Annotated in this window: 37 protein-coding genes; 25 read left to right on the forward strand and 12 right to left on the reverse strand. The window is 71.3% G+C overall.

Annotation, left to right across the window (positions count from 1 at the left end; genetic code table 11):
- From FV234_RS15855 to FV234_RS15865, 3 genes are all read left to right on the forward strand, one after another.
- The coding region (locus FV234_RS15855; RefSeq protein WP_246686213.1) for an OmpA family protein at positions 1 to 1,307 on the forward strand (1,307 nt) is incomplete at its 5' end.
- A gap of 888 nt (positions 1,308 to 2,195) precedes the next feature.
- Complete coding sequence (locus tag FV234_RS15860; RefSeq protein WP_147762760.1) at positions 2,196 to 3,404, forward strand: MFS transporter; 1,209 nt, start codon at positions 2,196 to 2,198, stop codon at positions 3,402 to 3,404.
- A gap of 11 nt (positions 3,405 to 3,415) precedes the next feature.
- Positions 3,416 to 4,189 carry a methyltransferase domain-containing protein gene (locus tag FV234_RS15865; RefSeq protein ID WP_147762761.1) on the forward strand — a complete coding sequence of 258 codons (774 nt, stop codon included), beginning with the start codon at positions 3,416 to 3,418 and terminating at the stop codon, positions 4,187 to 4,189.
- 6 nt (positions 4,190 to 4,195) lie between these two features.
- Here FV234_RS15865 and dgcA read toward each other — a convergent pair whose 3' ends face one another.
- Positions 4,196 to 5,182, reverse strand: a complete 987-nt coding sequence (gene dgcA, locus FV234_RS15870) for an N-acetyl-D-Glu racemase DgcA (RefSeq protein ID WP_147830352.1) — start codon at positions 5,180 to 5,182, stop codon at positions 4,196 to 4,198.
- On the reverse strand, positions 5,179 to 6,198 hold the full coding sequence (gene dgcN, locus FV234_RS15875; protein WP_147762763.1) for an N-acetyltransferase DgcN: 1,020 nt from the start codon (positions 6,196 to 6,198) through the stop codon (positions 5,179 to 5,181). The genes dgcA and dgcN overlap by 4 nt, the downstream gene beginning before the upstream one ends.
- A gap of 186 nt (positions 6,199 to 6,384) precedes the next feature.
- Here dgcN and maiA point away from each other — a divergent pair, with 186 nt between their 5' ends.
- The 4 genes from maiA (at position 6,385) to FV234_RS15895 (ending at position 9,560) form a co-directional block, all read left to right on the forward strand.
- Positions 6,385 to 7,032 (forward strand): maleylacetoacetate isomerase, encoded by a 648-nt coding sequence (gene maiA / locus FV234_RS15880; RefSeq protein ID WP_147752812.1) that lies wholly within the window; start codon positions 6,385 to 6,387, stop codon positions 7,030 to 7,032.
- A 255-nt stretch (positions 7,033 to 7,287) separates the two neighbouring features.
- The gene (locus tag FV234_RS15885) at positions 7,288 to 8,619 is read left to right on the forward strand and encodes an NAD(P)/FAD-dependent oxidoreductase (protein WP_147830353.1); all 1,332 of its coding nucleotides are present in this window, start codon (positions 7,288 to 7,290) and stop codon (positions 8,617 to 8,619) included.
- A gap of 312 nt (positions 8,620 to 8,931) precedes the next feature.
- Entirely contained in the window at positions 8,932 to 9,246 is a 315-nt protein-coding gene (locus tag FV234_RS15890; RefSeq protein WP_147762765.1) for an EthD family reductase, read from the forward strand.
- Positions 9,243 to 9,560, forward strand: coding sequence for a hypothetical protein (locus FV234_RS15895; protein ID WP_147830355.1), 318 nt, complete (start codon positions 9,243 to 9,245; stop codon positions 9,558 to 9,560). The genes FV234_RS15890 and FV234_RS15895 overlap by 4 nt, the downstream gene beginning before the upstream one ends.
- A 373-nt stretch (positions 9,561 to 9,933) precedes the next feature.
- Here FV234_RS15895 and FV234_RS15900 read toward each other — a convergent pair whose 3' ends face one another.
- Together FV234_RS15900 and FV234_RS15905 are read right to left on the reverse strand one after the other, a co-directional pair.
- A complete protein-coding gene (locus tag FV234_RS15900) occupies positions 9,934 to 13,233 on the reverse strand; it encodes a PAS domain-containing protein (protein WP_238270252.1) in 3,300 nt (1,099 codons plus the stop codon).
- A complete protein-coding gene (locus FV234_RS15905) occupies positions 13,230 to 14,537 on the reverse strand; it encodes an O-antigen ligase family protein (RefSeq protein ID WP_147752802.1) in 1,308 nt (435 codons plus the stop codon). The genes FV234_RS15900 and FV234_RS15905 overlap by 4 nt, the downstream gene beginning before the upstream one ends.
- A 267-nt stretch (positions 14,538 to 14,804) precedes the next feature.
- On the opposite strand from FV234_RS15905, the gene FV234_RS15910 reads away from it, so the two are divergent.
- The 3 genes from FV234_RS15910 to FV234_RS27065 all read left to right on the forward strand — a co-directional run bounded on the left by FV234_RS15910 (position 14,805) and on the right by FV234_RS27065 (position 15,847).
- Positions 14,805 to 15,083 (forward strand): type II toxin-antitoxin system RelE/ParE family toxin, encoded by a 279-nt coding sequence (locus FV234_RS15910; RefSeq protein ID WP_147762766.1) that lies wholly within the window; start codon positions 14,805 to 14,807, stop codon positions 15,081 to 15,083.
- Between the two features lie 17 nt (positions 15,084 to 15,100).
- The gene (locus FV234_RS15915) at positions 15,101 to 15,427 is read left to right on the forward strand and encodes a HigA family addiction module antitoxin (protein WP_147762767.1); all 327 of its coding nucleotides are present in this window, start codon (positions 15,101 to 15,103) and stop codon (positions 15,425 to 15,427) included.
- Positions 15,428 to 15,697: 270 nt separating this feature from the next.
- Positions 15,698 to 15,847 (forward strand): hypothetical protein, encoded by a 150-nt coding sequence (locus FV234_RS27065; RefSeq protein WP_306422380.1) that lies wholly within the window; start codon positions 15,698 to 15,700, stop codon positions 15,845 to 15,847.
- 35 nt (positions 15,848 to 15,882) lie between these two features.
- Here FV234_RS27065 and FV234_RS15925 read toward each other — a convergent pair whose 3' ends face one another.
- Positions 15,883 to 16,899: a GTP-binding protein gene (locus FV234_RS15925; protein ID WP_147762768.1), complete on the reverse strand. Its 1,017-nt coding sequence runs from the start codon at positions 16,897 to 16,899 to the stop codon at positions 15,883 to 15,885.
- A 552-nt stretch (positions 16,900 to 17,451) separates the two neighbouring features.
- Here FV234_RS15925 and FV234_RS15930 point away from each other — a divergent pair.
- The 6 genes from FV234_RS15930 (at position 17,452) to FV234_RS15955 (ending at position 25,636) form a co-directional block, all read left to right on the forward strand.
- Positions 17,452 to 18,789, forward strand: a complete 1,338-nt coding sequence (locus tag FV234_RS15930; protein WP_147752798.1) for an efflux RND transporter periplasmic adaptor subunit — start codon at positions 17,452 to 17,454, stop codon at positions 18,787 to 18,789.
- Between the two features lie 31 nt (positions 18,790 to 18,820).
- A complete protein-coding gene (locus FV234_RS15935) occupies positions 18,821 to 21,967 on the forward strand; it encodes a CusA/CzcA family heavy metal efflux RND transporter (protein WP_147830358.1) in 3,147 nt (1,048 codons plus the stop codon).
- A 152-nt stretch (positions 21,968 to 22,119) separates the two neighbouring features.
- Positions 22,120 to 23,655 (forward strand): efflux transporter outer membrane subunit, encoded by a 1,536-nt coding sequence (locus FV234_RS15940; protein ID WP_147762770.1) that lies wholly within the window; start codon positions 22,120 to 22,122, stop codon positions 23,653 to 23,655.
- Between the two features lie 72 nt (positions 23,656 to 23,727).
- The gene (locus tag FV234_RS15945; protein WP_147762771.1) at positions 23,728 to 24,009 is read left to right on the forward strand and encodes a type II toxin-antitoxin system RelB/DinJ family antitoxin; all 282 of its coding nucleotides are present in this window, start codon (positions 23,728 to 23,730) and stop codon (positions 24,007 to 24,009) included.
- 266 nt (positions 24,010 to 24,275) lie between these two features.
- Positions 24,276 to 24,416: a type II toxin-antitoxin system YafQ family toxin gene (locus FV234_RS26720; RefSeq protein ID WP_238270250.1), complete on the forward strand. Its 141-nt coding sequence runs from the start codon at positions 24,276 to 24,278 to the stop codon at positions 24,414 to 24,416.
- Positions 24,417 to 24,505: 89 nt separating this feature from the next.
- Positions 24,506 to 25,636: a PrpF domain-containing protein gene (locus FV234_RS15955; RefSeq protein WP_147814545.1), complete on the forward strand. Its 1,131-nt coding sequence runs from the start codon at positions 24,506 to 24,508 to the stop codon at positions 25,634 to 25,636.
- A gap of 101 nt (positions 25,637 to 25,737) precedes the next feature.
- Here the strand turns inward: FV234_RS15955 and FV234_RS15960 are convergent, their stop codons facing one another.
- Genes FV234_RS15960 through FV234_RS15970 form a run of 3 tightly spaced genes read right to left on the reverse strand, consistent with a single transcriptional unit; the run spans position 25,738 to position 29,026 of the window.
- The gene (locus tag FV234_RS15960; protein ID WP_147762773.1) at positions 25,738 to 26,205 is read right to left on the reverse strand and encodes a secondary thiamine-phosphate synthase enzyme YjbQ; all 468 of its coding nucleotides are present in this window, start codon (positions 26,203 to 26,205) and stop codon (positions 25,738 to 25,740) included.
- The gene (locus FV234_RS15965) at positions 26,202 to 27,953 is read right to left on the reverse strand and encodes a cisplatin damage response ATP-dependent DNA ligase (protein ID WP_147762774.1); all 1,752 of its coding nucleotides are present in this window, start codon (positions 27,951 to 27,953) and stop codon (positions 26,202 to 26,204) included. The genes FV234_RS15960 and FV234_RS15965 overlap by 4 nt, the downstream gene beginning before the upstream one ends.
- Positions 27,950 to 29,026 carry a ligase-associated DNA damage response exonuclease gene (locus FV234_RS15970; protein ID WP_147762775.1) on the reverse strand — a complete coding sequence of 359 codons (1,077 nt, stop codon included), beginning with the start codon at positions 29,024 to 29,026 and terminating at the stop codon, positions 27,950 to 27,952. The genes FV234_RS15965 and FV234_RS15970 overlap by 4 nt, the downstream gene beginning before the upstream one ends.
- Positions 29,027 to 29,187: 161 nt before the next feature.
- Between FV234_RS15970 and FV234_RS15975 the strand changes: the two genes are divergently transcribed.
- Positions 29,188 to 30,285: a methyltransferase domain-containing protein gene (locus FV234_RS15975; RefSeq protein WP_147762794.1), complete on the forward strand. Its 1,098-nt coding sequence runs from the start codon at positions 29,188 to 29,190 to the stop codon at positions 30,283 to 30,285.
- A 166-nt stretch (positions 30,286 to 30,451) separates the two neighbouring features.
- Positions 30,452 to 31,219 carry a YoaK family protein gene (locus FV234_RS15980; protein WP_147754696.1) on the forward strand — a complete coding sequence of 256 codons (768 nt, stop codon included), beginning with the start codon at positions 30,452 to 30,454 and terminating at the stop codon, positions 31,217 to 31,219.
- A gap of 352 nt (positions 31,220 to 31,571) precedes the next feature.
- Here the strand turns inward: FV234_RS15980 and arfB are convergent, their stop codons facing one another.
- The gene (arfB, locus tag FV234_RS15985; protein ID WP_147754697.1) at positions 31,572 to 31,991 is read right to left on the reverse strand and encodes an alternative ribosome rescue aminoacyl-tRNA hydrolase ArfB; all 420 of its coding nucleotides are present in this window, start codon (positions 31,989 to 31,991) and stop codon (positions 31,572 to 31,574) included.
- Positions 31,992 to 32,010: 19 nt separating this feature from the next.
- Entirely contained in the window at positions 32,011 to 32,295 is a 285-nt protein-coding gene (locus FV234_RS15990) for a BolA family protein (protein WP_147754698.1), read from the reverse strand.
- A gap of 129 nt (positions 32,296 to 32,424) precedes the next feature.
- On the opposite strand from FV234_RS15990, the gene FV234_RS15995 reads away from it, so the two are divergent.
- From FV234_RS15995 to cobT, 4 genes are all read left to right on the forward strand, one after another.
- Positions 32,425 to 33,102, forward strand: coding sequence for a J domain-containing protein (locus tag FV234_RS15995; protein WP_147830360.1), 678 nt, complete (start codon positions 32,425 to 32,427; stop codon positions 33,100 to 33,102).
- Between the two features lie 258 nt (positions 33,103 to 33,360).
- Positions 33,361 to 34,344 (forward strand): cobaltochelatase subunit CobS, encoded by a 984-nt coding sequence (gene cobS, locus FV234_RS16000; protein WP_147754424.1) that lies wholly within the window; start codon positions 33,361 to 33,363, stop codon positions 34,342 to 34,344.
- Between the two features lie 19 nt (positions 34,345 to 34,363).
- Positions 34,364 to 34,867 carry a DUF29 domain-containing protein gene (locus tag FV234_RS16005; RefSeq protein WP_147762777.1) on the forward strand — a complete coding sequence of 168 codons (504 nt, stop codon included), beginning with the start codon at positions 34,364 to 34,366 and terminating at the stop codon, positions 34,865 to 34,867.
- 5 nt (positions 34,868 to 34,872) lie between these two features.
- Positions 34,873 to 36,774 (forward strand): cobaltochelatase subunit CobT, encoded by a 1,902-nt coding sequence (gene cobT / locus FV234_RS16010; RefSeq protein WP_147754425.1) that lies wholly within the window; start codon positions 34,873 to 34,875, stop codon positions 36,772 to 36,774.
- Between the two features lie 106 nt (positions 36,775 to 36,880).
- On the opposite strand, the gene FV234_RS16015 is transcribed toward cobT, so the two are convergent.
- Together FV234_RS16015 and rpmB are read right to left on the reverse strand one after the other, a co-directional pair.
- Complete coding sequence (locus tag FV234_RS16015) at positions 36,881 to 37,642, reverse strand: TraX family protein (protein WP_147830361.1); 762 nt, start codon at positions 37,640 to 37,642, stop codon at positions 36,881 to 36,883.
- A gap of 28 nt (positions 37,643 to 37,670) precedes the next feature.
- Complete coding sequence (gene rpmB / locus FV234_RS16020) at positions 37,671 to 37,982, reverse strand: 50S ribosomal protein L28 (protein WP_147754427.1); 312 nt, start codon at positions 37,980 to 37,982, stop codon at positions 37,671 to 37,673.
- A 370-nt stretch (positions 37,983 to 38,352) separates the two neighbouring features.
- Between rpmB and FV234_RS16025 the strand changes: the two genes are divergently transcribed.
- The 3 genes from FV234_RS16025 to FV234_RS16035 all read left to right on the forward strand — a co-directional run.
- Complete coding sequence (locus FV234_RS16025; protein WP_147830363.1) at positions 38,353 to 39,231, forward strand: DUF3108 domain-containing protein; 879 nt, start codon at positions 38,353 to 38,355, stop codon at positions 39,229 to 39,231.
- Between the two features lie 2 nt (positions 39,232 to 39,233).
- Complete coding sequence (locus FV234_RS16030) at positions 39,234 to 39,566, forward strand: hypothetical protein (RefSeq protein ID WP_147762780.1); 333 nt, start codon at positions 39,234 to 39,236, stop codon at positions 39,564 to 39,566.
- 75 nt (positions 39,567 to 39,641) lie between these two features.
- Positions 39,642 to 42,783 (forward strand): helicase-related protein (locus tag FV234_RS16035; protein WP_147830365.1); only part of this gene is annotated, 3,142 nt, incomplete at its 3' end.

The raw sequence follows: 42,783 nt of genomic DNA on the forward strand, positions 1-42,783 counted from the left end.
CGTCGAATCCGGCCGCGGCGAGGCCCGCGGCTCGGCCGGCGACGCCGCCGGGCGCTGCACCGGGCACGCCGCCCGGCCGCCCCGGCGATCCGGCCGTGGCGCCGAACGCCGCCCCGGGCGTGCCCGGTCGGCCGGTGCAACCGCCGGGCGCGGGCCAGTTCGCCCCCGGCCAAGGCAATCCGGGACAAGGCAATCCGGGGCAAGTGAATCCCGGGCAGGGCCTTCCCGGCCAGCCGAGCCCCGGCCAGCCGGGGCTTCGCGGCTCCGACACGCAGCCGGGCTACGACCCGCGCGGCGTCCCGACGGGACGCGTCGACGACCGCGGCGGCTTCAACCGGCCCGGGCGCCCCGGCTACATCTCCGGCGGCTTCAACACGGATGACGAGGAGGTGCGCGACTACGACCGCGTGCGCCGCGACCGCCGCGAGTTCAACGAGGACGGGCGGACCTACATCCGCGAGCCCGGCCGCATCATCGTGCGCGACCGCGACAACTACTTCATCCGCCACGACGAGAACGAGCGCTTCCGCGACATCGGCGGGCGCGGCTACCGCAGCGAGCGCCGAGGGCCGGAAACCTACACCTACCTCGATCGCCCCGGCGGCGAGCAGATCGTGACGGTGATCGACGACGACGGCCGTATGCTGCGCCGCTCCCGCCGCTTCCGCGACGGCCGGGAGGTCGTGCTGATCGACAACAGCTACGGCGGCGCCCCGCGCCCGATCTACGAGGACGTGGTCGACCTGCCGCCGCCCGACATCCGCATCCCGCGCGAGCGCTACGTGGTGGATTACGGCGCGTCCGACGAGCGCGCCGTCTACGAGGCCCTGTCGGCCCCGCCGGTGGTGGCGATCGACCGGCGCTACACCCTCGACCAGGTCCGCTACAGCCCGCAGCTGCGCGCCCGCATGCGCAGCGTCGACATCGACACGATCAACTTCGACACCGCGTCGTTCACGGTCACCCCCGACCAGGCGGCCCGGCTCTCCACCATCGCGGCGGCGATCAACCAGGCGATCCGCGCCAACCCGCAGGAGGTCTTCCTGATCGAGGGCTACACCGACGCGGTCGGCGCCGACGTCGACAACCTGTCGCTGTCGGACCGCCGGGCGCAATCGGTCGCCACGGTGCTGACGCAGAACTTCCAGGTGCCGCCGGAGAACCTGACGACGCAGGGCTACGGCGAGCAGTACCTGAAGGTGAACACGCAGAGCGCCTCCCGCGAAAACCGCCGCGTCACGGTCCGCCGCATCACCCCGCTGCTGCAGCAGGGCAACGCGGGCGCCGCGGCTCCGCCGCCGCGGTAGCGGCTCGCCCCGTCTGCCGGCGTTCGGATCGCGCGAAGCACGACGCAGCCCCCTCTCCCGTTCGGGAGAGGGTTGGGGTGAGGGGTCAGGTCGAGCCGAAAAGGGGACGGTCCTGACCCTGGCCCTTGCCCGGATGAGCGACCGTAGTCCCACGATGTTCGACGGCTGCAGCCAACGCGCGGGTCCCCCTCGCCCCGCGGGCGGGGAGAGGCCCGGCTGCGCCCCGTCGTGCAGCCGGGGAGCGGAGGCGAAGCCGAAGCGAGGGTGAGGGGGAATCGACGAATGAGCCTCTTCCGTTCGCGCCCCCTCACCTTCGGCTGCCGCCTCGCTTCGCCGACGACGAGGTCGGCAAAGCCCTCTCCCCGCGCGCGGGGCGAGGGGATGCGCGCCCATCGATCCGCCATAGCTGGGATTCGTGAATGCGGTGGCGTCCGGCTGGATGGTGCTGGCGCGAGCGGTCAAGTCCGTCCGGGAAAGGCACGCCCCTCCCCTTGTCCCGCTCTCGATCGGGCAAGGTGATCGTAAAGCGTGATGTGCTCTTCGGACCCCTACGGGCAGCACCGTCGTCATCCCGGGGCCGCGCAGCGGAGCCCGGGCTCCAGAACCGCAGGACGAGCAGGACTTGGCACCGGCGGCGGTTCTGGATTCCGGGCTCGCCTCCGGCGCCCCGGAATGACGGCGTGGCACAATCTGTGATCGGCCTGCCCGAACGCGAAGGGGGAACCCGCGCGGCGTCCTGCCGGATGGCGAGTCCCGTCGCATGCTTCAGGGGAACGCGTCCTCTGCCTGTCACGACGAAGGTCGGTTTTCCGCGCCCCAGCGGTTGACGGTCGCCGCGTCCAGGCGTCAGGCCTGTGTCGCGAGGACGAGGCCGGGACCGGAAAACGCATGAGCGACGGCGTCGAGCTGATCCGATCGGGCACGCCGGCCTTCCGCCGCACGGCGCTCGCGCTGGCGGCAGCCGGCTTCTCCACCTTCGCCGTGCTCTACTGCGTGCAGCCGCTGCTGCCGGTCTACGCCGACGACTTCGGCGTCTCGCCGGCCGAGAGCAGCCTCGCCCTGTCGCTGCCCTGCGGCGTACTCGCGGTAGCGCTGCTGGTCGTCAGCCCGATCTCGGAGGTCCTGGGCCGCAAGCCGGTGATGCTGGCCTCGCTCTTCGCCTCGGCGATCCTGACGATCGTCGCCGCGATGGTGCCGGGCTGGCACGGGTTCCTGGCGCTCCGCGCGCTCACGGGGCTCGCCGCGAGCGGGCTGCCGGCGGTGGCGATGGCCTATCTTGGCGAGGAGATGGACGCGCGCTCGATCGGCCTGTCGATGGGGCTTTTGGTCGGCGGCAACGCGGTGGGCGGGATGTGCGGCCGGCTCATCGCCGGCATCATCGCCGACCACGCCACGTGGCGGCTCGGCGTCGGCACCATCGGCGTGCTGGCGCTGGCGGCCGCCTTCGCGTTCTGGTGGGCGCTGCCGCCGTCCCGCCGCTTCGTCGCCCACCGGATGCGCTGGCGCGAGGTGCCCGGCACCTTCGGCCAGCACTTCCGCGATCCCGGCCTGCCGTGGCTGTTCTCGGAAGCGTTCCTGCTGATGGGCGGCTTCGTGTGCGTCTACAACTACATCGGCTTCCGCCTGCTCGATCCGCCGTTCTCCCTGAGCCAGACCGCGATCGGCGCGATCTTCGTCGTCTACCTGTTCGGCACGCTGAGCTCGACGCTCACCGGCGAGGTCGCGAGCCGGCTCGGGCGACGCAAGGTGCTGTGGCTGGCGATCACGGTGGCGCTCGCCGGCATCCTGATGACCCTGTCCGAGAACCTGTGGCTGGTGGTGCTCGGCATCGTCGTCACCACCATCGGCTTCTTCGGCGCCCACTCGGTGGCGAGCAGCTGGATCGGCCGGCGCGCCCTGCGGGACCGCGCCCAGGCCTCGTCGGTCTACCTGTGCCTGTACTATCTCGGCTCGTCGGTGCTCGGCACGGCCGGCGGCTGGTTCTTCGCCCATTCCGGCTGGACCGGCGTGGTCGCGTTCGTCGGCGTCCTCTACGGTCTGGCGCTCGCCGTCGCGCTCCGGCTCTCGCGCCTCGCGCCGCTCGCGCCCGCCCCCTGAAGGAGGTCGCCATGACAGGCACCCAACGCCGCCACGAAGACCACGTCGCCGACCGGTTCGGCGCGCAGGCCGCGGCCTACGTCGCCAGCGCGGTCCACGCCGCGGGCGCCGACCTCGACCGCATGGCGCGGCGCCTGCACGGGTCGCGCCCGGCCCGCGCCCTCGACCTCGGCTGCGGCGGCGGCCACGTCGCCTTCGCGATCGCGCCGGAAGCCGGCTCGGTCACGGCCCTCGACCTCTCGCCCGACATGCTCGCCGCGGTGGCGGCGGAAGCCGCGCGGCGCGGGCTCTCCAACATCGCGACCGAGGCCGGATCGGCCGAAGCGCTGCCCTTCCCCGATGCGAGCTTCGATGCGGTCACGACCCGGTTCAGCGCGCATCACTGGCGCGACGTCCGCGCCGGACTCTCCGAGGCGCGGCGCGTCGCCAAACCCGGCGCGCCGACGCTGATCGCCGACGTCGTCGCCCCTGACGACGCGCTCCTCGACACCCACCTCCAGGCGGTGGAGCTGCTGCGCGACCCCTCGCACGTGCGCGACTATTCGGTGCCCGAATGGCTGGGGATGCTCACGGATGCCGGCTTCACCGTCGACAAGGTCACCCACGGCCGCCTGCGCATGGACTTTTCCACCTGGATCGCCCGGATGCGGACGCCCGAGCCGCACGTCGCGGCGATCCGCTCGCTCCAGGCCTCGGCCCCGGACGAGGTCGCCCGGCATTTCGGGATCGAACCGGACGGGAGCTTCTGGATCGACACGGTGCTGATCGAGGCGGCGGCGGTGTAGCGCCCTTCACCCCCAGAGTGCGGCCTCCGGCGGGTGGATCGTGCTGCCCTCGAACACCAGCCCCGGCTCGCGGTCGCGCGCCAACAGCAATGGGCCGTCGAGGTCCACGTATTCGGCGTGGTGGACGAGCAGCATCGCGGGTGCCATGGCGAGCGAGGTGCCGACCATGCAGCCGACCATCAGCGCGAGGCCGCGAGCGCGGGCCTCGTGGGCGAGCATCACGGCTTCGGTGAGCCCGCCGGTCTTGTCGAGCTTGATGTTGATCGCGTCGTAGCGCCCCGCGAGGCGGTCGAGGCCGGCGCGGTCGTGCAGGCTCTCGTCGGCGCAGATCGGGATCGGGCGATCGATCGTCGCGAGCAGCCCGTCGTCGTCGGCCGGCAGCGGCTGCTCGATCAGCGTCACACCGGCGGCGAGGCAGGCGGCGAGGTTGGCCTCCAGCGTCTCGGCCCGCCACGCCTCGTTGGCGTCGACGATCAGGCGGCTGTCCGGCGCGCCGCGTCGGACGGCGGCGATCCGCGCGGGGTCGCCCTCGCCGCCGAGCTTCACCTTGAGCAGCGGCCGGGCCGACGCCTTGCGCGCGGCCTCCTCCATGCTTTCGGGCGAGCCGAGGCTCAGCGTGTAGGCGGTGGTGGCCGGGGCCGGCGCCGTCAGGCCCAGAATCTCCCAGGCGGGGCGCCCCTGCGCCTTGGCCTCGAAATCCAGCAGCGCGCAGTCGAGGGCGTTGCGGGCGGCGCCCGGCTTCATCCGCTCCGTCATCTCGGACCGGGTGAGGCCGGCGGCGATCGCGTCGCCCTGGGCCTCGATCGCGGCGGCGACGCTCTCGACGCTCTCGCCGTAGCGCGGATAAGGCACGCACTCGCCCCAGCCGGCGACCCCGCGCTCCGCGTCGGCGATCCGCGCGGTGACGACCACGGCCTCCGTGCGGCTGCCGCGGCTGATCGTGAACGCGCCGGCGATCGGGAAGCGCTCGATGGCGACGGCGAGCCGCCTCACGGCGCGGTCTCCGGGAACTCGGCGATCAGCCGGTCCACGAGCCCGTCGACGCCGAAGCGCACCGGATCGGTGGCGGGCAGGCCGTACTCGGCGCCGAGCTTGTCCAGCAGCGAGCGGGCGGTGTCCTCCTCCAGCGCCTGGGTGTTCACGGCGATGCCGGTGGGGCGGATGCCGGGATTGGTCAGGCTGCCGAGCTGAATCGTCAGGTCGATCACCTGGCGGATCGAGGGCAGCGGGTGCTGCACGCCGCGCATCGTCGTGCGGCTCGGCTCGTGGCAGACCACGAAGGCGTCGGCCTGCGCCCCGTGCAGCAACCCGAGGCTGACGCCGGCGAAGGACGGGTGGTAGAGCGAGCCCTGGCCCTCGATCAGGTCCCAGTGCTTCGGGTCGGCCGCGGGTGCGATCCACTCGACCGCGCCGGAGATGAAGTCGGCCACAACCGCGTCGATGGCGACGCCCCGGCCGGAGATGAACACCCCGGTCTGGCCGGTGGCGCGAAAATCCGCGTCCATGCCGCGGGCGCGCATGCCTTTCTCCAGCGCCAGCACCGTGTACTTCTTGCCGACCGAGCAATCGGTCCCGACCGCGAGCAGGCGGCGGCCCGGGCGCTTGGTGCCCTTGCCGGTGGCGAAGGTCTCGTCGGTGTGGCGCACGTCGTGGAGCGCCCGGCCGCGGCGTGCGGCCGCCTCGGCGATGGCCGGCACCGCGCCGAGCCGCGCATGCAGGCCGCTGGCGACGTCGAACCCGGCCTCCAGGGCGGCGACGATCTCGGCGACCCAGTGCTCGGGCAGCACGCCGCCGGCGTTGGCGACGCCGATCACCATCGTGCGGCAGCCCTTGGCCAGCGCCTCGTCGAGGGTGAGGTCGGGGATGCCGAGGTCGGCCGCGCAGCCCGGCAGCCGGATCTGGCCGATGCACCATTCGGGGCGCCAGTCGACGATGCCGTAGGCGGTCTTGGCGGCGAGCCGATCGGGCACGTCGCCGAGGAACATCAGATAGGGCGTCTCGATCTGCATCGGCCGTCATCCCTTCGCGCGCGCTGCCGCGGGTCCGGCTTCCTATCGCGGGATCGCGCGTGCGGGGCAATGCACGATCACGGCCAAAGCCCCGTTCGCCGACGGCTTGCCCCCGCCTCGCCCTTGCGAAGGACGCCGTTGTGCGATGTGGTCCCGTGCGAAACGGATGTGGGGCCAGTGGGCATGATGAAAATGTACGGTAACTGGCGCTCGGCCGCCGCCTTCCGGGTGCGGATCGCGCTGAAGCTGAAGGGGCTCGCCTACGAGGAGACCTTCATCGACCTGGACGCGGGCGACCAGCACGCGCCGGAATTCCGCAAGATCAACCCGCAGGGCGCGGTGCCGGCCCTGTTCGACGGCGACGGGCCGCCGCTGACGCAGTCGCTCGCGATCCTCGACTACCTGGAGGAGACCAAGGGCGGCGTCCCCCTGCTGCCGGCCGATCCGCGCGAGCGGGCGCGGGCCCGTTCGTTGGCGCAGCTCGTCGCCTGCGACACCCATCCGCTCTACGTGCCGCGGGTGCGCAATTACCTGATGGAGGCCTACGACCTTCCGAAGGAGCGGATGATGGGCTTCGTCCGCCACGCCTTCGAGACCGGGCTGAAGACCCTCGAGACCCGGCTCTCGACGGAGGACGGCACCGGCCGGTTCAGCCAGGGCGACGCGGTGAGCCATGCCGACCTCTGCCTCGTCAGCCTTTGGGTCGGCACCGCGATCTTCGGGGTCGAGACCGCGCCCTACCCCACCGTGGCGCGCATCGCCGAGACCTGCCTGGCGCTGCCGGCCTTCGCCGAGGCCCATCCCAAGCGCCAGCCCGGCGCGCCGGCGGCCTGAGGCCGCCGCACGCTCGAGGCCGCTCTCGGGTGGAGGCCGCTCTCGGGTGGAGGCCACTCTCGGGTTGAGGCCACTCTCGGGTTGAGGTCCCGCCAAAAATTTTTGATCGCCGCGGCCGGATTACGGCCATCCTCGCATGGTTTAGACCGGTTCCGAGATACCCTGCCCGGGCGGGCGGCACGGTCGGTGCCTGCGCACGGGGGCACCGGGGGCGATGAGGCGGCGCCGGCCGCACCGAGGAGCGACGAGACAGGCATGGTACCGGGCGAGAACGAACAGGGCCTCCACCGCATCGTCGTGGTCGGCGGCGGCGCGGCCGGCCTGCAGCTGGCGACGAAGCTCGGCGACAAGTTCGGGCGCAGCAAGGACGTCCACGTCACCCTCGTCGACCGCGCCCGCACCCACATCTGGAAGCCGCTGCTGCACGAGGTCGCCGCCGGCAGCCTCGACGTCGGCCACCACGCGGTCGACTACCTGCACCACGCGCACCAGCACCATTTCCGCTACCGCATCGGCGAGATGACCGGGCTCGACCGGACCGCGCGCACGATCCAGCTCGCGGCGAGCCACGACGCGGAAGGCCGCGAGATCACGCCGGTTCGCGCGGTCGGCTACGACACGCTGGTCATGGCGGTGGGCTCGACCACCAACGATTTCGGCACGCCTGGCGTGAAGGACCACGCCATCGCGCTGGACACCCAGGATCAGGCGGTGCGCTTCCACCAGCGGCTCGTGAACGGAATGCTGCGGGCCCACACCCAGGTCGGTCCGGTGCGGCCGGGCCAGCTCCACGTCACGGTGATCGGCGCCGGCGCCACCGGCACCGAGCTCGCGGCCGAGTTGCACCGCACCGTCCGCGACGTGGTCTCCACCGGCATGGACCGGATCGATCCGGCCAAGGACCTGAAGATCACCCTGGTCGAGGCGGCCGACCGCATCCTGCCGGCGGTGCCGCCGCGGCTCTCGTCCGAGGTGATGGCGCTGCTCGCCAAGATCGGCGTCGAGGTCCGCGTCCAGGCCCGCGTCACCGAGGTGCGCGCCGACGGCGTTGCGCTGGCCGACGGCTCGTTCATCCCGTCCGAGCTCGTGGTCTGGGCGGCCGGCGTGAAGGCGCCGCCGTTCCTGCAGGGCATCGGCGGCCTGGAGACCACCCGCACCAACCAGCTCGTGGTGACGCCGACGCTGCAGACCACCCACGACCCCGACATCTTCGCGATCGGCGACTGCGCCTACCTCGTCGAGGCCGGCTCCGACCGCCCGGTGCCGCCCCGCGCCCAGGCGGCGCACCAGCAGGCGTCGCACCTGATCAAGCAGATCCCGGCTCGCATCGCCGGGAAGCCGCTGAAGCCGTTCAAGTACCGCGACTTCGGCTCGCTGGTCTCGCTCGGCGAATACTCGACGGTGGGCAGCCTGATGGGCTTCATCCGCGGCAAGAACATGCTCATCGCCGGGCTGTTCGCGCGGATGATGTACCGCTCGCTCTACAAGATGCACGAGCAGGCGCTCCACGGCACGATGAAGACGGCGCTCGACGCCGCCGCCCGCGCGCTCACCCGCCGCACCGAGGCGCGGGTGAAGCTGCACTGAGGGGGCAATCACGCCACTTCATAGGGCACCCCGAACGGATCGTGCGAAGCGCCACGCGGCCCCCTCTCCCGTTCGGGAGAGGGCTGGGGTGAGGGGTGCGTCCTCTCCGGACAATCCTCGCCCCTCACCCTGGCCCTCTCCCGAACGCGAGAGGGGACCCGCGCTTCACCTGCACCACGGGTGGATGTGACGACCTGTGCGGGAGAGAGGTCGGCGCACCAGGACCGCCCCCCGTTGCCAGCCCCGGCATTCGGTGGTTCCGTGCCGCCGCCGCGCGCGTTCAGACGTGCCGCCAGGGAGAGTTCGTCAGCCATGATCCTCGTCAGCGTGATGTATCCGGCCGGTCCCCGGTTCGACATGGACTACTATCTCGGCCACCACATGCCGCTGGTGCGCGAGCGCTGGTCGCCGATGGGCCTGCATGAGGCCAAGGTCGTGCGCGGCGTCGGTACGCCGGACGGCAAGCCGGCCCCGTTCCAGGTGATGGCGCTGCTGACCTGGGACTCCGCCGACGCCTTCGCCAAGGCCGCCGCCCAGCACGGCCCCGAGATCTTCGGCGACATCCCGAAGTTCACCGACGCCGAGGCCGCGGTGCAGATCAACGAGCTGCCGGAGGCATCCGCGTGATCGACATCGTCCAGGCGATCCAGGCCGCCGATCCGAGCCTCGGCACCAGGGTCATCGTGCTGCGCTCGGATTCCCGGGCGCTGGCGAGCCCGGAGGCGCTGGTGCCCGAGGCCGAGGCCTGGCTCGCCGAGAACGCGCCAGGCGCCCGGCTGCTGCGCAAGTCGATCCTGCTCGCCCCCTATCCCGGCGGCATGCCGGCCGAGCGCACGGTGACGGTGATGGCGTTCGCGGAGGCCCAGCACCTGGCCGCCTTCGCCACCGCCTGGACGGCCGACCCGGAGCCGGAGGACGACGAGGCCGCGCCGGAGGGCTGAAGGCCCGGGAGCGCCCCGCCCTCCCGCCATGAGGGCCACCGTACTCACACGATTCGGGACGGCCGCGGATCACTCGCGGGCTCCCCTCGCCCCGCGCGCGGGGAGAGGCCCGGCTGCACCTCGTCGTACAGCCGGGGAGCGCAGGCGAAGCCGAAGCGACGGTGAGGGGGCGCGAGCGGAGGAGGCTCCTCCGGCTCGGCCCCCTCACCCTCGGCTGCCGCCTCGCTTCGGCGACGACGAGGTCGCCGAAGCCCTCTCCCCGCAGGCGGGGCGAGGGGATGCGCACACAGCGAACCGCCGGCAGGGATGCCGGAATTCAGTCATTTCGCATCGGACGGATGACACTTCCCCTCACGCCGCCTTAAGCTTGCCCTCACGCCGCCTTGAGCTTGTGGATCGTGCCGAGCACCTCGGCGCGCTGGACCTCGAGGCGGTGGATGAGCGGGCGTAGGTCCGCGTCGCCGTGGGCGGCGGATTCGATCTCGCGGCAGAGGCGCGAGAGGCGGGTGAAGCCGAGCATGCCGGCGGCCGAGACCAGGGCGTGCGCGTCGTGGGCGACCTGGACCCGGTCGGCCTCGGAGCGGAAGCGGTCGCGCAGCTCAGCCCCCATCAGGTCGAGGAGCGCCGCCACTCGCTCGGCCCCGAACCCGTCCTTCAGGGCGCCGAACACCGCTCCGTCGAGCACGGTGTTGGAGCCGTCCGTCGCGGCGGAGGCCGGCGCCGGGCGGGCCTCGCGCTGCGGGCCGGTCCAGCGCGCGATGGTGGCGTAGAGGTCGGCGCGGCGGAACGGCTTGCCGACGTGGTCGTCCATGCCGGCCGCGTGCAGGTCGTCGATCTGCTTCGGGAGCACGTTGGCGGTCATCGCGACGATCGGAATCTCGCAGGCCGGCGGCGGCAGCGCGCGGATGTGGCGGGTCGCGGTGAGGCCGTCCATCACCGGCATCTGCACGTCCATCAGGACGAGGTCGTAGCCCCGCCCCCGCGTCAGCGCCGCCTCGACGGCGGCCACCGCCGCCGCGCCGTCCTCGACCACGTCGACGACGTAACCCTGCGCCTCGAGCACCGCGCAGGCGAGCTCCTGGTTGAGCGGAACGTCCTCGGCCAGGAGCAGGCGCACGGGGCCCCCGGCCCTATCCGCGGCGGCCACCGCGGACGGCACCGCCGCGGGGACGGTCTCCTCGCCCGGCGGCAGCGTCAGGGTGAACCAGAAGGTCGAGCCGGCGCCCTCGCGGCTCACCACGCCGATCTCGCCGCCCATCAGCGACAGCAGGTGGCGGCAGATGACGAGGCCGAGGCCGGTGCCGCCGAAGCGGCGGCTGATCGAGCCGTCGACCTGGCTGAAGCGTTTGAACAGCCGGTCCTGCTGCGCCGGGTCGATGCCGATGCCGGTATCGGTGACCTCGAAGCGCAGGTCGTAGCCGCGCGCGCCCGTGCCCTCGCGCGAGACCGCGAGGGTCACCGAGCCGTGGGGCGTAAACTTCACGGCGTTGTTCAGGAGGTTCAGCAGCACCTGGCGCAGGCGGCTCGCGTCGCCGTGGACGAAGGCGGGCAGGTCCGGGTCGATCCGGGTCTCGATCCGCAGGTCGCTCTTCCGGGCGCCGCCCCGGACGATCGAGACGGTGTTGTCGATCACCGAGACCAGCGGGAACGAGACCGGGTCGAGGGTGAGCTGCCCGGCCTCGATCTTGGAAAAGTCGAGGATGTCGTTGACGACGGTCAGGAGCGCGGCGCCCGAGCCCTGGATCAGCTCCAGCCGGTGCCGGTCCTCCGGCCGCAGATGGGTCTCGTCGAGGAGCATGTCGGCGTAGCCGAGGATGCCGTTCAGCGGCGTCCTGATCTCGTGGCTCATCGCCGCGAGGAAGTCGCTCTTGGCCTCGCTCGCCCGCTCGGCCTCGGCGCGCGCCGCCTGCGCCTCGGCGGTGATCGCGCGCAGCGCCGCCTCCGCGGACTTCCGCTCCGTGACGTCGATGTGGAGGCCGACCATGTGGCTGGGCCTGCCGTCCGGACCGAACAGCGGCCGGCCGCGGGCGTAGACCCAGCGCGGCCCGACCCGGAACTCGGCGGTGTAGGTCGAGCGGGTCTCGATCGCGTGGCGAATCGCGTCCCAGACCTCGCCGACCTGCTCGGGGTCGACCAGGGCGGTCCACGCGGCCGTGGTGACGGCGCGCGGATCGCCGTCCTCGGGCAGCCCGTGGATGCGCAGGCTCTCGGGCGAGAGCCGGCACATGCCCGTCTGCATGTCCCAATCCCAGGTTCCGGCGTCGGCCGCCTCCAGCGCGATGCGGAGGAGGCCGCGGGCGTCCTGCTCGGCCATCCGCGCGGCGACGATCTCGTCGATGTCCAGCGCCGTGCCGAGCCATTCGATCACGGTGCCGTCGTCCATCAAGGGGACCGGCGTCATCGACATCTTGTGCCAACGGTAGGCGCCGTCGGCGCGGCGCAGGCGCCACTCGCCGGCATAGGTGGTCTCGCCCGCCTGGGCTGCCCGCCACGCCGCCGCCATGGCCGGGGCGTCGTCGGGATGGTTGCAGCCCACGCGCGCGGCGCGGCCCGAGCCGATCGGCCCGTAATAGGCGTGGAACTGGGGGTTGGCGTAGGTGATCTCGCCGTCGCCCGGGCGCATCGTCCAGACCAGCAGCGGCAGGGTGTCGGCAAGCCCGCGATAGCGGCTCTCGCTGCGGTGGACGTCGGCCTCGGCCCGGCGCCGGTCGGTGACGTCGATCATGACGCCGAACAGGGCGGTGGTCGCGCCGGACGCGTCGGTCTCGCAGGTGCCGCGCACCAGGACGTCGCGCTCGGTGCCGTCCGGTCGCAGGATGCGGGCATCGAAGTCGAAGTTCTGAGCCCCCGCGATCGCGCCGCCCACGGCGGCCACCAGACGCTCCCGGTCGTCCGGGTGGTAGACCTCGGCAAAGGACGAGAGGTGCGGCGGAGGGTTGGCGGGGTCGCGGCCGGCGATCTCGTAGAGGCCGACCGACCAGACCGGCTGGCCGTCTGCCAGGGCGACGCGCCAGTTGCCGACGTGGGCGAGCTGCTCGGCCATGGTCAGCAGGTGGTTGGCGCTGGCGAGCGAGGCGGAGCGCGCCGCGATCTCGTCGGCCTGACGCTCCAACTGCGTCTCGTGCGCGCTCCGCAGGACCATCTCGCGCCCGAGCGCCGTGTTCGCCTCCGACAGGCGCAGGTGCGCGACCACGATCTCGGCGAGCCCCTGCAGCGCCGCGGCGTCCTCGTCCGAGAAGTCACGCAGCCGCGAATCGACGAGGCACAGGGTGCCGACGCGGATGCCGGGGGCGAGGATGAGCGGCGTGCCGGCGTAGAACCGGATGCTGCCCTCCCGGCCGTCCACGAGCGGGCTGCCCCGATAGCGTGGGTCGCGCCGCGCGTCCGGCACGACGTGCACCGCGTCCGACTGGATGGTGGCGTTGCAGAAGCTCTCCTGCCGGGGCATCTCGCCGGGGACCACCACGCACGGCGTCTTCAGCCATTGCCGGTCGGCGTCGATGAAGCCGACGAAGGCGGTCTCGACGTCGAACAGGCGGCGGGCGGTACGGCACACCGCCTCGAAATGGGCCTCCTGCGGCGTGTCGAGGATGCCGAGGGCGTGCAGGACCGCGACGCGCTCGGCTTCGCGCCCCGCGTCCGCCACGTCCCCAAGCCCCTCTGTGCTGCTCACGATCGCGCGCCCCCTGCCGGCATCCCCTCGGGGCGCCGGCCCATGACCTCATCCGGTTCGCGCGCCCCCGCGGCGGCCCAGCGCCGGCGCGCCGCCTCCAGCGCCCACACCATGCCGAGCATCATGTAGACGTGTCGCCACTTCTCGATATCGATCTGCAGCGCCTGAAGGAAGAACATCAGCAGGGCCGGCCAGATCACCTGCGCGTGGGCGCGGAACGGCGAGGCCCGCGCCAGCAGCCGGAACCCGACGAAGCCCGTGGCCGCCACGATCGCCAGGAACACGGCGCCGCCGAGCCAGCCGCCGTTGGCGAAGCTGCCGATGTAGGAGTTGTGCGGCTCCAGCCCGAAGGTCAGGCGCCAGTGCATCGGCCCCATCCCGAGCGGGCGCTCCAGCAGCATCTCCATCCCGCGCAGCTGGTTGCCGAAGCGGCCGGTCTCGCCCTCGTCGTAGTCCTGGCTCACCGCCGCGCGGGTGGCGAACATCTTCTGGACGCTGTCGACCGAGAGCAAGGCCGCCATCGCGACGGCGCCGAGCGCCAGGGTCGCCAGGCTGAGGAGCACGATGCGGCGGCGCAGGCGCGCGGAGCCGCAGGAGGCGTAGACCGAGCCGATCATCAGGAGCGCGGCGACGACGGTACCGCCCCAGGAGCCGCGCGAGAACGACAGGAAGATCCCGACGAGGATGATCAGCAGGCCGGCGAGCGAGAGCACCGGGCGGCGGCTCGTCGCGGTGATGAGCCCGTGCATCAGGTAGAGGGCGCCCAGCGTCAGGAACGAGCCGAACACGTTCGGGTCCTGGAAGGTGCCCGAGGCGCGGTCGTACTTGTAGAACAGGTCCTCGATCCCGAGCCATTGCAGGTAGCCGACGATGCCGAGCACCGCCGAGAACACGCAGCTCGCGGTGTAGGCCTTCAGCGCCAGCTCGACCCGTGCCCGGGTGTCGTCGGAAAAGAACATCACGAAGAACACGCACGTCACCGAGAGGTAGACGAGCTGGATCGTCCAGGTGACCGGAAACTCCTCGTCGAGGAAGGGCAGCAGCCCGACGACGATGGCGCCGAGATAGAGCAGCAGCAGCAGGACCAGCGGGACCGCGCCGCGATGCAGGCGGATGCCGAGGCAGGCCCAGAGCAGGATCGTCGGGATCGCGATGACGTCGTAGGGCGAGGTCTCGGAGAAGGCGAAGCAGGCGAAGAACACGAAGGCCGCGAACAGCGCGCGGGCGAAACCATGGATCACCCGGATCAGCGGGACCCGGTCCGCATACGGCAGGACGAAGCCCGGAACGGCGGTGCTGGCCATGGCTCACGCGGACTCCGCGGGCCTGGAACGCGGGCCCGCACGACGTTCGGCCCTTCATGATCCGGAAAGGTTGAGATTCGGCTGACAAGCCCTCGCTGCCATTCGATGCCGCGATACCGGCCCGCGGGCCGCATCGTCGCCGTGCGGAGACTTGCGCCGCGACTCCGGCCGTCGAAACTGTAGCGTGTCACTTGACAGTTTACGGACGGGATGCCATATCTCACCTGTCGTCAGACCTGCGATCGGCAGCGAGAGGCTCGTGCCGGGATGATCGTCAGCTTCCGGCACAAGGGTCTCAAGGAGCTGTTCGCGTCCGGCCGTTCCGCCAAGATCGCCGCTCATCTCAAGGCGCGCTGCCTGCGCATCCTGGACGCGCTCGACCAGGCCTCGAAGCCGGCGGACATGAACGTGCCGGGCTACGACTTCCACGCCCTGCACGGGTTCACGCCGACCCGATACACCGTCCACGTGAACGGTCCGTGGTGCATCACGTTCGAGTTCGAGGACGACGACGCCGCGCGCGTCGACTTCGAGCAGTATCATTGACGGTGAGGAGAGGCGATTTGCCCGAGGAATTCGCAGCCAAACGCCCGAACCGGGCCCCCACGCACCCCGGCGCCATCCTGCGGGAGGACGTGCTCCCGGCCCTGGGGATCACGGTTACCCAGCTCGCCAGCCATCTGAAGGTGACCCGCCAGCAGATCCATCGTGTGCTGTCGGAATCGTCCGACGTCTCGCCGGAGATGGCGCATCGGCTGGGCAAGCTCTGCGGCAACGGCCCCCTGCTGTGGAGCCGGATGCAGGAGGCCTACAGCCTCTGGCAGGCGGCGGAACGGCTCGGCCCCGACCTCGCGGAAATCCCGACCCTTGAGGCGAAGCGGGCGGCCTGAAGCAGCCTGCGGGACGATGCCGAGCTACACGCCCAGCATCGAACGACGGTCGGCCTTTTGTGACCCGGAAGGATCGAGATTCGGCCGACGGCGCCGCTCGACCGGAACCGGGCCAGACCGTATCATCGGTACCGGCCATCACCGTATCGAGGACGCGACCCGATGTCGGGCACCACTGTGCCGCTCAACTCCGATCTCGAGGAGCAGCTCGGGCGCATCCACCAGCAGCGGGAAGAGAGCGAGAAGTTCGTCGCCGAGTAGAAGAAGCTGATGGCCGAGTCGATGAAGCTCGAACACGAAGCGCGAAAGCTGGAGCGCGACCGGATGCTCGCCCCCTGGCAGATCGCGCTCTCCGGCATGGCGGCGGACGCGGCGTTCTTCGGCGCCGGCGCCGCCTTCGTCAAGCTGATCGGATCGTGACGCGCGGGTCGGTCACGATCTGGCTTACCTGAGCGTCAGGCGGCGCAATCCAAAAAACCCGCCTTGATCGCCTCGGCGTCGAGCTTGCGCCCGATGAACACCACCCGCGAGGAGCGGTCCTCGCCCGCCTTCCACTCGGCTTGCAGGTCGCCGTCGAGGATCATGTGGACGCCCTGGAAGACGAACCGGTGCGGCTCGTCGGGGAACGAGACGATGCCCTTGCAGCGCAGGATGTCCGGCCCCTGGATCGTGGTGAGGTTCGAGATCCACGGCATGAACTTCTCCGGGTCGACCGGGCCGTCGATGCGGGCCGAGAACGACTGCATGTCGTCGTCGTGGTGATGGTGGTGCCCCTCCTCCAGGAAGTCGGGCTCGAGGTCGAGGATGCGGCCGAGGTCGAAGGCGTTGCGGCCGAGCACCGCGTCGATCGGCACGTCGCAGTTCGTGGTGCGGTGGAGCTTGGCGTAGGGGTTGATGGCGCGGATCTCGCCCTCGACGCGCGCGAGGTCGGCCTCGGAGACGAGGTCGGCCTTGTTGAGCAGGATCACGTCGGCGAAGGCGACCTGGTTCTTCGCCTCGGGCGCGTCCTTCAGGCGCTCGGACAGCCACTTAGCGTCGGCGACCGTCACCACCGCGTCGAGGCGGGCGGCCTCGCCCACGTCCTGGTCGACGAAGAAGGTCTGGGCCACGGGGGCCGGGTCGGCCAGCCCCGTGGTCTCGACGATGATCGCGTCGAACTTGCCGCGCCGCTTCACCAGGCCGTCCATGATGCGGATCAGGTCGCCGCGCACGGTGCAGCAGACGCAGCCGTTGTTCATCTCGAACACTTCCTCGTCGGCGCCGACGACGAGGTCGTTGTCGATGCCGATCTCGCCGAACTCGTTGACGATCACCGCGTAGCGCTTGCCGTGGTTCTCGGTGAGGATGCGGTTGAGCAGCGTCGTCTTGCCGGCGCCGAGGTAGCCGGTCAGGACGGTGACCGGGATCTTCCCGGACGTGGTCGACTCGGACGTCGTCGGCTCGGACGTGGCGGGGCTCTGCGATCCGGACATGGGGCGACTCGTTTTCGGGGGCGGTGACGCGGAGGGCGCCCGGGCGGAGCCGGGCTGCCGACGACCTATCATATCGTATCATCGGCGCGCGGATGGAAGCACCCGAGCGCGGGCGCGGCGGTCTGGGCGCCCATGTCCGTCGCGAGGGCTCGTCCCTTGAGCGAGGCCGTCCCGTCGCAAGGCTGTCGCGAACGCCTGTCAGGGAGCGCTGGAGACCTGCCGCGTTCGAAGCTGGCGCGCGACGCCCGCCCCGGCGCCGCCGCGGGCCGGTCGATCCTCGTTTGTATCCGAGTCCTTCGTGCCCGATATCCCGAACGTGATCGCCACAGCGCGCCGCAATCGTCCTGCGGCGGCGCCCGACACCGGCGCGGCCATTGTGCGCCCCCGGCGCGCGGGATATCGGCGCTGCAGCAACGCACGCGTCGCCGGACGGCCCTAGGCCCGGCCTGCCTTAGAAAAGCACCATCGATCGGTTCGGTGCGGGGTGACGGGTTCCACCTCCGTCCGATCGCTCCGCCCCTCCCGCGACCACGACCCGAAGACGACAGCGCGATGGACGCCCGCACGCCTCTCGACCCCGACACCGACGCGCCGACGGGCGGGACCCAGCGTCCCCGCCGCCAGGGGCTGCTGCCGATCGCGGTGGTGCTGTCGCTGGTGATCGCCGCCGTCGCCGTGGTGGCGGTGTTCCCGCAGCCGGTGCGCGGCGTGCTCGAATCCGCGGCGACCTCCGTCCGTGGGATGTTCGGCGGGGCGGCGCAGGACGAGACCGCCGAGGCCGAAGCCCCCGCGACCTCCGCCGAGCGGACCTTCCGGCCGACGCAGGAGCAGCGCGCCGCCTTCGAGATCCACCCGGTGGCGACGATGACGTTCCGCCCGGAGGGCTCGGCCGAAGGCCGCATCGCGCTCAACGACGACGACAACGTGCCCGTGGCCTCGCCCTATTCCGGCCGCGTCACCAAGGTGCTCAAGCGCGCCGGCGACGACGTGAAGGCCGGCGAGGTGCTCCTCGTCATCGAGGCCACCGACATGGTCCAGGCCCAGAACGACTACCAGGGGGCGCTCAACACCATCCAGAAGCAGCAGGCGCTGCTCAAGCTCGACCAGACCATCGCCAGCCGGCAGCAGGAGCTGTTCGCGGCCAAGGCGGTGGCCCTGAAGGACTACCAGTCGGCCCAGAACGACGTGATCGCGGCGCAGAGCGACCTGAAGACGGCGCAGGCCTCGCTGGACGCAGTGCGCAACCGCCTGAAGCTGCTCGGCAAGACCGACGCCGAGATCGCCGCCTTCGAGAAGAACGGCACGATGAGCGCCGAGACGCAGATCCAGGCGCCGATCGCCGGGACGATCGTTCAGCGCAAGGTCGGCATCGGGCAGTACCTCACCACGTCGAGCGACCCGGCCTTCGTCATCGGCGACCTCTCGACGGTCTGGCTCATCGCCAACGTGCGCGAGAGCGAGATCCCGAAGATCCGCATCGGCCAGGAGGTCGAGGCGCGGGTCGCCGGCTTCGGCACCCGCGTGTTCAAGGCGCGGGTGAACTACATGGCCTCCAGCCTCGATCCGGCGACGCGCCGCCTCGCCGTGCGCAGCGAGGTCGACAACCCGGACCGGTCGCTGCGGCCGGAGATGTTCGCCACCTTCACCATCGTCACCGGCAAGCCGCAGCCCTCGCCCGCCGTGCCGCTCGCGGCGATCGTCTACGAGGGCGCCAGCGCCCACGTCTGGGTCGCCCGGCCCGACGGCGCCATCGCGGCGCGCGGCGTCACGCTCGGCCTGATCAACGGCGACAACGCGCAGGTGGTGGACGGGCTCGCCGCCGGCGAGGAGGTCGTCACCCGCGGCGCGCTGTTCATCGACCGCGCCGCGTCGGGCGACAAGGCGTCCTGACCGGACGGGAACGGCCGGGGGGCATGACGCGATGAACAGCCTGATCGTCTTCTCTCTGCGCCAGCGCGTGCTGGTGTGCCTCGGCTTCCTGGTGATGCTGGCGCTCGGCTACGCCGCCTACACCCAGCTCAACATCGAGGCCTATCCCGATCCGGTCCCGCCGCTCGTCGACGTGATCACCCAGAATCCCGGCCAGTCGGCCGACGAGATCGAGCGCTACATCACGATCCCGCTGGAGGTGGCGCTCGCCGGCATCCCGAACGCGCAGGTGGTGCGCACGATCTCGCTGTTCGGCCTGTCCGACGTGAAGGTGCAGTTCAACTACGAGTTCACCTACGAGGAGGCCTTGCAGCGGGTGCTCAACCGCCTGTCGCAGGCGCCGCCCCTGCCGAACGGCGCGACGCCGCAGATCTCGCCGACGAGCCCGGTGGGCGAGATCATGCGCTACAAGCTCGTCGGGCCGAAGGGCTTCTCGTCGGCCGAGATGAAGACCCTGCAGGATTGGGTGCTGCAGCGCCGCTTCAAGGCGATTCCGGGCGTCGTCGACGTGACCGCCTTCGGCGGCAAGGCCAAGGAATACGAGATCGCGGTCGACCTCAACCGCCTCCAGGCCCAGGGCATGACCCTGGTGCAGCTCGTCTCGGCCCTCAACAACTCCTCGATCAACGTCGGCGGCCAGACGCTGAACGTCGGCGAGCAGTCGGCCGTGGTCCGCGGCGTCGGCCTGATCCGCGACATGGACGACATCAAGGATACGATGCTGACCCAGGTCGCCGGCACGCCGGTGCTGGTGCGGGACGTGGCGGACGTGCGCGTCTCGAACGCGCCGCGGCTGGGCATCGTCGGTCACGACGGCTCGAACGACATCGTCGAGGGCATCGTCCTGATGAGCCGCGGCGGCCAGAGCCTGCCGACGCTCAAGCGCGTGGAAGCCGAGATCGAGAAGATCAACGCCTCGACGATCCTGCCGCCCGAGGTGAAGATCGAGCGGATCTACGACCGGTCGGGGCTGATCCACACCACCACGCACACGGTGATGCACAACCTCGTCTTCGGCGTGGTTCTGGTCTTCGTGGTGCAGTGGCTGTTCCTCGGCTCGCTTCGAAGCGCGATCATCGTGGCGGCGACCATCCCCTTCGCCCTCGGCTTCGCCATCCTGATCCTGGTGGTGCGCGGCGATTCCGCGAACCTCCTGTCGCTCGGCGCGATCGATTTCGGGCTGATCGTCGACGCCACCGTCATCATGGTCGAGAACGTGTTCCGGCACCTGGCCGAGCCGCACCACTCGGAGGGGCAGCCGGCGCCGGGCGGCCTCACCGGACGGCTCGGCACCATCGCCATCGCCGGCTCCGAGGTGAACCGGGCGATCTTCTTTTCGGCGACGATCATCATCGTCGGCTTCCTGCCGCTGTTCACGATGTCGGGCGTCGAGGGCCACATCTTCGGGCCGATGGCCAAGACCTACGCCTACGCGCTGGTCGGCGGCCTGCTCGCGACCTTCACGGTCTCGCCCGCGCTCTCGGCGGTGATCCTGCCGAAGCACGTGGAGGAGCGCGACACCCTGATCGTGAAGGTGCTGCGCTTCGGCCACGAGATCATCCTCGGCTTCGGCCTGCGCAACCGCATCCTCTCGATCGCGGTGACGGTGGCGATCCTGCTGGTGTCGGGGCTCGTCGCGCGGAACCTCGGCCTCGAGTTCCTGCCCAAGCTCGAGGAGGGCAACCTCTACGTGCGCGGCACGATGCCGGCCTCGATCTCGCTGGAGGCCGGCAACGCCTACGTCGAGCGCCTGCGCAAGATCTTCACCGAGGTGCCCGAGGTCGTCACCGTGATCTCGCACCAGGGCCGGCCGAGCGACGGCACCGACGCCACCGGCTTCTTCAACGTCGAGATCCTGGCGCCGCTGAAGCCGATCGACCAGTGGCGCAAGGGGCTCGACAAGGAACAGCTCATCGCCGGGCTGTCGAAGCGCCTCGACGCGGAGTTCCCCGGCATCGAGTTCAACTTCTCCCAGTACATCGAGGACAACGTCCAGGAGGCGGCCTCGGGGGTGAAGGGCGAGAACTCGGTCAAGGTCTACGGCACGGATCTAGCCGCGATCACCAAGGCGGCCAACGACGTGAAGGCGGTGCTCGCCACCGTCCCCGGCGTCACCGACCTCTCGGTCTTTGCCTCGCTGGGCCAGCCCACGGTGCGGATCGACGTCGACCGCCACAAGGCCGCCCGCTACGGCCTCTCGATCGGCGACGTGAACACCACCATCGCCGCCGCCATCGGCGGACAGACCGCGGGCGACCTCTACGAGTACGGCTCCGACCGGCACTTCCCGATGCGCGTGCGGCTGGCGAAGGAATACCGCTCGTCGCTGGCCACCATCCGCAACATCACCATCGGCGCCGCCAACCCGAACGGCGGCGTGGTGCAGGTGCCGCTCTCCGAGATCGCCGACGTCGACCTCGTCTCGGGCGCGTCGTTCATCTACCGCGAGGACCAGGAGCGCTACATCCCGGTGAAGTTCTCGGTGCGCGGGCGCGACCTCGGCGGCACCGTGCTGGAGGCGCAACGGCGCGTCGCCGACGAGGTGACGCTGCCGGCCGGCTATCACCTCGAATGGGTCGGCCAGTTCACCAACCTGCAGGACGCGGTGACGCGCCTCAGCCTGGTGGTGCCGATCACCCTGGTGCTGATCGCGCTGCTGCTGTTCATCAACTTCAACTCGGTCGCCGACATGCTGCTCGGCCTGTCGGTGATCCCGATGGCGATGATCGGCGGCATCTTCGCGCTGGCGCTCACCGGCACCCCGTTCTCGATCTCGGCGGCGATCGGCTTCATCGCGCTGTTCGGCATCTCGACGATGGAGGGCGTGATCCTGCTCGCCTACTTCAACCAGCTGATGGAAGAGGGATGGCCGCGCAAGGAGGCTGTCTGGCACGCCTCGATCGTGCGGATGCGGCCGGTGATGATGACCTGCGTCGCCGCCTGCGTCGGCCTCCTGCCGGCGGCGGTCTCCACCGGCATCGGCTCACAGGTGCAGAAGCCGCTCGCCCTCGTCGTCGTCGGCGGCATCCTGCTCGCGCCCAACCTGATCCTCGTGGTGGTGCCGGTGCTGATCTCGCTGTTCTCCCGCCGCCAGCCGAACCCGCTGGCGACGCCCGTCCTGCACCGGGCGGCGGCGTGATGGCGTCGGCTTCGAAACCCGTGGCGCGGGCACCACAACCCCCGCCCTCCCCGCCCGTCACGGCCAACGCCGCATTGACTCGACGCCCTCCCGCGGCGCTCTACCGGGCGGGGGTTCGCGCGACCGCGCGGGCCGGCACTCGCTGGGGCGCGATGATCGAGACGGCCCTGTACCGGCGATCCGCACGGGCGGCGGCGCTTGCCGCGAGCCTGAGCCTGTCCGCCTGCGCGGTCGGCCCGAACTACATCGCGCCCGAGGATCCGCCGGTCGCCCGCTACACGAAGGAGCCCCTGGCGAACCCGAGCGCGGCCGACAAGGTCGCCACGCGCCAGGGCGGCTCGGCCGACCAGAGCTTCGTCTCGGGCGCCGACATCCCCGGCCAGTGGTGGACGCTGTTCCGCTCCAAGGCGCTGAACCGCCTGGTCGAGGAGGCGCTGGCCAACAACCCGAACCTGGAGGCGGCCCAGGCGAGCCTGCGCATCGCGCAGCAGAACGTGCTCGCGCAGAAGGGCACGCTGTATCCCTCGCTCTCGGCCAACCCGCAGGCGCTGGGCGCGCGGGCGCCGGGGCTCGACCTGCAATCGCCGCTGCAGAACCAGAACAACTACCTCTACAGCCTCTACACGCCGCAGGTGACGGTGGCGTTCAACCCCGACGTGTTCGGCCTCAACCGCCGCACGATCGAGGGGCTGGAGGCGACGGCCGAGAACCAGCGCTTCCAGCTCGAGGCCGCCTACCTCAGCCTCACCGCCAACGTCGTCGCCGCCGCGATCCAGGAGGCCAGCCTCCGCGCCCAGATCGACGCGACGAAGCGGGTGATCCAGGCCCAGACCGAGGTGCTGACCCTCTACAACAAGCAGCTCTCGCTCGGGCAGATCGCCGGCGCCGACGTGATCCAGCAGCAGGCGGCCCTGTCGCTGTCGCAGCAGCTGCTGCCGCCGCTGGAGAAGCAGCTGGCGCAGCAGCGCAACCTCCTGACCGCGCTCGCCGGACGCCTGCCGAGCGAGGAGGTGGCTGAGACCTTCACCCTCTCGGCCCTGCGGCTGCCGACGAAGGTCCCCGTCAGCCTGCCCTCGCGCCTGGTGCAGCAGCGGCCGGACGTGAAGGCGGCCGAGGCCCTGGTGCAGCAGGCCTCGGCCGGCGTCGGCGTCGCGGTGGCGAACAGGCTGCCGCAATTCTCGATCACCGCCGCGGGCGGTTCGAGCGCCGTGCGGTTGGCGCAGATCACCAACCCGGGCGCCGGGTTCTTCACCATCCTCGGGCAAGCCACCGCGCCGATCTTCGACGCCGGCACGCTCTACCGCCGCCAGCGCGCCTCCGAGGAGACCCTGACCCAGGCGCAGGCGCAGTACCGCGCCGTGGTGATCGCCGCGTTCCAGAACGTGGCCGACGCGCTGCGCGCCCTGCAATCGGACGCCGCCGCGGTCGCCGCCGCCTCGGCCGCGGAGAATGCGACGGGCCAGAGCCTCGGCCTGATCCGCAAGCAGTTCTCGGCCGGCGCCGTGAACTCGACGCAGGTGTTGATCGCCCAGCAGGGCTACCTCTCGGCGCTCGTCACATCGGCCGGCGCGCGGGCGACGCAGTACGCCGACACCGCGGCCCTGTTCCAGGCGCTCGGCGGCGGCTGGTGGAACCGCGCCGACGTCGCCCCGCCCCCGCCCGAGACCGACCCGCTGAAGTTCTTGTAAGGCGGCCGCGAGGACGCGGCGCGTTGACGGCCGGGGTGGCGATCGCCATTCTCAGGAGCGAGAGGCTTTGGCATGACCGCTCCCACATCCGTCCTGCACATCCGCGTCGATGACGAGACCGAGGCCGGCGCCGTGGTCGCGCTCGATGCCCTCGGCCTGTCCATGTCGGATGCGGTGCGCCTGGTCCTGCACCGCGTCGCCACGGATCGAGCGCTTCCCTTCGAACTCGGGGTTCCGAACGCCGAGACCCGGGCTGCGATGGAGGAAGCCGAGACCATCGCCCGCCGGCACCGGAGCCGCTTCACGAACGCCGACGCGTTGATCGCCGACCTTGAAGACGCCGGCATCCGCTAGAGCATTTTTCAAGCGAGGTGGATGCCGGCTCGCGTGAAGAAAATGCGACCACACAGCAGGTTAGAGCATTTTCCGTGATCCAGAGATCACGGAAAATGCTCTAAGCGCGCCGCCCCGCCGCGGGCGTCGGACTACACGAAGACCTTCCGCAAGGATTGGGAACGCCTGTCCCGCTCCGGCCGGTACGACATGTCTCGTCTGAAACAGGTCATGCTGCTGCTGATCGCCAACGACGGCCCCCAGGCCCCGAGTGGCTCGATCATCCGTTGAAGGGGAATTGGGCGGGACATCGCGAATGCCACGTCGGCGGCGACTTCCTGCTCGCCTACACGATCGACGACGAACGCGGCTCCGGCCTCGTCGTCTTCGTCCGCGCCGGCACCCATGCGGACCTGTTCGGAGCCTGAACGGATGCCCTGCGCCGGCCTTGGCGGGATGATGCCGCCGCCGCCGGCAGGCCACGTCCGATGTCCGTCCCTCTACGAAGGCCCGCCTCATGAGCTTCACCGCGATCCCGGCCGTGTTCATGCGCGGCGGCACCAGCAAGGCGCTGATGCTGCACCGGCGCGACGTGCCGGCCGACGTCGCGGCCTGGGAACCGCTGTTCCTGTCGGCGATGGGCAGCCCCGATCCGTTCGGGCGCCAGCTCGACGGCATGGGCGGGGGCGTGTCGTCGGTCTCGAAGATCTGCGTCGTCGCGCGCTCGCGCCGCGACGACGCCGACGTGGATTACACCTTCGTCCAGGTGGTGGTGCGCGAGGCGCGGATCGACCTGTCGGGCAATTGCGGCAACATGCTCTCGGCGGTCGGCCCCTTCGCGATCGACGAGGGGCTGGTCTCGGCGCCCGACGGGCCTGTGACGATCCGGATCTTCAACACCAACACGAAGAAGGTCGTCCACGCCGCCTTCGCGGTGGCGGGCGGACGCGCGGTCTACCGCGGCGACCTCGCCATTCCCGGCGTCGCGGGGACGGCCGCGCCGATCCGCCTCGACTTCGTCAATCCCGGCGGCGCCACCACCGGCCGGCTGCTCCCCATCGGCACGGTGCGCGAGCGCCTCGCGGTGGCGGGGCTCGGGCACTTCGACGTCTCGATGGTGGACGCCGCCAACGCCTGCGTCTTCGTGAAGGCCACCGCCCTCGGGCTGACGGGGACCGAGCTGCCGGCGGCGATCGAGGCCGTACCCGGCCTGCTCGACCGTCTCGGCCGCATCCGCCGCGCGGCCTCGGTGGCGATGGGCATCGCCCGCGACGACGCGCACGCGGCCACCATCGTCCATGTCCCCTTCGTCGGCCTGGTGGCGCCGCCGCAGGACGCGGGCACCCTCTCGGGCGAGCGCGTGACCGCCGCCGCGGTCGACCTCACCGCCCGGGTGATCTCGAACGGCGTGCCGCATCAGGCGCTGCCACTCACCGCCACCCTGTGCCTCGCGGTCGCCGCCCGCCTCCCCGGCAGCGTCGTCGCCGAGGTCGCCCGTGAAACCGCCGACACCCTGCGCGTCGGCATGCCCTCAGGCGTCCTCACCGCCGACGCCGACGTGGTCCAGGATGGGGACGGGTTCCGCACGACGCGCGGTTCGTTCTTCCGCACGGCCCGGCCGCTGATGCGGGGGGTGGTGTACGCGTGAAGCGGACAAGACGGCGTCCCTCCAACCTCGGTCAATCCGGGGCTGCGAAGCAGAGCCCGGAATGACGGGGCGGGTGTGATCGCGGGATCAGCGCGTCCGCCTCACGTCCCCACCACCACCAAGACGATCTCCCGCCGGTGCGCCCGGTCGCGGTGCTCGATCAGGTACACGCCCTGCCAGGTGCCGAGCGCAAGGCGGCCGTCCACCACCGGGATCGACAGGGTGGCGTCGGTGACCATCGTGCGGATGTGGGCGGGCATGTCGTCCGGTCCTTCGGCGCCGTGGACGTAGGCCGCGTGGCGCGGGGCGAAGCCGTCCAGCGCGGTCATCAGGTCGGCCTGCACGTCCGGGTCGGCGTTCTCCTGGATCGTCAGCGAGGCCGAGGTATGCCGGCAGAACACCGTGACGATGCCGTCCGAGACGTCGCTGTCGCGCACGAAGGCGGCGACCGCGTCGGTGAACTCGGTGAAGCCCGGCCCCGGCGTGGCGATCGTCAGCCGCCCGCCGGCCTGGCGCCGGACGGAGCCGGAAAACAGCGCCTCGACCGTCCCCACCGTGCCACGCTTCATTCCGCGATCTCCAAGGTCGTGCCCGGCATCGTCTCGCGCTCGCCCCGCGCCAGGATGCGTTCCAGAAGGTCGATCCGGTCGGCCTCGGCTGCCGGCTTGTCCCAGCGGATGCGGCTGACGCGGGGGAATCGCATGGCGACGCCCGATTTGTGCCGGGTGGAGCGTTGCACGCCCTCGAAGGCGATCTCCAGCACCAATCCGCCCTCCGTCCCGTAGGCGACCTCGCGCACCGGGCCGAAACGCTTCACCGTGTGGTTGCGGACATAGCGGTCGAGCTTGGCCAGCTCCGCGTCGGTGAAGCCGTGATAGGCCTTGCCGACGGGCACCAGCTCGGGCCCGTCGGCGCCGTCCCGCCACACGCCGAACGTGTAGTCGGAGTAGAACGACGAGCGCTTCCCGTGGCCGCGCTGGGCGTACATCATCACCGCGTCGACGAGGTGCGGCTCGCGCTTCCACTTCCACCACGGGCCCTTCGGGCGGCCGGGCAGATAGGGGCTGTCGCGGCGCTTGAGCATCACGCCCTCGATGGCGTCGGCATCCAAGCCGGCTCCCAAAGCCGCCGGGTCGGCGCGGGCCGCGGCCAGGTCCTCCCAGGTCGAGAACGGCACCAGCGGCGAGACGTCGATCCGCACGTGGTCGAGCGTCGCCACGAACGCTTCGAGCCGGGCGCGGCGTTCCACGAAGCCGAGCCCGCGCAGGTCCTCGCCGTCGGCGGTGAGCAGGTCGTAGGCGCGCACATGCGCCGGGAACTCCTCCGTCAGCTTGCCCGTCACCGCCTTGCGGTTGAGGCGCTGCTGCAGCACGTTGAAGCTCTGCACCCGGCTCTCGCGCAGGATCAGCAACTCGCCGTCGAGCGTCCCCGTGAAGGTGACCGCCTCGGCCAAATCCGGGAAGGCGCCGGAGATGTCCTCGCCGGTGCGCGAGTAGATCCGCGCCACCTGCTCGCCCGCCGCGTCGCGCCCGCCGACGAGCTGCACGCGGATGCCGTCCCACTTCCACTCGCCGGAGAAGTCGGCCGGGGCGAGCTTGTCGAAGTCGGTCTCCTCCTCGATCGGGTGCGACAGCATCGGCGGCCGGAACGGGGCCGGGTTCAGGGTCTCGGGCCGCGGGCCGCGCCCCTCCGCCCAGGCGAACAGGGTCTCGAACGGGGCCTTGAGCCCGTGCCAGACCTCCTCGACCGCGTCCGCCTCGTGGCCGCCGAGCGCGCCGACCGCGGTCTTGGCGAGCCGCGCCGACACGCCGACGCGCAGGTTTCCGGTGACGAGCTTCAACAGCGCCCAGCGCCCGGTCTCGTCGAGCGCGTCGAGCCAGGTCGCAAGGTGCTGAGGCAGGTCGGCCTTGCGGATGGTCGACAGGGTCTCGACCACCTCGGCGAGCGTCGGCACGTGCGGAGGCGGGTTGTTGTGGCCGGGGCCGGGAGCGCCGACGGGCTCCCTCTCCCGTTCGGGAGCGGGGACCCGCGCTTCGTCCGCGAGGGGTCCCGGCCAGATCAGCGCGGTCGTCTCCGCGAGATCGCCGACGTAGTTGTGCGAGAGCCGGAACAGCACCGGGTCGATCCGCGCCTCGACGAGGCCGCGGATCAGCGCGGGCTTGGCCTCGCGGAAACTGAGGGTGCCGGTCATCGCCGCGAGCGCGTAGCCGCGTTCCGGGTCCGGGGTCTTCGCGAAGTAGTCCTGCAGCAGGCGCAGCTTCGCGTTGCGGCGCGGCTCGTAAGCGAGGCGGTCCAAAAGCTCGGCGAAATCGTTCACGCGGCGGCCTCGTCGGTGACCTCATCAGCGGCGTCTTGCGCCGCCTCGACGGGCGCCGGCTCCGCGTCGCCGTCGTCGCCGTAGCCCAGCATGTGCAGCGGTTTGGCCTTGATGCCCTGCGTCCCGCACCAGTGCACCAGCGCGTCCTCCTGCCCGTGCGTGACCCAGACCTCGCCGGCCCCGGTCTCGCGGATGGTGCGGCAGAGGTCGGGCCAGTCGGCATGGTCGGAGATCACCAGCGGCAGCTCGACGCCCTTCTGGCGGGCACGCGCGCGCACCCGCATCCAGCCCGAGGCGAAGCTCGTCACCGGGTCCGGGAATTTCCGCGACCACACGTCCTGGATCGACGAGGGCGGGCACAGCACGATGGCGCCCTTCAGGCCGGCGCGGTCGGTGGCGGCCACCTTGGGCGTGTCGCCCAGCGCAAAGCCCTCGCGCTTGTACAGCTCGGTCAGCTTCTCCATCGCCCCGTGCAGGTGGATCGGCCGGTCGTAGCCGGCCTCGCGGAGCAGCATCATCACCCGCTGCGCCTTGCCGAGCGCGTAGGCGCCGACGATGTGGGCGCGCTCGGGGAACAGAGCCACGGAATCGAGGAGCTTGCGCACCTCTGCCGCCGTGTCGGGCATGCGGAACACCGGCAGGCCGAAGGTCGCCTCGGTGATGAACACGTCGCAGGGCACCACCTCGAACGGCCGGCAGGTCGGATCGTGCGCGCGCTTGTAGTCGCCCGACACCACCACGCGCACGCCTTGCGCCTCGATCGCGATCTGCGCCGAGCCGAGGACGTGCCCGGCGGGGGCGAACCGCACCGTCACGTCGCCGACGCGGACGTCCGCGCCGAGCACGGCCTCCTGGCGCGCACCGCAAAAATCTTCGCCGTAGCGCACCGCCATGATGCGCAGGGTCTCGCCCGTGGCGAGCACGCTGCCGTGGCCGGCCCGGGCGTGGTCGGCATGGCCGTGGCTGATCAGCGCCCGCTCGACCGGCCAGGTGGGGTCGACGTGGAAGCGCCCGAGCGGGCAGTACAGCCCCTCGCGGGTCAGGGTCAGGAGGTCGCCGGCGCGAAGCGTCATCGGTCCCGTCTCGTCGAGGGTTGGGTCTGGCGGAGGATGGGTCTACCGAGGGGTGGCGTCGCCGACGATATAGGGCGTCGTCCCGACGAGACCCGGATCGATCCCCCATGACATCGATCCCCGCCATCGAATCGATCCCCGCCGTGAAATCGATTCTCGCAATGCACCAGGCCGGCTCCGGCGACCTGCTGGCCGACCGTCGCTTCGCCTACGCCGAGGCGTGCCTGGCCGAGGGCGACTGCGTCGGCGCCGCCGAGATGGCCGAGCAGGCGCTGGAACGCGCCCCGCGCTTCGCCGCCGCCTGGGTGCTGCTCGGGCGCGCCCGCGAGGCGCGGCACGCCGCCGAGGCCGCGGCCGGCGCCGCCGACCCGGCCCTGTTCCAGGCGGCGCTCCGTGCCTACGAGACCGGACGCGACCTCGACCCGGAGGACACGCTCGGCACCCTCGTCCACCTGGCGCGGATCGCCGGCGACGCCGCGCTGCCGGTGCTGTCGCCGGCCTACCTGCGCGCCCTGTTCGACGGCTATGCCGGCCGCTTCGAGCGCCACCTCGTCGAGGGCCTGGGCTATTGCGGCCCCGCGCTGCTCTGCGCGGCGCTCGACGCCTACGATGGATCGCGGGAACCGCCGCGGGGCTCCTTCTCCCAGGGGGAGAAGGGTGGGATGAGGGGCGTGACCTCTCCGGACAGTTCTCATCCCTCGCCCCAATTCTCTCCCGCACGGGAGAGGGAGCCGGGCGGCGCCCCCCGCTACGGCCACGCGATCGACCTCGGCTGCGGCACCGGCCTGATGGGCGCGGCGCTCGGCGCCCGCGTCGGGACGCTCACCGGGGTCGATATCGCGCCGGCGATGCTGGCGCTCGCCCGGCGCAAGGGCCTCTATGCGCGCCTCGTCGAGGCCGGGATCGAGGACTTCCTCGCGGGCGAGCCTGCGGCCTCCGCCGACCTCTGCGTGGCGGCCGACGTGTTCATCTATCTCGGGCCGCTCGCGACGGTGCTGTCCGGCATGACGCGGGTGCTGCGCCCGGACGGGCGCGCCGCCTTCACCGTGCAATCGCACGACGGCGACGGCGTCGTGCTCGGGCCGGACGGCCGCTACGCCCACGCCGACGCCTACCTCGCGGCCGCCGCCGAGGCCGCGGGCTTCGGCGACCTCGCGATCCGTTCAGCGGTGGTCCGGCGCGAGAACGGCGCGGACGTTCCCGGACGCACCGTGATCGCAGTCAAACGTAGTGCAAGCACGGGAGTGGAGGCCGCTTAATCCCGGCGCCGGAGAGCGAGGTGAGGAATATCACCCTGCCGGCCGTGCATAGTTGAACCTTGGCCGTGCTCGGCTCTTTATAGCCGTCGATCCCACCGCCGCCCGCTCGACCCCCTGCGCCCTCACGGGAGAAGCGGGCGCGACCCACCACGTTTCGAGGCCCTACATGGTGAACGAGAAGACCGCCCCCGGGGACCCGCCGGACAAGGCCTTCCCGGCGAGCGCGGCGACCCGCATCCCCTTCGCGATCGTGCTGGCGTTCCTGGCCGGCGCCACGGACTCGATCGGCTTCCTCGAGTTCTCGCAGCTGTTCATGTCGTTCATGTCCGGCAACACCACGCGCTTCGGCGTGGCGGTGGCGAACGCGGACTGGGAGAACACCCTGCGCGTCGTCACGGTGCTGCTGGTCTTCTGCTTCGGCGCCTTCCTCGGCACCTTGATCGCCGCCTGGGTCGGCCGCTGGCGGCTCTCGGTGCTGCTGACGATCGAGGCCGCCTTGCTGGCGCTCGGCCTGCTGATGCCGTGGGGCACCTTCGCCTTCCCGCTGCACGCCTATCCGATCGTCCTGGCGCTCGGCCTGCAGAACGCGATCCTCCAGGACGAAGGCGGTCGCAGCATCGCGCTCACCTACGTCACGGGCGCGGTGGTCCGCTTCGGCACCGGCATGGCCAACCTGATCCTCGGGACGGTGGCCTCGTCGTTCTGGATCCAGGCGCCGCTCTGGGCAGGCCTGTCGTCGGGCGCGGTGGTCGGCGGCCTGCTGCAGATCCGCTACGGCGAGAGCGCCTTCCTGTTCCCGGCGGCGCTCGCGGCCTTGCTCGCCTTCATCGCCGTTGTCCTGACGATCGCCAAGCCCGGCAGCGAGCTGGTGGCCGGCTCCTCGCCGGCGCCGGACGCGAGCCCCGACGCGAAGGCGATCGACGCGATCCACTGACCGCGGAGTCGGGACATCCCCTCCTCCGAACGGGCGATCGTTTTGCCTATTTCGCTGCGGACACCGATGACCCGCGGGTTCCCCCTCTCCCCGCGTGCGGGGAGAGGCCCGGCTGCATCCCGTCGTGCAGACGGGTAGCGGAGGCGAAGCCGAAGCGAGGGTGAGGGGGCGCGAACGGATGAGCCTCCTCCGGGTCAGCCCCCTCACCTTCGGCTGCCGCCTCGCTTTGCCGACGACGAGGTCGGCAAAGCCCTCTCCCCGCACGCGGGGCGAGGGAATGCGCGTCAAAAGAGGTGCCAGACGCGGGGATGCGTGAGTCCTGTCGCTTCTGCGGGAACGGGAGGAGGCGTGGTCAATCCACCGGCGCGCCACGGAGGCGCTTGGTCGCGCCGCGCTGGGTCTTGGCTTCGAGCCGCCGCTTCTTCGAGGCCAGCGTCGGGCGCGTCGCGCGGCGCGGAACCGGTGGCACGGCGGCCTCGGCGACGAGCTTGGCCAGCCGCTCGCGGGCGTCGGCGCGGTTGCGCTCCTGCGTGCGGAACTGCTGCGCGCTGATCACCAGCACGCCGTCGGCCGTGAGCCGCCGCCCGGCGAGCCGCATCAGGCGCACCGCCACCGCGTTCGGCAGGGCGGCCGAGCGGCGCACGTCGAAGCGCAGCTGCACCGCCGTCGAGAGCTTGTTGACGTTCTGGCCGCCGGGGCCCGAGGCCCGCACGAAGGTCTCGTGCAGCTCGGCCTCGTCGATGGCGATCTGAGGCGTGCAGACCAGGGCCACGGCCCCCTCCCCTTCCGGCTCAGCCGGCTTCCGAGGGCGTGCGCGCCTTCACGGCCAGCGCGTGCAGCCCGCGGGCGAACGCCTCGGCCAGCAGCGCGTTGACGACGCGGTGGCGGTCGACGCGGCTCTTCCCTTCGAAGGCGTCCGAGACCACATCGACGCGGAAATGCGTCTCACCCCCCGGCCGCGCGCCGGAATGGCCCGCATGGAGGTGGGATTCGTCCACCACGTCGAGGCGGGCCGGCGCGAGTTCCGCCGCCAGCTTGGCCTCGATCCAGTCCCGCAGCGTCGCCGTTCCCGTCATCCGTCCATCCCTCGTGTTGCGTCGCAGCCGCGTCACCTGGCGGCCGGGTCGTCAAGCCCGTTCGCCCGCATGCGTCATCAGGCCCGGCGCCCTTGTGTCTCGGGTCCACCCCCTCATAATCGCCCCGTCATGGATCTCAACTCGCCCCTCTTCGACAGCATCCGCATCCGGCGCACCTGCGACGAGCCCAAGACGGCCGGCGGCAAGAACTCGGCCGGCAAGAACTCGGCCGGCAAGACTGCGAGCGGCAAGCCCGCGGGCACCTGCGAGGCGGAGGGCTGCACCCATGCCGGCCTGTTCCGCGCGCCCAAGGGGCGACGCGCCGAGGGGCAGTACTGGAACTTCTGCATCGACCACGTGAAGGCCTACAACGCGACGTACAACTACTTCGACGGCATGAACGACGACGCCGTTCAGGCCTTCCAGAAGGACGCGATCATCGGCCACCGCCCGACCTGGGCGATGGGCGTGAACCGCCCGGCGGCGGCGAAGGCCGCCGACGCGCCGACGCGCGACTGGGCCTACGTCGACCCGCTCGGCGTGCTACGCGCCGAGGGCGTCGGCGGCACCCGCGGCCGTCAGGCCCCGGCCGAGCCGGCGCGGCCGAAGCTGTCGGCGACCGTGCGCCGGGCGCTGGACGTGCTGGGTCTCGAGGAAGGGGCCGACACCGCCGCGATCAAGGCGCAGTACAAGGCCCTGGTGAAGCGCTTCCATCCCGACGCCAACGGCGGCGACCGCTCCTTCGAGGAGCGCCTGCGCGACATCATCCGGGCGCACGACGTGTTGCGCGCGGCCGGCCTCTGCTGAGGCCGGCACGATCGATGCAAAGCCGGGCGTCGCGACGCGGCGAGCGGTTTTCGCGCGCGAACGACCGGAATTCTCCGAACGCCGACCTATATGTGGGCCTTGCCCTGAACGCCTGCCCGTCTGTGGCGCCCCGGCGCGACGACGGTTAAGGAAGGGCCTGCATCCCGGCGGCGTTCGCCCGGCGAGGCGAGGCCCGAGACAAGTTCCGCGCGGCTTTCGATCCGATGCCCGTCGGAAGACCGCCCTACGAGGTTCCGTATGCTCTCTGACGACAAGCCCGCCATGCTCCCCGACCGGACGGTCTCCGTCCGCGACACCTTCGGCATCGACATCGACCTCCAGGTGCCCGCCTTCGCGGAAACCAGCGAGCACGTGCCCGATCTCGATGCGGACTACATCTTCGACCGCGAGACCACGCTGGCGATCCTGGCCGGCTTCGCGCGCAACCGCCGCGTGATGGTCACCGGCTATCACGGCACCGGCAAGTCGACCCATATCGAGCAGGTCGCCGCCCGGCTGAACTGGCCCTGCGTGCGGATTAACCTCGACAGCCACGTCTCGCGCATCGATCTCGTCGGCAAGGACGCGATCGTGCTGCAGGACGGCAAGCAGGTCACCGCCTTCCAGGACGGCATCCTTCCCTGGGCGCTGCAGAACAACGTCGCGCTGGTCTTCGACGAGTACGACGCCGGCCGCCCCGACGTGATGTTCGTGATCCAGCGGGTGCTGGAGCTGTCCGGCCGCCTGACGCTGCTCGACCAGAAGCGGGTCATCCGCCCGCACCCGGCCTTCCGGCTGTTCGCCACCGCCAACACGGTCGGCCTCGGCGACACCTCGGGCCTCTATCACGGCACGCAGCAGATCAACCAGGGCCAGATGGACCGCTGGTCGATCGTCACCACGCTCAACTACCTGCCGCACGACCGCGAGGTCGACATCGTCCTGTCCAAGGCGACCCACTACAAGGGCGACCAGGGGCGCGACGTCGTCAGCCGCATGGTGCGCGTCGCGGACCTGACCCGCAACGCGTTCATGAACGGCGACCTCTCGACCGTGATGAGCCCGCGCACGGTGATCACCTGGGCCGAGAACGCCGACATCTTCCGCGACATCGGCTTCGCCTTCCGCGTCACCTTCCTCAACAAGTGCGACGAGCTGGAGCGGACGCTGGTCGCCGAGTTCTACCAGCGCGCCTTCGGCAAGGAGCTGCCCGAGAGCGCGATGAACGTCGCGCTGAGCTGAGCTTGATGGAGAGGATGCGATGGGTAAGCCGGCCCTGAAAGACGCCCCCGTCGTCGCGAAGGCCGGCGGATCGGCTCCGTCGCGTCCTCGTTACGAAGATGATTTCTACGGCTGGCTCCTCGAACAGGCCGACCTCCTGCGCGCCCGCCGGTTCGACGACCTCGATCTGGACCACGTCGCCGAGGAGCTGGAGGGGTTGTCGAAGAGCGAGTTCTCAAAGCTCCAGAGCTGCCTGCGCGTCCTCCTCATGCACATGCTGAAATGGGACCAGCAACCGGAGCATCGCACGCCGAGCTGGATCTACTCGATCCGCGAACAGCGCCGCCGCGTCGGTCGCATCCTGCAGCAGAATCCCGGCTTGAGGTCGCGGATCGTGGAGGCGCGGGACGGCGCCTATCAGGATGCGCGGGATTGGGCCTCCAACGAGACCCATCTGGACCCCGACGAGTTTCCGGACACTTGCCCCTACGATTGGGACGATATCCGCGAGCGTCCCTTCGACCTCGATTCCGTTAAGAAGTAGCATCCATGTCCATCTCCAACCGCAAGCCCGGCGAACGCCGCGAGCCGGTCGCCGAGCCCCTGAAGCGCTCGGTCGCCGGGTGCCTGCGCGCGATCGCCAAGCGCTCCGAGGTCGAGGTCACCTACGCCACCGACCGGCCGGCGCTCACCGGCGACAAGGCGCGCCTGCCCGAGCCGCCGCGCAAGCTCACCGTCGCCGACGTGGCGGTGCTGCGCGGCAACGCCGACGCCATGGCGCTGCGCCTCGGCTGTCACGACATCACGGTCCATCGCCGGCTCGCGCCGGAGAATTCCGCGGCGCGTGCGGTGTTCGACGCGGTCGAGCAGGCCCGCGTCGAGGCGATCGGCTCGCGCCGGATGTCGGGCGTCGCCTCGAACATCTCCGCGATGCTGGAGGATCGCTACCACCGCGGCGGCAAGTACGAGAACATCACCGACCGGGCCGACGCGCCGATGGAGGACGCCGTCGCCCTGATGGTGCGCGAGCGCCTGACGGGCCAGCAGCCGCCGGAGGCGGCCAAGCGCATCGTCGAGCTGTGGCGCGCGCACATCGAGGACAAGGCCGGCCCGAACCTCGACGGTCTGATCGGCTCGATCGAGGACCAGCGCGGGTTCGGCCGCTCCGTGCGCGAGCTGCTGTCCTCCCTCGACATGGCCGACGAGACGCCGTTCGACCCCGAGGACGACGAGAACGACGACGAGAACGAGGCCCAGGACGACGAGCAGACCCCGAGCGAGGGCGACGCCGAGGAGCAGAGCCAGGGCGACCGCGCCGAGGTCGAGACCTCGGAAGAGGCCTCCGACGACATCGAGGAGGGCGCGCAGGAGGCGGCCGACGCGCCGTCCGGCGAGCTTCCGGAGGAATCCGAGGACGCCGATTCGGAAGAAGCCTCCGAATCCTGGCGCCCGCCGTCGAAGGCCGCCAACGAGCTGCGCGGGCCGGACTATCGGGTGTTCAATCCGAAGTTCGACGAGGTGATCCACGCCGAGGACCTGTGCGACGCCGAGGAGCTCGCGCGGCTGCGCAGCTACCTCGACAAGCAGCTCTCGCATCTCCAGGGCGTCGTCGGGCGGCTCGCCAACCGCCTGCAGCGCCGGCTGCTCGCCCAGCAGAACCGTGCTTGGGACTTCGACCTCGAAGAGGGCCAGATCGACCCGGCGCGCCTCGTGCGGGTGGTCATCGACCCGTTCCAGCCGCTGTCCTTCAAGCAGGAGAAGGACACCAATTTTCGCGATACGGTGGTGACGCTGCTGCTCGACAACTCGGGCTCGATGCGGGGCCGCCCGATCACCGTGGCGGCGACCTGCGCCGACATCCTCGCCCGCACCCTCGAGCGCTGCGGCGTGAAGGTCGAGATCCTCGGCTTCACCACCCGCGCCTGGAAGGGCGGCCAGTCGCGCGAGGCGTGGCTCGCCGCCGGCAAGCCGAACGCACCGGGCCGCCTCAACGACCTGCGCCACATCGTCTACAAGTCGGCCGACGCGCCCTGGCGCCGGGCGCGGAAAAACCTCGGGCTGATGATGCGCGAGGGGCTGCTCAAGGAGAACATCGACGGCGAGGCGCTGGACTGGGCGCACAAGCGCATCCTGGCCCGGCCCGAGCAGCGCAAGATCATGATGGTGATCTCGGACGGCGCGCCGGTCGACGATTCGACCCTGTCGGTCAACGCCGGAAACTACCTCGAGCGGCACCTGCGCTGGATGATCGAGGAGATCGAGCAGCGCTCGCCGGTGGAACTCCTGGCGATCGGCATCGGCCACGACGTGACCCGCTACTACCGCCGCGCCGTGACGATCATCGACGCGGAGGAGCTCGGCGGCGCGATGACCGAAAAGCTCGCCGAGCTGTTCGAGGAGGATGCCGGCGGCCGCGCCCCGATGCGGGCTTTCGGCGGACGCCGGCGCTGACGCCTGAGAGCATTTTCCATGATCCCCGGATCACGGGAATGCCCTTACTGACTGTGTGATCGCATTGTCTTCACGCGAGCCGGCATCCACCTCGCTCGAAAATGCTTCAGGTGAGAGCCCGCAGCGCGACCAGCACGGCGAGGTGCCCCGGGTAGAACGCCTGGAGCGCGTAGGGCGGCAGGAAGCGCGGCCGGCCTCGCAGCCGCAGGGCGACGAAGAGCACCAGCGGGACGCCGACGAGGATCGTCGCGGCGTCGATGAGGGCGGAGATCCAGGGAGTTTCGCCCCGCGGGTGCCAGCCGTGCCAGTTCAGACCGACGATTGTGGCGACGAGCCAGGCGCCGTAGGCGCGCGGCTCGCGAAGCGCGAGAAGGATCGCCGCCGGCAGCAGGATGCCGGCGAGGCCGAAATCCACCGCCGTCTTGGCGAGTGCGGGGGCGAGGAGCACCACGGCGAGGCCGAGCGCCAGGGCCGCATGACGAAGCCCGGTGCCCGCCCGGTCGAGCGCGGTCGCGAACGCGATGCCCGCCGCCAGGGTGAACAGGATCGACCCTTCGGTGGTGCCGAAGGGGAAGGCGGCAGCGTAGATGGCCTGCGTCGGCACCGCGAGGGCGAGCAGCGCCAGCACGTAGCGGCCGGGATCGGCGCCGCGCACGACGTGCAGCACGGACACCACGCAGAACAGCGGGAAGGCGATCCGCCCGAGCCGCCACAGGGCGACGGCGTGGCCGTCGAGCAGAATGGTGTCGACGTGGTCGCCGACCATCAGCACGGCCGCCGCGCCCTTGATCGCGTCGAGCGGCGCGCCGGCGAACGCCGTGGCGGGCACGAAAAAACCGCCGGCATCGGGGTCCATGCGGCGGTTCATGATCTCGCGTCGCCCGAGGGCGAGGGCTTCAGGCGGCGACGGCTTCCGGAGCCGCGGTCTCGCCGAGCTTCTTGTGGATCTCGCGCTTGAGCAGCTTGGCCGTCTGCGACAGCTCGACCTCGTGAGCCTTCACGAGGAAGGCGTCGAGGCCGCCGCGGTGCTCGACCGAGCGAAGCGCATGCGCGGTGACGCGCAGGCGCACGCGGCGGTTCAGCGCGTCCGAGGTCAGCGTGACGTTGCAGAGGTTCGGCAGGAACCGGCACTTCGTCTTGCGGTTCGAATGGCTCACGAGGTGGCCGACCTGAACGGCCTTGCCGGTGAGTTCGCAGCGGCGTGCCATGATAACGCTATCCTGTCTCGTTCCTGGGCGATCCCGACCCGCCCTCATGGGCTGGGTGCGCCGACTGGCCAGCCCCACCCGAACGTCGTTCCAGGCCTTGCGCAGTCGTGTCTGAGTGGCGGCCTATAGGCGAGACAGCCCGCGACCGTCAAGGCGAAACCCGACATCGCGTCGTCATGAAGGCGCCGGCGCACGCAGCGCGACAGGCTGAACGCAGGCGCCCTCGCGCCGCGGCGCGCCCCCGGACCCTGGGCGTCGGCGGAACGGCCTGTTAACCATGTCGCTTCGATAACCAACCCCCGGGCAGCCCCAGGGCGCCGCGTCGTCGGGCCCGGCGCCCGGACGACCTCGTGAGGATGCGATTCGGACCATGAGCGCCCGCCCCAACCGCAGCGCCTTCCCACTGATGCGCCTCGTTCTCGCCGCCGCCCTCGGCGCCGGCGCCCTGTCGCCGGCCGAGGCGCGCGAGCGCAAGGCCGCGCCGGCCAGCATCGCCGTCGATTACGGCATCGCGCTCGCCGGCCTGCCGATCGGCACCGCGCGGCTGGCCGGCACCTTCGAGAGCGCGAAGTACCGCGTCGACGTCTCGGCGACGCTGACCGGCCTCGTCGGCGCGATCACCGGCGGCCAGGGCTCGGCCCGCTCGGCCGGGATCATCGCCGCCGCGCCGCAGCCCAACACCTTCTCGATCGCGACGCGCACGGCCAACTCCGGCATCGCCGTGCGCATGGCGCTCGCCCACGGCAACGTCACCCAGTCCGAGGTGACGCCGCCGCTCGTCGACGTGGACGACCGCGTGCCGGTGACCGCCGCCAACAAGCGCGGGATCATGGACCCGGCCAGCGCCCTGCTGATGCCGGCCCAGGCCTCGGGCGAGCTGACCAACCCCGACAACTGCAACCGCACGCTGCCGGTCTTCGACGGTGCGACCCGCTTCAACGTGGTGCTGAGCTACGGCGAGACCCGGGCGGTGGAGAAGCCGGGCTACTCCGGCCCCGTGCTGGTCTGCAACGCCCGCTACCAGGCGGTGGCCGGCCACCGGCCCGACCGGCCGGGGGTGCGCTTCATGGAGGAGAACCGCGACATGTCGGTCTGGCTCGCGCCCGTCGAGGGAACGCGGATGCTGGTGCCGATCCGGATCTCGGTGCGGACCACGGTCGGCACCAACATCATCGAGGCGACCCGCTGGGTGCGCGGCGCCGCCACCGCCGAGGCGCCGGCCACCACCGGCAGCCTCGCGAGCCGCTGAGGATGCGCCGCGTCGCGCGCGCTGCGCTCCTGGCGGGCGCCGCCCTGCTCGCCCCCCTGCGCCCGGTCGCGGCCGAACCGCTCGAGGCCGGCGCCAGCGCCTGCGGCGGAAACGCCTACTCCTCGGCCGAGGTGACGGAGGGGCGCGGCCGGCGCCGCGGGCCGCTCACCGCCGTGCCGGACACGCTCTGCGCCGACATCGAGACGGGGCGGCCGTCGACGCGGATCGAGCTCTACGGCATCCCCGATCGCGACGGATCGGCCTACGGCCTTGGCGGAGAGCGGGCGCCCGCCCCATATGATCGCTCGTTCCGGCGCAGGCCGTCGGCCGACTGACGCCTCGTCCCCCCGGGGCGGGATGCGTCGCCATGCGGTGCCTCGACGGCTCGCGCGGCACCCAGCGCCGAAGGGATGGCTCCGATCCTCCAGCACCGCCGCTCCCTCCCGCCCTCGTCCCGCGCGCGCGGCGTCACGGCGGTTCTGGGGCCGACCAACACCGGCAAGACGCACCTGGCGATCGAGCGGATGCTGGCCCATCCCACCGGGATGATCGGCCTGCCGCTGCGGCTGCTCGCCCGGGAGGTCTACCTCAGGGTCGTCGCCCGCGTCGGGGTCGACAAGGTCGCCCTCGTCACCGGCGAGGAGAAGATCAAGCCGGACCGGCCGCGCTACTGGATCTCCACCATCGAGGCGATGCCGCGCGACCTCGACGTGGCCTTCGTGGCGATCGACGAGATCCAGCTCTCGGCCGACATGGATCGCGGCCACGTCTTCACCGATCGCCTGCTGAACCAGCGCGGGCGCGAGGAGACCCTGCTGATCGGCTCCTCGACGATCCTGCCGCTGGTGCAGTCGCTGATCCCCAACGTCCACACCACGACGCGCCCGCGCCTCTCGACGCTGACCTATGCCGGCGAGAAGAAGCTCGGGCGGATGCCGCGGCGCACCGCGATCGTCGCGTTCTCGGCCGAGGAGGTCTACGCCATCGCCGAGCTGATCCGGCGACAGCGCGGCGGCGCGGCGGTGGTGCTCGGCGCGCTCTCGCCCCGCACCCGCAACGCGCAGGTCGAGCTCTACCAGTCGGGCGACGTCGATTACCTCGTCGCCACCGACGCCGTCGGCATGGGCCTCAACCTCGACGTCGACCACGTCGCCTTCGCCGCCACCTGGAAGTACGACGGCACCCGCTTCCGCAAGCTGACGCCGGCCGAGCTCGGGCAGATCGCCGGACGGGCCGGCCGCCACCTCTCGGACGGCACCTTCGGCTCCACCGGGCGCTGCCGCCCGTTCGAGCCCGAGATGATCGAGCGGCTGGAGAACCACGACTTCGATCCCCTGCGCATCCTGCAATGGCGCAACCCCGACCTCGACTTCCGCTCGCTCGACGCGTTGCAGGCGAGCCTCGACGTGCACCCGAGCGAGCCCGGCCTGACGCGGGCGCCGATGGGCGAGGACCAGCAGGCCCTCGAGATCCTGATGAAGGAGGACGACTTCCGTGCCATGGCGAGCGGCGCGTCCGCGGTGCGCCGCCTCTGGGACGTCTGCGGGGTGCCGGATTACCGCAAGGTCCACCCCCAAGTGCATGCCGACCTCGTGGCCGAGCTCTACCGCTTCCTGATGAAGGGCATGGCCGGGCGCATCCCCGACACCTGGTTCGCCGAGCAGGTGGCGATGATCGACCGCACCGACGGCGACATCGAGACCCTGTCCCGCCGCATCGCCCACGGACGCACCTGGACCTTCGTCGCCAACCGCCCCGACTGGCTTCGCGATCCGGAACATTGGCAGGGCGAGACGCGTCGGGTAGAGGACAGGCTGTCCGACGCCCTGCACGAACGCCTCGCGAGCCGCTTCGTCGATCGGCGCACCAGCGTCCTGATGCGGCGCCTGAGAGAGAACACGATGCTCGAAGCCCAGATTACCCCCGACGGTGACGTGACCGTCGAGGGTCAACATGTCGGCCACCTCCACGGCTTCCTGTTCGTGCCCGATGCCAGCGCCGAAGGCCACGAGGCCAAGACGCTGCGCAGCGCCGCCGAGAAGGGGCTCGCCGGCGAGATCGAGTCGCGCGCCGAGCGGTTCTCCGCCGCCGCCGACGCCTCGCTGGTGCTGAGCCACGACGGCGTGATCCGCTGGACCGGCGCGCCGGTGGCCAAGCTGGCGCCCGGCGACAAGATCTTCGCCCCCCAGATCCGGCTCCTCGCCGACGACGCGCTTGCCGGCCCCGCCCGCGAGAAGGTGGTGGCGCGGCTCGACGCCTGGCTGAAGGCGCACGTGACGCGCCTGCTCGGGCCGCTGATCGAGATCGAGACCGCCGCCGACCTCACCGGGCTCGCCAAGGGCATCGGCTTCCAGGTCGTCGAGGCGCTCGGCGTGCTGGAGCGCGCCCGCGTGGCGCAGGAGATGCGCACCCTCGACCAGGACGGCCGCGGGGCGCTGCGCCGCCACGGCGTCCGCTTCGGCGCCTACCACCTGTTCCTGCCGGCCCTGCTGAAGCCGGCGCCGCGGACGCTCGCCGCCCAGCTCTGGGCCCTGCAGAACGGCGGACTGGAGCAGCGCGGCCTCGACGAGATCGGGCACCTCGCCGGCTCCGGCCGCACCTCGATCAAGGTCGATCCCGAGATCGCCAAGGGCCTCTACCGCGCCGCGGGTTTCCGCGTCTGCGGCGAGCGCGCGGTGCGCGTCGACATCCTCGAGCGGCTGGCCGACCTGATCCGTCCCGCCGTCTCCTACCGCCCCGGCACCACGCCGGGCGCGCCGCCCCCCGGCGCCGCCGACAAGGACGGGTTCGTCGCCACCGTCGGCATGACCTCGCTGGTCGGCTGCTCGGGCGAGGATTTCGCCTCGATCCTGACCTCGCTCGGATACAGCGCCGAGACCCGGCCCGGCCCGGCGATCACCGTGCCGCTGCTGCCCGCCGCCCCGACGACGCCGGTCCAGCCCGTCGCACGCGCGACGGACGGTGCGACCGAGGCGACTCCCGAGGCCACGTCTGAAGCTGAAGCCGGCGAGACCGGCCCCGCCGAGGCTGCGGCCGCCGAGGCGGCGACCTCGGACGCCGTCTCGGAACCGGCCGAGCCGAACGCGCACGAGGCGGAGGCCGGAGAGGCCGTCCCCGCTCCCGAGGCAACGCCAGAGCCCGAGGCGGCGCCCGCCGCCGAGGAGCCCGTTGCGGAAGCCGCGCCGGACGAAGCGCCCGCCGAGGACGCCGCCGTCGAGCCGGCGAAGGAGGATGCGGGCGTCGAGGCGACCGCTTCCGAGCACGCCGACACGCCGACGAACGACGCGGCTTCCACGGAGTCGGCTTCGACCGACGTACTTCAGACCGCCGACGAGGGTTCAGCCGCACCCGCCGGCGAGGAAATTCCCGCCGAGGCCGCGTCCGAACTGCTCGCCGACGCCGTCGCCGAGGAGCCGGCGACCATCGAGGTGTGGACGCTGCAGCGCCACCAGCGCCAGGCCAACCCGCGCCCGAACCGCCCGCGCGGCGCCGGCCGCGGCCGCGACGGCGCCCCGGGGGGGGAGGGGGGTTTACACCACTCCCCGCCCCCCC

The sequence above is a fragment of the Methylobacterium sp. WL8 genome (assembly GCF_008040045.1).
Taxonomy (GTDB): domain Bacteria; phylum Pseudomonadota; class Alphaproteobacteria; order Rhizobiales; family Beijerinckiaceae; genus Methylobacterium; species Methylobacterium cerastii.

Excerpts from the sequence above, each read along its gene's own strand:
- FV234_RS15890 (WP_147762765.1), top strand. The coding sequence starts at position 8,932 with ATGATCCTCGTCAGCGTGATGTATCCGGCCGGTCCCCGGTTCGACATG.
- FV234_RS15945 (WP_147762771.1), top strand. The coding sequence starts at position 23,728 with ATGACCGCTCCCACATCCGTCCTGCACATCCGCGTCGATGACGAGACC.
- FV234_RS15975 (WP_147762794.1), top strand. The coding sequence starts at position 29,188 with ATGCACCAGGCCGGCTCCGGCGACCTGCTGGCCGACCGTCGCTTCGCC.
- FV234_RS15960 (WP_147762773.1), bottom strand. The coding sequence starts at position 26,205 with ATGAAGCGTGGCACGGTGGGGACGGTCGAGGCGCTGTTTTCCGGCTCC.
- FV234_RS16005 (WP_147762777.1), top strand. The coding sequence starts at position 34,364 with ATGGGTAAGCCGGCCCTGAAAGACGCCCCCGTCGTCGCGAAGGCCGGC.
- FV234_RS15970 (WP_147762775.1), bottom strand. The coding sequence starts at position 29,026 with ATGACGCTTCGCGCCGGCGACCTCCTGACCCTGACCCGCGAGGGGCTG.
- FV234_RS16025 (WP_147830363.1), top strand. The coding sequence starts at position 38,353 with ATGAGCGCCCGCCCCAACCGCAGCGCCTTCCCACTGATGCGCCTCGTT.
- FV234_RS15865 (WP_147762761.1), top strand. The coding sequence starts at position 3,416 with ATGACAGGCACCCAACGCCGCCACGAAGACCACGTCGCCGACCGGTTC.
- dgcN (WP_147762763.1), bottom strand. The coding sequence starts at position 6,198 with ATGCAGATCGAGACGCCCTATCTGATGTTCCTCGGCGACGTGCCCGAT.
- rpmB (WP_147754427.1), bottom strand. The coding sequence starts at position 37,982 with ATGGCACGCCGCTGCGAACTCACCGGCAAGGCCGTTCAGGTCGGCCAC.
- cobT (WP_147754425.1), top strand. The coding sequence starts at position 34,873 with ATGTCCATCTCCAACCGCAAGCCCGGCGAACGCCGCGAGCCGGTCGCC.
- FV234_RS15980 (WP_147754696.1), top strand. The coding sequence starts at position 30,452 with ATGGTGAACGAGAAGACCGCCCCCGGGGACCCGCCGGACAAGGCCTTC.
- FV234_RS15910 (WP_147762766.1), top strand. The coding sequence starts at position 14,805 with ATGATCGTCAGCTTCCGGCACAAGGGTCTCAAGGAGCTGTTCGCGTCC.
- FV234_RS15935 (WP_147830358.1), top strand. The coding sequence starts at position 18,821 with ATGAACAGCCTGATCGTCTTCTCTCTGCGCCAGCGCGTGCTGGTGTGC.
- maiA (WP_147752812.1), top strand. The coding sequence starts at position 6,385 with ATGAAAATGTACGGTAACTGGCGCTCGGCCGCCGCCTTCCGGGTGCGG.
- FV234_RS16015 (WP_147830361.1), bottom strand. The coding sequence starts at position 37,642 with ATGAACCGCCGCATGGACCCCGATGCCGGCGGTTTTTTCGTGCCCGCC.
- FV234_RS15860 (WP_147762760.1), top strand. The coding sequence starts at position 2,196 with ATGAGCGACGGCGTCGAGCTGATCCGATCGGGCACGCCGGCCTTCCGC.
- FV234_RS15885 (WP_147830353.1), top strand. The coding sequence starts at position 7,288 with ATGGTACCGGGCGAGAACGAACAGGGCCTCCACCGCATCGTCGTGGTC.
- FV234_RS15930 (WP_147752798.1), top strand. The coding sequence starts at position 17,452 with ATGGACGCCCGCACGCCTCTCGACCCCGACACCGACGCGCCGACGGGC.
- FV234_RS15990 (WP_147754698.1), bottom strand. The coding sequence starts at position 32,295 with ATGACGGGAACGGCGACGCTGCGGGACTGGATCGAGGCCAAGCTGGCG.
- FV234_RS16030 (WP_147762780.1), top strand. The coding sequence starts at position 39,234 with ATGCGCCGCGTCGCGCGCGCTGCGCTCCTGGCGGGCGCCGCCCTGCTC.
- FV234_RS15925 (WP_147762768.1), bottom strand. The coding sequence starts at position 16,899 with ATGTCCGGATCGCAGAGCCCCGCCACGTCCGAGCCGACGACGTCCGAG.
- FV234_RS15995 (WP_147830360.1), top strand. The coding sequence starts at position 32,425 with ATGGATCTCAACTCGCCCCTCTTCGACAGCATCCGCATCCGGCGCACC.
- FV234_RS15940 (WP_147762770.1), top strand. The coding sequence starts at position 22,120 with ATGATCGAGACGGCCCTGTACCGGCGATCCGCACGGGCGGCGGCGCTT.
- FV234_RS15955 (WP_147814545.1), top strand. The coding sequence starts at position 24,506 with ATGAGCTTCACCGCGATCCCGGCCGTGTTCATGCGCGGCGGCACCAGC.
- FV234_RS27065 (WP_306422380.1), top strand. The coding sequence starts at position 15,698 with ATGGCCGAGTCGATGAAGCTCGAACACGAAGCGCGAAAGCTGGAGCGC.
- cobS (WP_147754424.1), top strand. The coding sequence starts at position 33,361 with ATGCTCTCTGACGACAAGCCCGCCATGCTCCCCGACCGGACGGTCTCC.
- FV234_RS15905 (WP_147752802.1), bottom strand. The coding sequence starts at position 14,537 with ATGGCCAGCACCGCCGTTCCGGGCTTCGTCCTGCCGTATGCGGACCGG.